The organism is Enterobacter asburiae (assembly GCF_001521715.1).
GTDB classification, from domain to species: domain Bacteria; phylum Pseudomonadota; class Gammaproteobacteria; order Enterobacterales; family Enterobacteriaceae; genus Enterobacter; species Enterobacter asburiae.
Genome location: NZ_CP011863.1, coordinates 686074 through 742507 on the forward strand (window position 1 = coordinate 686074; position 56434 = coordinate 742507).

The 56434-nt window shown below is 55.5% G+C and carries 53 protein-coding genes, 2 tRNA genes and 2 pseudogenes (2 of these 57 running past the window's edge); 23 read left to right on the top strand and 34 right to left on the bottom strand.

Annotated elements, in window-relative coordinates; all coding sequences use genetic code 11:
- Window positions 1–1199 carry the 5' portion of a nicotinate phosphoribosyltransferase gene (pncB, locus tag ACJ69_RS03330; RefSeq protein ID WP_059346430.1) on the bottom strand. It extends 4 nt beyond the left edge of the window, so 1199 of the gene's 1203 nt are visible here — the first part of the coding sequence; it begins with the start codon at window positions 1197–1199; the stop codon falls past the left edge of the window.
- 254 nt (window positions 1200–1453) lie between these two features.
- Here pncB and pepN point away from each other — a divergent pair, with 254 nt between their 5' ends.
- On the top strand, window positions 1454–4066 hold the full coding sequence (pepN, locus tag ACJ69_RS03335) for an aminopeptidase N (RefSeq protein ID WP_023311014.1): 2613 nt from the start codon (window positions 1454–1456) through the stop codon (window positions 4064–4066).
- Window positions 4067–4117: 51 nt separating this feature from the next.
- On the opposite strand, the gene ssuB is transcribed toward pepN, so the two are convergent.
- From ssuB to ssuE, 5 genes are read right to left on the bottom strand one after another with little or no spacing between them, the layout of a single operon-like run.
- The gene (gene ssuB, locus ACJ69_RS03340) at window positions 4118–4888 is read right to left on the bottom strand and encodes an aliphatic sulfonates ABC transporter ATP-binding protein (RefSeq protein ID WP_023311015.1); all 771 of its coding nucleotides are present in this window, start codon (window positions 4886–4888) and stop codon (window positions 4118–4120) included.
- The gene (gene ssuC, locus ACJ69_RS03345; RefSeq protein WP_023311016.1) at window positions 4885–5676 is read right to left on the bottom strand and encodes an aliphatic sulfonate ABC transporter permease SsuC; all 792 of its coding nucleotides are present in this window, start codon (window positions 5674–5676) and stop codon (window positions 4885–4887) included. The genes ssuB and ssuC overlap by 4 nt, the downstream gene beginning before the upstream one ends.
- Before the next feature lie 9 nt (window positions 5677–5685).
- Entirely contained in the window at window positions 5686–6831 is a 1146-nt protein-coding gene (gene ssuD, locus ACJ69_RS03350) for an FMNH2-dependent alkanesulfonate monooxygenase (RefSeq protein ID WP_029739512.1), read from the bottom strand.
- Entirely contained in the window at window positions 6828–7790 is a 963-nt protein-coding gene (locus ACJ69_RS03355; RefSeq protein ID WP_032638812.1) for a sulfonate ABC transporter substrate-binding protein, read from the bottom strand. The genes ssuD and ACJ69_RS03355 overlap by 4 nt, the downstream gene beginning before the upstream one ends.
- Entirely contained in the window at window positions 7783–8358 is a 576-nt protein-coding gene (ssuE, locus tag ACJ69_RS03360; protein ID WP_059346431.1) for an NADPH-dependent FMN reductase, read from the bottom strand. The genes ACJ69_RS03355 and ssuE overlap by 8 nt, the downstream gene beginning before the upstream one ends.
- A gap of 248 nt (window positions 8359–8606) precedes the next feature.
- Here ssuE and pyrD point away from each other — a divergent pair, with 248 nt between their 5' ends.
- Window positions 8607–9617 carry a quinone-dependent dihydroorotate dehydrogenase gene (pyrD, locus tag ACJ69_RS03365; RefSeq protein WP_023311019.1) on the top strand — a complete coding sequence of 337 codons (1011 nt, stop codon included), beginning with the start codon at window positions 8607–8609 and terminating at the stop codon, window positions 9615–9617.
- 165 nt (window positions 9618–9782) lie between these two features.
- On the top strand, window positions 9783–10325 hold the full coding sequence (gene zapC / locus ACJ69_RS03370; RefSeq protein ID WP_023311020.1) for a cell division protein ZapC: 543 nt from the start codon (window positions 9783–9785) through the stop codon (window positions 10323–10325).
- Here zapC and ACJ69_RS03375 read toward each other — a convergent pair.
- A complete protein-coding gene (locus ACJ69_RS03375) occupies window positions 10322–11431 on the bottom strand; it encodes a YcbX family protein (protein WP_054830022.1) in 1110 nt (369 codons plus the stop codon). The genes zapC and ACJ69_RS03375 overlap by 4 nt on opposite strands.
- A gap of 98 nt (window positions 11432–11529) precedes the next feature.
- Between ACJ69_RS03375 and rlmKL the strand changes: the two genes are divergently transcribed.
- From rlmKL to rmf, 6 genes are all read left to right on the top strand, one after another.
- Window positions 11530–13638, top strand: a complete 2109-nt coding sequence (gene rlmKL, locus ACJ69_RS03380; protein ID WP_059346432.1) for a bifunctional 23S rRNA (guanine(2069)-N(7))-methyltransferase RlmK/23S rRNA (guanine(2445)-N(2))-methyltransferase RlmL — start codon at window positions 11530–11532, stop codon at window positions 13636–13638.
- A 12-nt stretch (window positions 13639–13650) separates the two neighbouring features.
- The gene (locus tag ACJ69_RS03385; RefSeq protein ID WP_059346433.1) at window positions 13651–15558 is read left to right on the top strand and encodes an ABC transporter ATP-binding protein; all 1908 of its coding nucleotides are present in this window, start codon (window positions 13651–13653) and stop codon (window positions 15556–15558) included.
- Window positions 15559–15571: 13 nt separating this feature from the next.
- A complete protein-coding gene (gene pqiA, locus ACJ69_RS03390) occupies window positions 15572–16825 on the top strand; it encodes a membrane integrity-associated transporter subunit PqiA (protein ID WP_059346434.1) in 1254 nt (417 codons plus the stop codon).
- 4 nt (window positions 16826–16829) lie between these two features.
- Window positions 16830–18470 (top strand): intermembrane transport protein PqiB, encoded by a 1641-nt coding sequence (gene pqiB / locus ACJ69_RS03395; RefSeq protein ID WP_023311025.1) that lies wholly within the window; start codon window positions 16830–16832, stop codon window positions 18468–18470.
- A complete protein-coding gene (gene pqiC, locus ACJ69_RS03400) occupies window positions 18467–19033 on the top strand; it encodes a membrane integrity-associated transporter subunit PqiC (protein WP_045354504.1) in 567 nt (188 codons plus the stop codon). Before pqiB ends, pqiC begins: the two co-directional genes overlap by 4 nt.
- 255 nt (window positions 19034–19288) lie before the next feature.
- Window positions 19289–19456 (top strand): ribosome modulation factor, encoded by a 168-nt coding sequence (rmf, locus tag ACJ69_RS03405; RefSeq protein WP_013097261.1) that lies wholly within the window; start codon window positions 19289–19291, stop codon window positions 19454–19456.
- Window positions 19457–19528: 72 nt separating this feature from the next.
- Here rmf and fabA read toward each other — a convergent pair whose 3' ends face one another.
- Window positions 19529–20047: a 3-hydroxyacyl-[acyl-carrier-protein] dehydratase FabA gene (fabA, locus tag ACJ69_RS03410; protein ID WP_008499931.1), complete on the bottom strand. Its 519-nt coding sequence runs from the start codon at window positions 20045–20047 to the stop codon at window positions 19529–19531.
- Window positions 20048–20115: 68 nt separating this feature from the next.
- Window positions 20116–21876 (bottom strand): AAA family ATPase, encoded by a 1761-nt coding sequence (locus ACJ69_RS03415; RefSeq protein ID WP_059346435.1) that lies wholly within the window; start codon window positions 21874–21876, stop codon window positions 20116–20118.
- 186 nt (window positions 21877–22062) lie between these two features.
- Between ACJ69_RS03415 and matP the strand changes: the two genes are divergently transcribed.
- A complete protein-coding gene (matP, locus tag ACJ69_RS03420) occupies window positions 22063–22515 on the top strand; it encodes a macrodomain Ter protein MatP (RefSeq protein ID WP_038417562.1) in 453 nt (150 codons plus the stop codon).
- Between the two features lie 63 nt (window positions 22516–22578).
- On the opposite strand, the gene ompA is transcribed toward matP, so the two are convergent.
- Entirely contained in the window at window positions 22579–23634 is a 1056-nt protein-coding gene (gene ompA, locus ACJ69_RS03425) for a porin OmpA (protein ID WP_115504044.1), read from the bottom strand.
- Between the two features lie 354 nt (window positions 23635–23988).
- The gene (sulA, locus tag ACJ69_RS03430; RefSeq protein ID WP_038417560.1) at window positions 23989–24498 is read right to left on the bottom strand and encodes an SOS-induced cell division inhibitor SulA; all 510 of its coding nucleotides are present in this window, start codon (window positions 24496–24498) and stop codon (window positions 23989–23991) included.
- Between the two features lie 217 nt (window positions 24499–24715).
- Between sulA and ACJ69_RS03435 the strand changes: the two genes are divergently transcribed.
- Entirely contained in the window at window positions 24716–25342 is a 627-nt protein-coding gene (locus ACJ69_RS03435; protein WP_023311030.1) for a TfoX/Sxy family DNA transformation protein, read from the top strand.
- Here ACJ69_RS03435 and yccS read toward each other — a convergent pair.
- Both yccS and ACJ69_RS03445 read right to left on the bottom strand, forming a co-directional pair.
- Complete coding sequence (gene yccS / locus ACJ69_RS03440; protein WP_059346436.1) at window positions 25299–27461, bottom strand: YccS family putative transporter; 2163 nt, start codon at window positions 27459–27461, stop codon at window positions 25299–25301. The two genes, ACJ69_RS03435 and yccS, sit on opposite strands and share 44 nt — an antisense overlap.
- 19 nt (window positions 27462–27480) lie before the next feature.
- A pseudogene (locus ACJ69_RS03445) lies at window positions 27481–27926 on the bottom strand (YccF domain-containing protein).
- A 123-nt stretch (window positions 27927–28049) separates the two neighbouring features.
- On the opposite strand from ACJ69_RS03445, the gene helD reads away from it, so the two are divergent.
- Window positions 28050–30104 carry a DNA helicase IV gene (helD, locus tag ACJ69_RS03450; protein ID WP_059346437.1) on the top strand — a complete coding sequence of 685 codons (2055 nt, stop codon included), beginning with the start codon at window positions 28050–28052 and terminating at the stop codon, window positions 30102–30104.
- A gap of 58 nt (window positions 30105–30162) precedes the next feature.
- Here helD and mgsA read toward each other — a convergent pair whose 3' ends face one another.
- Together mgsA and csgI are read right to left on the bottom strand one after the other, a co-directional pair.
- Complete coding sequence (gene mgsA, locus ACJ69_RS03455; RefSeq protein ID WP_023311034.1) at window positions 30163–30621, bottom strand: methylglyoxal synthase; 459 nt, start codon at window positions 30619–30621, stop codon at window positions 30163–30165.
- Window positions 30622–30701: 80 nt separating this feature from the next.
- Complete coding sequence (csgI, locus tag ACJ69_RS03460) at window positions 30702–31364, bottom strand: curli synthesis inhibitor (protein WP_059346438.1); 663 nt, start codon at window positions 31362–31364, stop codon at window positions 30702–30704.
- 173 nt (window positions 31365–31537) lie between these two features.
- Between csgI and ACJ69_RS03465 the strand changes: the two genes are divergently transcribed.
- Complete coding sequence (locus tag ACJ69_RS03465; protein ID WP_028012609.1) at window positions 31538–31951, top strand: CoA-binding protein; 414 nt, start codon at window positions 31538–31540, stop codon at window positions 31949–31951.
- Window positions 31952–31986: 35 nt separating this feature from the next.
- Here ACJ69_RS03465 and hspQ read toward each other — a convergent pair whose 3' ends face one another.
- Together hspQ and rlmI are read right to left on the bottom strand one after the other, a co-directional pair.
- Window positions 31987–32304 (bottom strand): heat shock protein HspQ, encoded by a 318-nt coding sequence (hspQ, locus tag ACJ69_RS03470; RefSeq protein WP_008499919.1) that lies wholly within the window; start codon window positions 32302–32304, stop codon window positions 31987–31989.
- A gap of 60 nt (window positions 32305–32364) precedes the next feature.
- The gene (rlmI, locus tag ACJ69_RS03475) at window positions 32365–33555 is read right to left on the bottom strand and encodes a 23S rRNA (cytosine(1962)-C(5))-methyltransferase RlmI (RefSeq protein WP_059346439.1); all 1191 of its coding nucleotides are present in this window, start codon (window positions 33553–33555) and stop codon (window positions 32365–32367) included.
- Window positions 33556–33728: 173 nt separating this feature from the next.
- Between rlmI and ACJ69_RS03480 the strand changes: the two genes are divergently transcribed.
- From ACJ69_RS03480 to yccX, 3 genes are read left to right on the top strand one after another with little or no spacing between them, the layout of a single operon-like run.
- A complete protein-coding gene (locus ACJ69_RS03480) occupies window positions 33729–34286 on the top strand; it encodes a kinase inhibitor (protein WP_059346440.1) in 558 nt (185 codons plus the stop codon).
- 10 nt (window positions 34287–34296) lie between these two features.
- Window positions 34297–35085, top strand: coding sequence for an AraC family transcriptional regulator (locus tag ACJ69_RS03485; RefSeq protein WP_059346441.1), 789 nt, complete (start codon window positions 34297–34299; stop codon window positions 35083–35085).
- 11 nt (window positions 35086–35096) lie between these two features.
- Window positions 35097–35378: an acylphosphatase gene (yccX, locus tag ACJ69_RS03490; RefSeq protein ID WP_059346442.1), complete on the top strand. Its 282-nt coding sequence runs from the start codon at window positions 35097–35099 to the stop codon at window positions 35376–35378.
- Here the strand turns inward: yccX and tusE are convergent.
- From tusE to ACJ69_RS03525, 7 genes are all read right to left on the bottom strand, one after another.
- Window positions 35375–35704, bottom strand: a complete 330-nt coding sequence (gene tusE, locus ACJ69_RS03495; protein WP_029739910.1) for a sulfurtransferase TusE — start codon at window positions 35702–35704, stop codon at window positions 35375–35377. The two genes, yccX and tusE, sit on opposite strands and share 4 nt — an antisense overlap.
- A gap of 69 nt (window positions 35705–35773) precedes the next feature.
- Complete coding sequence (locus tag ACJ69_RS03500; protein WP_059346443.1) at window positions 35774–36325, bottom strand: LuxR C-terminal-related transcriptional regulator; 552 nt, start codon at window positions 36323–36325, stop codon at window positions 35774–35776.
- A gap of 10 nt (window positions 36326–36335) precedes the next feature.
- Window positions 36336–37493, bottom strand: a complete 1158-nt coding sequence (locus ACJ69_RS03505; RefSeq protein ID WP_052194051.1) for a CfaE/CblD family pilus tip adhesin — start codon at window positions 37491–37493, stop codon at window positions 36336–36338.
- Between the two features lies 1 nt (window position 37494).
- Window positions 37495–40212: a TcfC E-set like domain-containing protein gene (locus tag ACJ69_RS03510; RefSeq protein WP_059346444.1), complete on the bottom strand. Its 2718-nt coding sequence runs from the start codon at window positions 40210–40212 to the stop codon at window positions 37495–37497.
- A gap of 72 nt (window positions 40213–40284) precedes the next feature.
- Entirely contained in the window at window positions 40285–40791 is a 507-nt protein-coding gene (locus tag ACJ69_RS03515) for a CS1 type fimbrial major subunit (protein ID WP_021240847.1), read from the bottom strand.
- Between the two features lie 77 nt (window positions 40792–40868).
- Entirely contained in the window at window positions 40869–41612 is a 744-nt protein-coding gene (locus tag ACJ69_RS03520) for a hypothetical protein (protein ID WP_059346445.1), read from the bottom strand.
- A 402-nt stretch (window positions 41613–42014) separates the two neighbouring features.
- Window positions 42015–42712, bottom strand: a protein-coding gene (locus ACJ69_RS03525) for an IS1-like element IS1A family transposase (RefSeq protein ID WP_103215986.1) whose coding sequence is annotated in 2 segments (ribosomal slippage) — window positions 42015–42463 and window positions 42463–42712 — 699 coding nt in all. Because the reading frame shifts where the segments join, the coding sequence is not laid out codon by codon here.
- A 41-nt stretch (window positions 42713–42753) separates the two neighbouring features.
- Between ACJ69_RS03525 and ACJ69_RS03530 the strand changes: the two genes are divergently transcribed.
- Window positions 42754–43452, top strand: a complete 699-nt coding sequence (locus tag ACJ69_RS03530; protein ID WP_232248385.1) for a winged helix-turn-helix domain-containing protein — start codon at window positions 42754–42756, stop codon at window positions 43450–43452.
- Entirely contained in the window at window positions 43449–43925 is a 477-nt protein-coding gene (locus tag ACJ69_RS03535; protein ID WP_029739917.1) for a hypothetical protein, read from the top strand. The genes ACJ69_RS03530 and ACJ69_RS03535 overlap by 4 nt, the downstream gene beginning before the upstream one ends.
- 54 nt (window positions 43926–43979) lie before the next feature.
- Here the strand turns inward: ACJ69_RS03535 and yccA are convergent, their stop codons facing one another.
- Window positions 43980–44639, bottom strand: a complete 660-nt coding sequence (gene yccA / locus ACJ69_RS03540; protein ID WP_023335168.1) for an FtsH protease modulator YccA — start codon at window positions 44637–44639, stop codon at window positions 43980–43982.
- Window positions 44640–44908: 269 nt separating this feature from the next.
- Between yccA and ACJ69_RS03545 the strand changes: the two genes are divergently transcribed.
- The 3 genes from ACJ69_RS03545 (at window position 44909) to ACJ69_RS03555 (ending at window position 47304) form a co-directional block, all read left to right on the top strand.
- The gene (locus ACJ69_RS03545) at window positions 44909–46537 is read left to right on the top strand and encodes an ABC transporter substrate-binding protein (protein ID WP_059346447.1); all 1629 of its coding nucleotides are present in this window, start codon (window positions 44909–44911) and stop codon (window positions 46535–46537) included.
- Window positions 46538–46667: 130 nt separating this feature from the next.
- Window positions 46668–46755, top strand: a tRNA-Ser gene (locus ACJ69_RS03550).
- A 291-nt stretch (window positions 46756–47046) separates the two neighbouring features.
- Entirely contained in the window at window positions 47047–47304 is a 258-nt protein-coding gene (locus ACJ69_RS03555; RefSeq protein WP_021240841.1) for a YjhX family toxin, read from the top strand.
- A gap of 125 nt (window positions 47305–47429) precedes the next feature.
- On the opposite strand, the gene ACJ69_RS03560 is transcribed toward ACJ69_RS03555, so the two are convergent.
- From ACJ69_RS03560 to ACJ69_RS03580, 6 genes and pseudogenes are all read right to left on the bottom strand, one after another.
- Window positions 47430–48266, bottom strand: coding sequence for an alpha/beta fold hydrolase (locus ACJ69_RS03560; protein ID WP_054830320.1), 837 nt, complete (start codon window positions 48264–48266; stop codon window positions 47430–47432).
- A 251-nt stretch (window positions 48267–48517) separates the two neighbouring features.
- Complete coding sequence (locus ACJ69_RS03565) at window positions 48518–48736, bottom strand: acyl carrier protein (RefSeq protein WP_008499867.1); 219 nt, start codon at window positions 48734–48736, stop codon at window positions 48518–48520.
- Between the two features lie 17 nt (window positions 48737–48753).
- Window positions 48754–50187 (bottom strand): AMP-binding protein, encoded by a 1434-nt coding sequence (locus tag ACJ69_RS03570; protein WP_059346448.1) that lies wholly within the window; start codon window positions 50185–50187, stop codon window positions 48754–48756.
- The gene (locus tag ACJ69_RS03575) at window positions 50184–51302 is read right to left on the bottom strand and encodes an MBOAT family O-acyltransferase (RefSeq protein ID WP_029739922.1); all 1119 of its coding nucleotides are present in this window, start codon (window positions 51300–51302) and stop codon (window positions 50184–50186) included. The genes ACJ69_RS03570 and ACJ69_RS03575 overlap by 4 nt, the downstream gene beginning before the upstream one ends.
- 9 nt (window positions 51303–51311) lie before the next feature.
- Window positions 51312–51434 carry a hypothetical protein gene (locus tag ACJ69_RS25885; RefSeq protein WP_023335174.1) on the bottom strand — a complete coding sequence of 41 codons (123 nt, stop codon included), beginning with the start codon at window positions 51432–51434 and terminating at the stop codon, window positions 51312–51314.
- A pseudogene (locus tag ACJ69_RS03580) lies at window positions 51431–52566 on the bottom strand (D-alanyl-lipoteichoic acid biosynthesis protein DltD). The gene ACJ69_RS25885 and the pseudogene ACJ69_RS03580 overlap by 4 nt, the downstream one beginning before the upstream one ends.
- Before the next feature lie 276 nt (window positions 52567–52842).
- Here ACJ69_RS03580 and ACJ69_RS03585 point away from each other — a divergent pair.
- Window positions 52843–52930, top strand: a tRNA-Ser gene (locus ACJ69_RS03585).
- A gap of 43 nt (window positions 52931–52973) precedes the next feature.
- Here the strand turns inward: ACJ69_RS03585 and ACJ69_RS03590 are convergent.
- From ACJ69_RS03590 to hpxO, 3 genes are read right to left on the bottom strand one after another with little or no spacing between them, the layout of a single operon-like run.
- Window positions 52974–53909, bottom strand: a complete 936-nt coding sequence (locus ACJ69_RS03590; protein WP_054830321.1) for a PDR/VanB family oxidoreductase — start codon at window positions 53907–53909, stop codon at window positions 52974–52976.
- A gap of 11 nt (window positions 53910–53920) precedes the next feature.
- Entirely contained in the window at window positions 53921–54955 is a 1035-nt protein-coding gene (hpxD, locus tag ACJ69_RS03595; protein ID WP_059346449.1) for a molybdenum cofactor-independent xanthine hydroxylase subunit HpxD, read from the bottom strand.
- 17 nt (window positions 54956–54972) lie between these two features.
- Window positions 54973–56127, bottom strand: coding sequence for an FAD-dependent urate hydroxylase HpxO (gene hpxO, locus ACJ69_RS03600; protein WP_059346450.1), 1155 nt, complete (start codon window positions 56125–56127; stop codon window positions 54973–54975).
- A gap of 239 nt (window positions 56128–56366) precedes the next feature.
- Here hpxO and uraD point away from each other — a divergent pair, with 239 nt between their 5' ends.
- Window positions 56367–56434: the beginning of a 2-oxo-4-hydroxy-4-carboxy-5-ureidoimidazoline decarboxylase gene (uraD, locus tag ACJ69_RS03605; protein WP_059346451.1), read on the top strand. The gene runs 433 nt beyond the window's last position; 68 of the gene's 501 nt are visible here — the first part of the coding sequence; its start codon is at window positions 56367–56369; its stop codon lies off the right edge, out of view.

Here is a 56434-nt window from a genome sequence, read left to right on the forward strand (position 1 = left end):
CTGGCTTTTTTGATCAAGGGGAGGTCGAACGCTTTACGCAATGCGCGGACAAACGCTTTGTCATGGCAGATGGTTTTACCCGGGCTGTCGGAGAGTTTCGCCACCGGCTTGCCGTTACATTCCACCAGTTTGATGACGATATTCAGAGGTTTTACCTGAGGAATATCGCAGGTCAGACGGGTACCAATCCCGAAGCTCAGGTTCACACGGGTATTGAAATGGCGATAGAGGTCTACCGCTTTCGCCAGGTCGAGATTATCCGAGAAGACCAGCACCTTGCTCATCGGATCAATGCCGAGCTTCTCGTAATGGGCAATGGCTTTCTCGCCCCATTCAACCGGATCCCCGGAGTCGTGGCGTAACCCCTGGTAACGTTCAGCGAACTCGGGACCAAAGTCGCGCAGGAAGGCATCCATCGTAATACAGTCGGTGAGGGCGATCCCAAGCTGATTCGGGTACTCCTCTAGCCATGCGGCCAGTGCCGCGCGCTGGCTGTTAGCCAGATCGGGGCTGATCTGCTGATGCGCCTGGAACCACTCGTGTGCCTGGGTGCCCATTGGCGTCAGGCTGAGGCGACGCGCCAGATCGTAGTTACTGGTGCCAACGAACCACGGCTCCTGCTGCAGACTTTTAACGATGGCCTCCTGAACGTCACGCGAGAAACGGCGACGCGTGCCAAAGTCCATCAGGCGGAAGCGGGACATGTCCAGCCCTTCGGTCAGCGTAGAGAAGGCTGCGAGTTTATTTTCCAGCGCGGCGACCGCCTGCTCGACGCCTGTTTCAGGCGAACGGTAGCGGTGAGCCAGTTCACTGATCACCGCCAGAAGCGGCACTTCCCACATGATCACTTCCCGCCACGGACCTTCAAGGCGAATATCCAGCTTGCCGTTATCGTTAAGCACGGTGACCTGCTCCGGCTTATAGCGGAAATCGCGCAGCCAGTTCAGGTAGTCTGCTTTGAAGAAAGGCAGGCCAGAAAGCCACTGATATTCCTCGTCCTGCAGCGTCAGATGCTGCATAGCATCGACCTGTTCACGAATGGCGTCTGCGTAGATACCGAGCAAGTCGTCGCCACGACAGCGGAATTCCGCCGCGACGTGAACGTCATAGTAATGGTGGAAAACGGCTTGCTGCATATGCAGTTTATACGCGTCGGTATCCAGCAACGTATGCAGAACTGGAGAAGGGAATTGAGTCATAGGTGCGCAGTAGCATCCTCTCACAGGAGCGTTTAGTACATTAAACAACTCCGGAGTATACCTTGTTTAGTGATTTATTGAACCCCGATCACAACATAAGCGCGTTTTATGGTCGAGGGCATTTTGTGCCCCGTGTTATACAAATGTAGCAAAAAAGGGTTTTGACCCTGAAAAGATGAACATTCTGCATAGCGCGTTTTGCGCAACAGGAATATATTGAAACGTTACTCGACAAACGATGCATAAGGTTTTCTATGACACAACAGCCACAAGCCAAATACCGCCACGACTATCGTGCGCCGGATTACCTGATTAGCGAAATCGATCTGACTTTTGACCTGGATGCCACTAAAACCGTTGTTACGGCGGTAAGCCAGGTGACGCGCCATAGCGCAACTGCGGTGCCGCTGCGTCTGGATGGTGAAGACCTGACGCTGGTCTCCCTGCATATTAATGATGAAGCCTGGTCGGACTATAAAGAAGAAAACAACCAGCTGGTCATCGACAACCTGCCGGAACAGTTTACGCTGCGCATCGTGAATGAAATCAGCCCGGCCGCCAACACCGCGCTGGAAGGGCTTTACCAGTCGGGCGTGGCGCTATGTACCCAGTGTGAAGCGGAAGGGTTCCGCCATATAACCTGGTATCTCGACCGTCCGGACGTCCTGGCGCGCTTCACCACCAAAATTATCGCCGATAAAACCCTGTATCCCTTCCTGCTCTCCAACGGTAACCGCGTAGGCGAAGGCGAGCTGGAGAATGGCCGTCACTGGGTGCAGTGGCAGGATCCCTTCCCGAAACCGTGCTACCTGTTTGCGCTGGTGGCGGGGGATTTCGACGTGCTGCGCGACACCTTCAAAACGCGCTCAGGCCGCGAGGTGGCGCTGGAGCTGTTTGTTGACCGTGGCAACCTTGACCGCGCGCCGTGGGCGATGACCTCCCTCATCAACTCCATGAAGTGGGACGAGGAGCGCTTTGGCCTCGAATATGACCTCGACATCTATATGATCGTCGCCGTCGATTTCTTCAACATGGGCGCAATGGAGAATAAAGGCCTTAACGTCTTTAACTCCAAATACGTGCTGGCGCGTACCGATACCGCAACGGATAAAGACTACCTCGATATCGAACGCGTCATCGGCCACGAATATTTCCACAACTGGACCGGTAACCGCGTCACCTGCCGCGACTGGTTCCAGCTGAGCCTGAAAGAGGGCCTGACCGTCTTCCGAGATCAGGAGTTCAGCTCCGATCTGGGGTCACGCGCGGTGAACCGCATCAACAACGTGCGTACCATGCGTGGCCTGCAGTTTGCGGAAGATGCCAGCCCAATGGCGCACCCGATCCGCCCGGATAAAGTCATCGAGATGAACAACTTCTACACCCTGACGGTGTACGAGAAGGGCGCTGAAATTATCCGCATGATCCACACCCTGCTGGGCGAGGAGAACTTCCAGAAAGGGATGCAGCTGTATTTCGAGCGTCATGATGGCAGCGCGGCCACCTGCGACGATTTTGTGCAGGCTATGGAGGATGCCTCTAATGTCGATCTTTCTCACTTCCGCCGCTGGTACAGCCAGGCCGGGACGCCGGTTGTCACCGTCAAAGACGATTACAATCCGGAAACCGAGCAGTATACCCTGACCATCAGCCAGCGCACGCCGCCGACGGCGGAGCAGGAAGAGAAATATCCGCTGCATATTCCGTTCAGCATTGAGCTGTACGATAACGAAGGCAAAGTCATCCCGCTCCAGAAGGGCGGTCACCCGGTACACCACGTGCTGAACGTGACTCAGGCCGAGCAGACCTTTATCTTCGATAACGTCTACTTCCAGCCGGTGCCTGCGCTGCTGTGCGAATTCTCCGCGCCGGTGAAGCTGGAATACAAGTGGAGCGATCAGCAGCTGACGTTCCTGATGCGTCACGCGCGTAACGACTTCTCTCGCTGGGATGCGGCGCAAAGCCTGCTGGCGACCTACATCAAGCTCAACGTAAACCGCCATCAGCAGGGCCAGCCGCTGTCGCTGCCTGTCCATGTGGCTGACGCGTTCCGCGCGATATTGCTGGATGAGAAGATTGACCCGGCCCTGGCCGCTGAAATTCTGACCCTGCCGTCAGCGACTGAAATCGCCGAGCTGTTTGACATCATTGACCCGATTGCCATCGTGGCGGTGCGTGAAGCGTTGACCCGTACGCTGGCTGCAGAACTGGCCGATGAGTTCCTCGCCATTTATAACGCCAACAAGCTCGACGCTTATCGCGTTGAGCACGCGGACATTGGTAAACGTTCTCTGCGCAATACCTGCCTGCGCTATCTGGCGTTTGGTGAAACCGAGCTGGCGAACACCCTTGTGAGCAAGCAGTATCACGAAGCGGATAACATGACCGACGCGCTGGCCGCGCTGGGCGCAAGCGTTGCCGCCGAACTGCCGTGCCGCGATGCGCTGATGCAGGAGTACGACGACAAGTGGCATCAGGATGGCCTGGTGATGGACAAGTGGTTCATCCTGCAGGCGACCAGCCCGGCGGCCGATGCGCTCAGCAACGTGCGCAGCCTGCTGAAACATCGCTCCTTTACCCTGAGCAACCCAAACCGCGTGCGTTCTCTGATTGGCGCGTTTGCCAGCAGCAACCCGGCGGCGTTCCACGCCGAAGACGGCAGCGGTTATCAGTTCATGGTGGAAATGCTGACCGAGCTGAACAGCCGTAACCCGCAGGTGGCGTCGCGCCTGATTGAGCCGCTGATCCGTCTGAAACGCTACGATGCGAAGCGTCAGGCGAAGATGCGTGCCGCGCTTGAGCAGCTGAAAGGGCTGGAGAACCTGTCTGGCGATCTGTACGAGAAGATTGCTAAGGCACTGGCCTGATAGAAAGCTTAACCCTCCCTCTCCCTGTGGGAGAGGGCCGGGGTGAGGGCATCAGGCATTAGCCTTAGCTCGTTCTAACTCCGTACCCCCACGCTTCATCACCCGATCCAACACCTCAGCTTCCAGCTCAGCCAGCCTTGCCGAGCCCACGCGGCGAGGGCGCGGAAGGTCCACCGTCAGATCCAGACCTATTTTCCCGTCCTCTATTAACAGCACCCGGTCAGCCATCGCGACGGCTTCGCTCACGTCATGCGTTACCAGCAGTACTGTAAAGCCGTGCGCCTGCCACAGGGATCCAATCAAATCCTGCATTTCGATCCGCGTCAGGGCGTCGAGCGCGCCGAGCGGTTCATCAAGCAACAGAAGGCCCGGACGGTGAATTAGCGCACGCGCCAGCGCCACGCGCTGCTTCTGCCCGCCCGAGAGGGCTGCCGGCCATTCGCCCGCACGATTTTCCAGCCCAACGGCGGCCAGCGCCTGGCGGGCTTCATCCCGCCAGCTGCCCTTAAGACCGAGCCCGACGTTGTCGATAACCGTTTTCCACGGCAGCAGGCGTGCATCCTGAAACATCATGCGGGTATCGTCCTGAATATTCGAAAGCGGCGTCGTTCCTGCCAGAATGTCACCGCCGTTGGGGGCTTCCAGCCCGGCCAGAAGGCGTAGCAGGGTACTCTTGCCGCCGCCGCTGCGACCAACAACGGCCACAAATTGTCCGGCGGGAATATGCAGATCCAGCCCGTTAAGAATGGTGTTTTCGCCGTAGCGTTTGGTCACGCCGTTCAGCAGTAACGGCGTTCCCTGGTTCAGTCGTGCAGTATTCATGCTTTCGCCTCCTGAAGGGTATAGGCCGGGTTCCAGCGCAGCCAGCTGCGCTCCAGCCACTGGGCGCTGACATCTGCGAGTTTACCGAGCAGGGCATACAGAATGATGGCAACCACCACCACGTCCGTTTGCAGGAACTCGCGGGCGTTCATTGCCAGGTAGCCTATGCCTGAGTTGGCCGAGATGGTCTCCGCCACAATCAGCGTCAGCCACATCAGGCCGAGCGCAAAACGCACCCCGACCATAATGGAGGGCAGGGCGCCCGGCAGGATCACGTGTATAAAGAGAGAAAAACCTGATAAGCCGTAGCTGCGCGCCATCTCGACCAGACCGCGATCGATATTGCGGATGCCGTGCCAGGTGTTGATGTAGATCGGGAACAGTGTGCCCAGCGCCACGAGGAAGATCTTGGCGCTCTCATCAATACCAAACCACAGGATAACCAGCGGGATCAGCGCCAGATGCGGCACGTTGCGCAGCATCTGAATGGAGGTATCCAGCAGCCGCTCGCCCCAGCGGGAAAGGCCGCTGATCAAGCCCAGAACGAGACCGATGCTGCCGCCGATGGAAAACCCAATCACGGCGCGCCAGGAGCTGATCGCCAGATGCTGCCACAGCTCGCCGCTCACGCTCAGCGACCAGAACGCTTCTACGACGCCCTCCGGAGAGGGCAGAATGCGGCTCGACAGCCAGCCGGTGGACGACGCGAGCTGCCAGAGAGCCACAATGCCGACGGGTAAAAACCACGGCGCGGCGCGCAGCAGCCATTTTTGGGAGGTGGCAGACATGGTCACTCCTTAGCTTTGGGCGGCTTTGCGTGGAATAAACTCGTTCGCCACGGCTTCGCCCTGAAGCTGAAGCCGCTGCGGCTGCGGAATTTCCGGAATGGCGACATCCAGATGCGGGAATAACAGCTCGCCCACCTTGTACGCCTCTTCCAGATGCGGATAACCGGAGAGAATAAAGCTGTCGATACCCAGGTCAGCGTATTCATTAATCCGGGCGGCTACGGTCGGTCCGTCGCCGACCAGCGCCGTGCCCGCACCGCCGCGCACCAGGCCAACGCCCGCCCACAGGTTCGGGCTGATCTCCAGGTTCTCGCGCTTGCCGTTGTGCAGGGACGCCATTCGGTGCTGTCCGACGGAGTCGGTTTTGGCAAACGCGGCTTGCGCCTTCGCGATGGTCTCATCGTCCAGGTGGGAAATCAGGCGGTCGGCGGCCTGCCAGGCTTCTTCATTGGTTTCGCGCACAATCACGTGCAGGCGAATGCCGAAGCGCACCTTGCGGCCATGGGCGGCCGCCTTAGCGCGGACCTGGGCAATTTTTTCTTTCACCAGCTCAGGCGGTTCGCCCCAGGTCAGATAGAGATCGACCTGCTCTGCCGCCAGATCCTGGGCCACATCCGACGATCCGCCAAAATAGAGCGGCGGGCGCGGCTGCTGCACCGGCGGGAAGTAGAGTTTCGCGTCGCGAACGTGAATATGCTTGCCTTCGAAGGTGACGGTTTCACCTTCCAGCAGACGTCGCCAGACGCGGGTGAACTCGGCGGAGGCTTCATAGCGCTCGGTATGGTCGAGGAACACCCCGTCGCCCGCCAGCTCCTGCGGATCGCTGCCCGTTACCAGGTTAAACAGGGCGCGGCCGTTGGACAGCCTGTCCAGCGTTGCCGCCTGACGCGCCGCCACGGTGGGGGAGACAACGCTCGGGCGTAACGCCACCAGAAACTTCAGACGCTGAGTGACCGGGATCATCGACGCGGCCACCAGCCAGGCATCTTCACATGAACGTCCGGTCGGGATCAGCACCCCGGTGAAACCGATTCGGTCCGCCGCCTGCGCAATCTGCTGCAGGTAGCCGTGGTCAACCGGGCGCGAGCCCTCTTCTGTACCAAGATAGTGTCCATCACCGTGGGTGGGTAAAAACCAGAAAAGATTCAGACTCATGATTTAGCTCCTTCTTTGCCTGCAGGCTGCCAGATGCGTTCGCGAATAGTGACCTGTTTTGGCACCAGGTGGTTTTGATAGAAGAGGTCAGCCGTTTGTTGCTGAAGCGCGGCGACGTGGGCGTCCACGGGCGTAATGGTGGTCGGCGGACGGTGGTTGAGATAGCTCGCGATCACCGGCTCAGGTAAGCCCATGGTTTTCGCCAGCAGGGCAATGCTCTCCTGACGCTGGGTCTGGGTCAGCGCGTCGGCCTGGGTAAAGGTATCCAGTACGCCCTGAATAAATGCGCCGTTCTTTTCCGCATAAGGACGGGCGGCCAGGTAAAACGAGCCGGTCTGCTTCAGCGTGGTACCGTCTTTCAGCACGCGAACGCCGCCCTGCAGCAATGCGGCGGAGTAGTACGGATCCCAGATGGCCCAGGCATCAACGTTCTTCTGCTGGAACGCGGCGCGGGCGTCGGCAGGCGTCAGGTAAACAGGCTGAATGTCAGTGAACTTGAGCCCGGCTTCTTGCAGGGCACGCAGCAGCAGGTTGTGCGAGCTGGAACCTTTCTGGAAAGCCACTTTATGCCCTTTGAGGTCGGCGACGCTTTTAATGTCGCTGTTTTCAGGCACCAGAATCACTTCGGCCTTCGGTTTGGGCGGCTCAACGCCAACATAGACGAGGTCCGCTCCCGCCGCCTGGGCGAATATCGGCGGAATATCACCCGTGCTGCCCAGATCGATACTGCCGACGTTCAGGGCCTCCAGCATCTGCGGGCCAGCCGGGAACTCCACCCACGAGAATTTGGTGTCCGGGAAGCGTTTTTCCAGAAGCTGATGGCTTTTCGCCAGCACCATGCTGACGCTGCCTTTCTGATAGCCAATGCGTAAACTTTCCGGAGCCGTTTCTGCGGCATGGGCCAGCGAGGTAAGCGCCATCAGACCTGCCAGGCCGATGCGGGTTAACGTTTTAAACATGTGCGACTCCTTGAGGCTGACCAAACGCGGGCGCCTGGATATCCCGGCGGTGCAGGGCATGCCAGAAGGTTTCCAGGGCAGTATCGAGGCGGGTTTGCAGGTTCGGCGTAAAATGAGGTTTATGTTGATAATCGATAACCTGGGAGTCATCTGCGAAAACGCCGTGGAGGATCTCCTGCGCTTTCAGCGCGTTCAGCACCGGCTTCAGGGCATAATCCACGGCCAGTAAATGGGCTACCGTACCGCCCGTTGCCATCGGCAGCACAACTTTGCCGTCCAGGGCGCGCTCCGGAAGCAGATCGAGCAGAGTTTTCAGCGCCCCGGAAAAAGAGGCTTTATAAATAGGTGTTGCCACAATTAAGCCGTCAGCGCCGTTAAGCTGCTCGATCAGCGTTTTAAGCGCAGGGCTGTCGAAACGGGCATAGAGCAGATCTTCAGGTTCGAAGTTATGCAGGTTCCAGTGGCACACTTCCACATCCAGGGCATTGAGTTTTTCGCGGGCATATTCCAGCAGGGCGCTGGAGCGCGAAGGGAATCGTGGACTTCCGGCCAGGGTAATGACGCGCATACTTCCTCCTTATAACCAATTGTTTGCTTTTATCTAACATTCATAACAATTTTCAGGAGTGTGACACCGCGCGGTTATTCCACTAAATGATTTATCTGCAATTAAAATGCGAAAAAGTGCATAAGAAATAGATTGGTAGGTAAACGATTGCGTTTTGCGCCGATTTTTTGCCGCAGGTCAATTCCCTTTCGCGCGTGGATCGCCCATAATCCCCTCCCGGTTTGCACACCGGGAATCCAGGAGAGTTCATGTACTACCCCTTCGTTCGTAAAGCCCTTTTCCAGCTCGACCCTGAGCGCGCTCATGAATTTACATTCCAGCAATTACGTCGTATTACCGGAACGCCGCTGGCCGCTCTGGTGCGTCAGAATGTGCCGGAAAAACCTGTGCAGTGCATGGGTCTGACCTTTAAAAATCCGCTGGGTCTGGCGGCCGGTCTGGACAAAAATGGCGAGTGCATTGATGCCCTGGGCGCGATGGGCTTTGGCTCCATTGAAATCGGCACCGTCACGCCGCGTCCGCAGCCGGGAAATGACAAGCCGCGCCTGTTCCGCCTGGTTGAAGCCGAAGGGCTGATCAACCGCATGGGCTTTAATAACCTCGGTGTTGATCACCTGGTTGAGAACGTAAAAAAAGCCCATTTTGACGGGATATTAGGCATCAATATCGGCAAAAATAAAGACACGCCGGTTGAGCAGGGTAAAGATGACTATCTGATTTGTATGGAAAAAGTCTACGCCTATGCCGGTTATATCGCGGTGAATATTTCTTCACCCAATACCCCGGGTCTGCGTTCCTTACAATATGGCGAAGCGCTGGACGATCTTCTGAGTGCCATTAAAAATAAACAAAATGAACTCCAGACGATCCACCATAAATATGTTCCGGTCGCGGTTAAGATCGCCCCGGATCTTTCTCCTGAAGAATTGATCCAGGTTGCCGACAGTTTGGTTCGCCATAATATTGATGGTGTTATTGCGACCAATACCACCCTCGATCGTTCCCTCGTGCAGGGAATGAAAAACTGTGACGAAGCGGGTGGGTTAAGTGGACGTCCGGTGCAATTAAAAAGCACCGAAATTATTCGCGCCCTGTCTGCGGAATTAAAAGGACGTCTGCCAATTATTGGCGTCGGCGGCATTGACTCAGTGATTGCTGCGCGCGAGAAGATGGCGGCGGGTGCATCACTGGTGCAAATCTATTCCGGCTTTATTTTTAAAGGACCGCCGCTGATTAAAGAAATCGTTACTCATATCTAATCTTTTCTCTTAATCAGACAACCAGGGCTTTATTTCCAGCCCTGGTTGTTTTATATTCCGTCACTGTTGCTTATTTAGTCATTATAGTCTTTTATTAATGGTGTTATAAACGAGGCGGCAAACAGGACATTTTTAGTACAGGACGTTTGGGGACGGGAGAGACACATGCGAATTAAACCTGACGATAACTGGCGCTGGTATTTTTGCGACGAGCATGACCGAATGATGCTCGATTTAGCCAATGGCATGTTGTTTCGTTCTCGTTTTGCCCGCCGAATGTTAACCCCGGATGCATTTTCCCCGTCGGGCTTTTGCGTTGACGATGCGGCCCTTTATTTCTCCTTTGAAGAAAAATGCCGCGATCTGGTGCTCTCTAAAGAGCAGCGTGCCGAGCTGGTATTAAATGCGCTGGTGGCTATCCGCTTCCTGAAACCACAAATGCCAAAAAGCTGGCATTTTCTTGCGCATGGTATGAGCTGGACCCCGGCAACGGGTGACGCGGCCAGCGTCAATCTGAGCGATACCGCAGAAGAGGTGAGCCTGCTGGTGGTTGAGCCAGGCGAAAATGCTGCGCTCTGCCTGCTGGCACAGCCCGGCGTAACCATTGCCGGGCGGACGATGCAGCTTGGCGATGCCATTAAAGTGATGAACGACAGGCTGAAGCCGCAGCTGCGCGTAGATTCCTTCAGCCTTGAACAGGCGGTTTAAGCTTCCAGCTGTACGGACGTTTTCGGTATGCAGCTACAGCACAGAATGGTGCCGTCATTTCCAATTGCCGATTTTTTCAGCGCACTGACCTCTCCATCCACCAGCTTGATGCGGCAGCATCCGCAAATGCCTGCGCGACAGGAATAGGGTACGCGAATACCTGCCTGCTCCAGTTGCTCCAGTAATACCTGCTGGTTGTTGCCACGGATGACGTTGCCCTGCCAGTGAATATCTACCGCAGAGGCGACATTCGTCACAACGTCGACCATTTCTTCTTCCTGACCTGAGCCGTACGCTTTTGCAGGCCCTCGGGCAAGAATTTCTACCTCATCACCGACGCGGATTGCGCCGCTGGAGCGCGGGATCAGGTTCTGGCCGAAATCCACATCGCCGTTGTCCTGCGCGGTGCGGAACGACTGCAGCGTCTTAAGCGGTTCGCCGGAAGGGTGCTTCTGGCCTTTCTCAGGGCTCACCGTGGTGAAAATGCAGCGGCTGCAGGGTTTTACGACATCAAAGATGACGCTACCGATGCGGATCACTTTCCAGGTGTCTTCTTCCCAGGCGTCGGCGCCCGTGACCACCAGGTTCGGACGGAACTGTTCCATCTGAACGCTGGCCTTGCAGCGGCCTTGTAAATCACGCAGCGAGGCTTCGTTAGTCAGCAGGAACGGGAAACCATCGGCGAAGGAGAGAGGAACGGCTTCATGGCGCTTCACGCGACGCGTCAGTTCAGGACCTACCCAGCGCAGCTGCACGTCGCGAGAGAAGAAACCGCTCAGCCAGCGGCTAATCTCATCCGGGGCGATGCGCGCGGTAAAATGATTGCCCCACACTTCCGTTGGCGCATCGACAGGCGCAAAATCAGCAAAGCGAATGACCGCACTGGAACCGTCCGGCGCGGTAAGGTGCAAACCGTCATGAAGCGGGGAAGGGGTAAAGCGAACCATCTGCGGGAACTGGCGTGCGGTAATGAACGTGCCGTCAGGCTCGGTGACCATAAAAATACGATCGAAGGCGAATCCGCTCATGTCGGCCAGCGCGTGAGAGACGCCGATGCCGCGCATGGATTTCACCGGATGGATAAAAAGCCTGGATAACGTCGCCACTGCACACTCCCACAAATGAAAATAAGCCTTCAACTTTATGACATACACGCCATATTAGCTATAATGCGCGACAATTTTCTAAGAGTAAAAGTGACGATATGAATTCTCTGTTTGCCAGTACGGCCCGTGGGCTGGAAGAGCTGTTAAAAACTGAACTGGAAAGCCTGGGTGCACAAGAGTGCCAGGTGGTTCAGGGTGGTGTCCATTTTGAGGGCGACACGCGGCTTATTTACCAGAGCCTGATGTGGAGCCGTCTGGCGTCGCGCATCATGCTGCCGATGAAGGAGTGCAAGGTCTATAGCGACCTGGACCTCTATACCGGCGTACAGATGATCGACTGGACAGAGATCTTTACGCCCAATGCCACCTTTGCGGTGCATTTCAACGGCGTGAACGACGAGATCCGCAACAGCCAGTACGGTGCCCTTCGTGTAAAAGACGCCATTGTGGACTGCTTCACGCGTAAAAATAAGGAACGTCCGAACGTCGATCGCGAAAATCCGGATCTGCGTATTAACGTCTGGTTGAACGGCGACACGGCGAGTATTTCTCTCGATCTGAGCGGCGCAGGCCTGCACCTGCGCGGCTACCGCGATCGTACCGGTATGGCGCCAATTAAAGAAACGCTGGCTGCCGCCATCGTCATGCGCTCCGGCTGGCAGCCGGGCACGCCGCTGCTCGATCCGATGTGTGGTTCCGGTACGTTGCTGATTGAAGCGGCCATGCTGGCAACCGACCGCGCGCCGGGCCTGCATCGCGGCCACTGGGGCTTTAAAGGCTGGGCGCAGCACGACGAAGCGATCTGGAAAGAGGTCAAAGACGACGCGCAGACCCGCGCGCGCAAAGGTCTGGCGGAGTACACCTCCCACTTCTACGGTTCGGACAGCGACCCGCGCGTCATTGAACGCGCGCGCAGCAACGCCCGTCGCGCCGGTATCGGCGAGCTGGTCACCTTCGAGGTGAAAGACGTGGCGAACCTGACTAACCCGCTGCCAAAAGGCCCGTACGGAACCGTGATCAGCAACCCGCCATACGGCGAGCGTCTGGACAGCGAACCGGCGCTGATTGCCCTGCACAGCCTGCTGGGCCGCAATATGAAGGACTACTTCGGCGGCTGGAACCTGTCTCTGTTTAGCGCCTCGCCGGAGCTGCTGAGCTGCCTGCAGCTGCGTGCCGATCGCCAGTTTAAAGCGAAAAACGGCCCGCTGGACTGCGTGCAGAAAAACTACCATCTGGCGGAGAAAGCGGCGGACAGTAAGCCATCCGGCGTGGCGGAAGATTACGCCAACCGCCTGCGCAAGAACCTGAAAAAATATGAGAAGTGGGCGAAGCAGGAAGGGATTGAATGTTACCGCCTTTACGACGCCGACCTGCCGGAGTACAACGTGGCCGTTGACCGCTACGCGGACTGGGTGGTGATTCAGGAATATGCGCCACCGAAAACCATCGATGCGCAAAAAGCGCGTCAGCGCATGCTGGACGTCATTGCGGCGACCATCGCCGTGCTCGGCATCACGCCGAACAAGCTGGTGCTGAAAACCCGCGAGCGCCAAAAAGGGAAAAACCAGTACCAGAAGATGAATGAGAAGGGCGATTTTATCGAAGTGGGCGAGTACAACGCCCGCCTGTGGGTAAACCTGACCGACTATCTGGATACCGGCCTGTTCCTTGACCACCGTATCGCCCGTCGCATGCTGGGACAGATGAGCAAGGGCAAAGATTTCCTCAACCTGTTCTCCTATACCGGCAGCGCGAGCGTGCATGCGGGTCTGGGCGGCGCGCGGAGCACCACCACGGTGGATATGTCCCGCACCTATCTGGAGTGGGCGGAGCGCAACCTGCGTCTTAACGGGCTGACCGGACGTCAGCACCGCCTGATGCAGGCCGACGTGCTGGGCTGGCTGCGTGAAACCGACGAGCAGTTCGACCTGATCTTTATCGATCCGCCGACCTTCTCCAACTCCAAGCGTATGGAAGACAGCTTTGACGTACAGCGCGATCATCTGCGCCTGATGACCGACCTGAAGCGCCTGCTGCGCAAGGGCGGCACCATTATGTTCTCGAACAACAAACGCGGCTTCCGTATGGATCATGACGGCTTAGCAGCCCTGGGACTGAAAGCACAAGAAATCAGCCAAAAAACGCTGTCTCAGGACTTTGCCCGTAACCGTCAAATTCATAACTGCTGGTTGATTACCGCGGTCTGAAAGGAAAAATAAATGTCATTAATTAGCATGCACGGCGCGTGGCTCTCTTTTAGCGATGCGCCACTTCTCGATGATACTGAACTGCATATTGAAGACAACGAACGCGTCTGTCTTGTAGGCCGTAACGGCGCGGGTAAATCCACGCTGATGAAAATCCTCAACCGTGAACAGGGCCTGGATGACGGCCGTATTGTTTACGAACAGGATCTGATTGTTTCCCGTCTGCAGCAGGACCCTCCTCGTAACGTGGCGGGTACCGTTTATGATTTCGTTGCAGAAGGGATTTCTGAGCAGGCTGAATACCTGAAGGGCTATCATGAGATTTCGCATCTGGTGATGACCGACCCAAGTGAAAAAAATCTCAATGAGATGGCACGCCTGCAGGAGCTTCTGGATCATCACGGTCTGTGGCAGCTTGAAAGCCGTATCACCGAAGTGCTGGAGCAGTTAGGTCTGGATGCGGATATGGAGCTGTCGGCGCTCTCCGGCGGCTGGCTGCGTAAAGCGGCGCTTGGCCGCGCGCTGGTCAGCGGCCCGAAGGTGCTGTTGCTGGATGAACCGACCAACCACCTGGATATCGAAGCGATTGACTGGCTGGAAGGGTTCCTGAAGACCTTTAACGGTACCATTATTTTCATCTCACACGACCGTTCGTTTATCCGCAACATGGCGACGCGTATTGTCGATCTCGATCGCGGCAAGCTGGTCACCTATCCTGGCGATTACGATACCTATCTGCTGGAAAAAGAAGAAAACCTGCGCGTGGAAGAGCTGCAAAATGCGGAGTTTGACCGCAAGCTGGCACAGGAAGAGGTCTGGATCCGTCAGGGTATTAAAGCCCGCCGTACCCGTAACGAAGGCCGCGTGCGTGCACTGAAGGCGATGCGTAACGAGCGCAGCGCTCGCCGTGAAGTGATGGGAAGTGCAAAGATGCAGGTCGAAGAGGCATCCCGCTCCGGTAAGATTGTCTTTGAAATGGAAAATGTCGATTACCAGGTCGATGGAAAAATTCTGGTGAAAGACTTCTCCGCTCAGGTGCAGCGTGGCGATAAAATTGCCCTCATTGGCCCGAACGGCTGTGGTAAAACCACGCTGCTCAAGCTGATGCTCGGTCAGCTGCAGGCTGACAGCGGCCGTGTTCACTGCGGGACTAAGCTGGAAGTGGCCTATTTTGACCAGCACCGTGCGGAGTTGGATCCGGACCGCACGGTGATGGACAACCTCGCCGAAGGCAAGCAAGAGGTGATGGTAAACGGCAAGCCGCGACACGTGCTGGGCTATCTGCAGGACTTCCTGTTCCATCCGAAACGCGCGATGACACCTGTGCGTGCGTTATCTGGCGGAGAGCGTAATCGTCTGCTGCTGGCGCGTCTGTTCCTGAAACCAAGTAACCTGTTGATTCTCGATGAACCAACGAACGACCTGGATGTCGAAACGCTGGAATTACTCGAAGAACTGATTGACGGTTATCAGGGGACCGTGATGCTGGTTAGCCACGATCGTCAGTTTGTGGATAACACCGTAACCGAGTGCTGGATCTTCGAAGGTGAAGGGCGAATTGGACAATACGTAGGCGGTTATCACGATGCAAAAGGACAGCAATCGCAGTCTCTGGCGCAGAAACAGTCAAAGTCCAAAATAAGTTCAGAACCTGCTGTAACAAAAGCAGAAACTGTCAAGAAAACCTCGGCTAAACTAAGCTATAACCTGCAGCGCGAACTGGAGGGGCTACCGCAGCGTCTTGAAGAGCTGGAGGCCGCGCTTGAGGATCTGCAAAAACAGGTTGCTGATGCGTCATTCTTTACCCAATCGCATGACTATACTCAGAAAGTACTGGCTGAACTGTCCGCGGCTGAAAAAGCCCTGGAAGAAGCATTTGAGCGCTGGGAGTACCTTGAGTCTCTGAAAAACGGCGCATAAACAGGGATAACATATGTGTGACCAGCACCATGCCGACAGGCATATTTTATGCTCGCAATGCGATATGCTCGTGGCGTTGCCAGAGCTTGGTCACGGACATAAAGCCCTGTGTCCACGTTGCGGCGCAACGTTGACAACCGAGTGGGACGCGCCGCGGCAGCGTCCCACTGCTTATGCTCTTGCAGCGCTGTTCATGCTGCTGCTCTCCAACCTCTTCCCCTTCATCTATATGAAGGTGGGGGGGATAACCAGCCAGGTGGATTTGCTTGAAATCCCGGGCGTGATGTTCTCGGAAGATTACGCCAGCCTCGGCACCTTTTTTCTCCTGTTTGTCCAGATAGTCCCGGCTTTTTGCCTGGTCGTTATCCTTTTGCTGGTCAACCGCGTCAGGATGCCCTCATCACTGAAAATCCGGCTCGCGCGTATCCTTTTTCAGCTCAAAAGCTGGGGCATGGCCGAGATCTTTCTGGCGGGCATTCTGGTCAGTTTCGTGAAGCTCATGGCGTACGGCGACGTGGGGATCGGCAGCAGCTTTATTCCGTGGTGCCTGTACTGTGTCCTGCAGCTGCGTGCCTTCCAGTGCGTGGACAGGCGCTGGGCGTGGGATGATATAGCCCCGGCACCGACGCTTGCGCAGACGGTAAAAGTCGGCGTGCCCGGTATTCGTCAGGGGCTGCGTTCCTGCCCATGCTGTACCGCCGTGCTGCCCGCCGATCTCGACGTTTGTCCGCGCTGCGAAACGAAAGGTTACGTACGCCGTAAAAATAGCCTGCAGTGGACGATGGCGCTGCTGGTTACCTCCATCATGCTGTATCTGCCTGCCAATATTCTACCGATCATGATCACCGATTTGCTCGGCGACAAAATGCCCTCGACGATCCTGGCCGGGGTGATACTGCTGTGGGGCGAAGGTTCCTATCCTGTTGCCGGCGTGATCTTTATCGCCAGTATTATGGTGCCAACCTTAAAAATGATCGCCATCGCCTGGCTCTGTTGGGATGCGAAGGGGCATGGAAAACGCGACAGCGAACGCATGCACCTGATTTATGAAGTGGTCGAGTTTGTCGGACGCTGGTCAATGATTGACGTGTTTGTCATCGCCATTCTCTCTGCACTGGTGCGGATGGGCGGTTTGATGAGTATTTATCCCGCGATGGGGGCTTTAATGTTTGCACTGGTCGTGATTATGACCATGTTTGCGGCCATGACCTTCGACCCTCGTTTATCGTGGGATCGTGAGCCTGAATCAAGCCATGAGGAAGAGTAAGAGCATGGAAAATAAGAGTGGAGAGGCGAAAGTGCAGAAGGTCAAAAACTGGTCGCCGGTGTGGATTTTCCCCATCGTGACCGCGCTGATCGGTGCATGGATCCTGTTTTATCATTACAGCCATCAGGGACCGGAAGTCACGCTGATAACCACCAATGCCGAGGGGATTGAGGGCGGTAAAACGACCATCAAAAGCCGTAGCGTGGATGTGGGCGTGGTCGAAAGCGCAACCCTGACCGACGATTTAACCCATGTGGAAATTAAGGCGCGCCTTAATGCCGGCATGGAAAAACTGCTGCATGGCGATTCCGTTTTCTGGGTCGTTAAACCGCAGGTGGGACGTGAAGGGATCAGCGGCTTAGGGACGCTGCTCTCCGGGGCCTATATTGAACTGCAGCCCGGCACGAAGGGTAGCCAGCCTGGAAAATACCAGCTTCTGGATTCACCGCCGCTTGCGCCGCCTGATGCCAAGGGTATCCGCGTGATCCTCGACAGCAAAAAAGCGGGCCAGCTCACGGCGGGCGATCCGGTACTGTTCCGCGGCTACCGCGTCGGTTCCGTTGAAACCAGCACCTTCGATGCGCAAAAGCGTACCATTAGCTATCAGCTTTTCATCAATGCGCCAAACGATCGTCTGGTGACCAGCAACGTTCGCTTCTGGAAGGACAGCGGGATCGCGGTCGATCTTACGTCGGCGGGGATGCGCGTTGAGATGGGATCATTAACCACGCTGTTTGGCGGCGGGGTGAGCTTTGATGTGCCGGAAGGGCAGGATCTCGGGCAGCCGGTTGCGGAGAAAACGGCGTTCAGACTCTTTGACGATCAGCGAAGCATTCAGGACGCGCTCTATACCGATCACATTGACTTCCTGATGTTCTTTAAAGACTCCGTTCGCGGCCTGCAGCCGGGCGCGCCCGTTGAGTTCCGCGGTATTCGTCTTGGTACGGTGGGACAAGTTCCGTTCTTTGTACCCGGCCTGAGCCAGATGCTGGACGATGATTATCGTATTCCGGTGCTGATTCGCATCGAGCCGGAGCGTCTGCTGAACCAGATTGGCGAGAACCAGGATATCGCGGCGCATATTAACGAACTGATGAACCGTGGTCTGCGCGGGTCGCTGAAAACGGGTAACCTGGTGACGGGTGCGCTGTATGTGGATATGGACTTCTACCCGAAAGCACCGCCGATTACCGGTATTCGTGAATTCGGTGGCTACAAGATCATCCCAACGGTGAGCAGCGGTCTGGCTCAGATCCAGCAGCGCCTGATGGAGACGCTGGATAAGATCAACAATCTGCCACTGAATCCGATGATTGAAGCGGCGACGAACTCTCTGAGCGAAAGCCAGGCAACGATGCGTCGTCTGCAAACCACGCTGGATAATATCAACAAGATCACGGCGAGCCAGAGTATGCAGCAGCTGCCGCAGGATATGCAGAAAACGCTGCGTGAGCTGAACCGCAGTATGCAGGGCTTCCAGCCGGGTTCAGCGGCCTACAACAAGATGGTGGCAGATATGCAGCGTCTTGATCAGGTCTTGCGTGAACTGCAGCCGGTGCTGAAAACGCTCAACGAGAAGAGCAACGCGCTGGTGTTCGAAGCGAAAGATAAAAAGGATCCTGAGCCGAAGAGGGCAAAAGAATGAAAAAGTGGCTATTGATGGTTGGCGCTCTGCTGTTAACGGCGTGCAGTTCAGGGGTAGATAATAAAAGCTACTATCAGCTGCCTGTGGCTACCCACAGCGGTGGGCAAAGCACGACCAGCCAGGGAAGCCGCCAGCTATGGGTTGAGCAGGTTGCCGTGCCGGATTATCTGGCAGGAAACGGCGTGGTCTATCAGACCAGCGACGTTAAATATGTGATTGCGACGAACAACCTGTGGGCCAGCCCGCTGGATCAGCAGCTGCGCAACACGCTGGTGGCCAATCTGGGCAGTCAGCTTCCGGGCTGGGTTGTTGCGTCGCAGCCGCTGGGTAACGACCAGGATACGCTTAACGTCACGGTAACGGGCTTCCACGGCCGTTATGACGGTGCGGTGGTGATTAGCGGGGAGTGGTTGCTGAACCATCAGGGGCAGCTGATTAAGCGTCCTTTCCATCTGGAGCTGAAGCAGCAGAAAGATGGCTATGACGAAATGGTGAAAGTTCTGGCTCAGGGTTGGGCACAGGAGTCGGCCAGCATCGCGAGAGAAATTTCCCGGCTGCCATAAGTAAAATTCATCATCAAAAACCGCAGTTGGCCTGTTGCTGATTGCGGTTTTTTTTCGTTTTCAGTTCAGTTTGTTACTTGTGCCACGTCACAATTTTTGTACAAATGAACTTCCAGCTAGCTCACAAATATGACACCCGTATGAATTTTGAACATTGACGATGCGACTAATTCGGGGTATTCGTTATCTGTGCCTGTGCATTTAGTGCAGACACTGTTTTCTTTCCACCAGACAAAAGAATGAGGGAAACGAGGCATGAAGAGACAGAAACGAGATCGCCTGGAACGGGCTCATCAACGTGGTTATCAGGCCGGCATCGCTGGACGTTCTAAAGAAATGTGTCCTTATCAGACGATAAATCAAAGGTCACAATGGCTTGGAGGCTGGCGAGAAGCCATCGGCGACAGGGCACTCATAGCCTGATAACGTCTCTTTCAAAAAAGAAACCTCCGCAATGCGGAGGTTTCGCCTTTCTGGGGGGTGCCAAAAGCACGATCAGAAAGCTGAAGTATCCTGGAACAGGCCAACTTTCAGGTCGCTTGCGCTATAGATCAGACGACCGTCGACCAGCACTTCGCCATCTGCCAGGCCCATAATCAGGCGGCGGTTAACGATGCGCTTGAAGTGAATACGATAGGTCACTTTCTTCGCCGTAGGCAGAACCTGGCCAGTAAATTTTACTTCGCCCACGCCCAGCGCGCGGCCTTTACCTTCGCCGCCCAGCCAGCCCAGATAGAAGCCAACCAGCTGCCACATGGCATCTAGGCCCAGACAGCCAGGCATTACCGGATCGCCAATAAAGTGGCAACCGAAGAACCACAGGTCCGGGTTGATATCGAGTTCTGCTTCTACGTAACCCTTATCAAAGTTGCCGCCGGTTTCGGTCATTTTCACGACACGGTCCATCATCAGCATGTTCGGGGCCGGTAACTGTGGGCCTTTAGCGCCAAACAGTTCACCGCGACCAGAGGCAAGAAGATCTTCTTTTGTATAGGATTCGCGTTTATCTACCATGTTCTCAGTAAGCCTTATTTTAGTGAAGGACGCAGGATAGCTAACACGTGTACGCTGAACAAGTCCGATCAGTTCGAACTAAACCAGCCCAGCCAGCGTAACGGCCATGGATAACGATGGCGAGCATCCTGCTGTGTCGCCTGAGCTATGCGCTCCTGGATAGTCTGCATCAGGGTAGTTTGCCCTTCGCCATCCCAAACCAGATTTGTCAGTAAGGGTAGCGCATCCTCAATCCCTTCGATGGCCCAGATGGCGAATTGCTCTTGCTCAACCGCATCCAGAATATCCTGACTGAGGCTCAAATGGCGTGCGTTGGGAGCAGGAATAATCACACCCTGTTTGCCGTTTAAACCGCGCTGCTGACAGATAGAGAAGAAGCCTTCAATTTTTTCGTTGAGGCCTCCCACTGGCTGTGCACGACCGAACTGATCCACCGAACCGGTGATCGCGATGTTCTGATTGATGGGCACTTCCGCCAGGGCGCTGATTAAGGCGCACAGCTCGGCCATAGAGGCGCTATCGCCATCCACTTCGCTGTAGGACTGCTCAAACGTCAGCGAGGCGGAGAAGGGGATCTGTTGCTCAAGCTGCAGCTCTGACATCAAAAACGCCTGCATGATCATCATGCCTTTCGCGTGAATGTTGCCGCCCAGCTCGGCTTTTCGTTCAATATCGGTGAACTCGCCATCGCCAATGTGCACAACGCAGCTGATACGGGACGGTTCCCCGAATGCGCGCGGATGACCGGGAAATTCAATCACCGACAGGGCGTTGATCTGCCCGACGCGTTCGCCTTCGGTTTCCACCAGAATTTGTTCCAGCAGAATTTCATCCTGTATACGGTCGGCAAGATAGCCTTCTCGCCACTCACGCTGAGCCAGCATCTGAGTGAGCTGTTCGCCGGTGAACGCCCCGTTACCGCTGATCACACCCACTTCACGCAGCTGTTTGCCGATCCAGAGCGGGCAAAGCGGCAGCGTTTCCTGGTCACCGGTGTAGCGTACCGCTTCACGTATTAAGCCCGGCCACGCGTCAGCCGCAGGGGTTGGCAGCGCAAAACGTTCAGCAACGGCCATAACCCACTGGCACCACTGCGCCATATCGTCGGCGTCAGCAATCTGGGTGTTGTCTTCGTATTCGCTATACACCGCCTGCTCAGCGAGTTCTGGCTCCATTTCCTGGAAGTCCGCCAGCGATTCACGGTCGCCCGTCAGCACGACGGTCAGCGACAACGGCATAGACGGAACAGAGACAGGCAGAGGACGAGACTCATCGTAGCCGACCCAGTCGAAACGCTGCTGGTGGACGATGGTTTTCAGACGCATCCACAGCAGCGGCTGCGAGAGCAGGGTACGCAGTGAGATGATGAGAACACCGCCATTTGCGCGATGTACCAGCCCCGGCTGCAGCGAAAGTTCGCCATTAAACTGGCGCAGACAACCAAAGAGTTGTTCCGCCTCGACCCAGTTAGCGGTAATCACTTCGCCCTTAGCGGCAAAACGGCCATCGGCCTGCGCCGCCGGTTCGAAAGTGACATCATGTCCCGCAATACGATACTGGCCGCCAAAAACTGCGTTCGCTTCCGGCTTCAGCTGGCGCACGGCATCACCGAGCAGCGTCAGGTATTCCGCTTCTTCCGGGGCCTTGAGCAGCATGAAGGGCGCTGTTGCCCATGGGCTTAACACCTGCTCCAGCGCATAATGCAAACGAGGCTGCGTATCGCTAAGGATGAATTCGTGTTCTTTTGCGAGTTCGGGCTGTGCAAACAGTTCCTGGTAACTTTCGGTATCCGGAACAAGGTCACGCCATGCAAGTTTCGTAATGGTCAAAGTTGATGTTTTTTAGTCAGATGTAAAAGCGTTGAGTATACCGTAAGCGGGGGGCTGTACCCAAGCAGGATTGGGGATTTCGACAGGGCGATTGGATGCATTCACTCACAGGATATGATTTCTTTTCAGCAGATTGCTAAAAAACTGATATTCTGAACAGAGTTACGTGGTAACACTGAGATCGCAATGAAATATCAACAACTGGAAAATCTCGAAAGCGGCTGGAAATGGAAGTACCTGGTCAAAAAGCACCGTGAAGGGGAGCTGATCACCTGCTACGTCGAAGCCAGCGCTGCGCAAGAAGCCGTGGATATTTTGCTGACCCTCGAAAATGAACCGGTACAGGTTAACAGCTGGATTGAGAAACACATCAATCCCGCGTTGTTAAACCGGATGAAGCAAACTATCCGCGCGCGACGCAAACGGCATTTTAATGCTGAGCATCAGCACACACGCAAAAAATCAATCGACCTGGAGTTCGTTGTCTGGCAACGCCTGGCTGGTCTGGCACAACGACGGGGCAAAACGCTTTCGGAAACCATCGTGCAGCTGATTGAGGATGCCGAACATAAAGAGAAGTACGCCAACCAGATGTCGACGCTGAAGAACGACCTTCAGGCTCTGTTGGGTAAAAAATAGATTTTTCTTTTCTTCAGACAATAAAAAACCCCGCATGGCGGGGTTTTTTTATAAGACGATAACTTATGCCGCTGGCTGAGTTACAACGTCTTTGATGCCTTTAACTTCGATCTCTACGCGACGATCTGGAGCCAGGCAGTCGATCAGTGCAGCGCGAGCTTTCACGTTGTCACAGGTGTTGCCAGTAACTGGGTTAGATTCGCCCATACCACGTGGGGAGATCTTGTTAGCTGGGATACCTTTAGAGATCAGGTAATCAACAACAGACTGAGCACGTTTCTCAGACAGTTTCTGGTTGTAAGCGTCAGAACCGATACGGTCGGTGAAGCCCAGAACCACTACGGAACCGTCTTTAGGATCCAGGTTGCTCAGCTGAGAGTACAGCTGATCCAGTGCCTGCTGGCCTTCTGGTTTCAGAGTCGCTTTGTTGAAGTTGAACAGAACGTCAGACTTCAGAGTGAAGTGCTTGGTCTGTACTTCTGGAGCTGGAGCCGGCGCTGGAGCAACAACTGGAGCTGCTTCTTCCTGCTGGCCGAAACGGTAGGAAACACCTACGCTCAGCATGCCGTTGTCTGGACGAACACCAACGGTGTTGCCGTCGCCGATGTTGTTAACCCACTGGTATTCCAGACGGGTAGCGATGTCACGGGTCATAGCCCACTCAACGCCACCAGCGAATACTGGGGAAACACCGGTGTCATGGTTGTCACCAGAAATGTTGTTGCTGGAATCTGCGCGCCATACCATGCCGCCCAGACGGGTGTACACGTCCAGATCGTCAGTGATTGGGTAGCCCAGTTTAGCGGTCAGCTGAACGCCCTGTGCTTTGAAAGCGCCGTTGATGGTGTCGCCTTTGTATGGCATACGACCTAACCAGTCGTAACCCATTTCAAAACCAACATACGGGTTAACCTGATAGCCACCGAACGCACCTGCACCAAGCTGGCTCTCGTGAGTTGGGCCATCATTGTTCAGGCTGCTGTTGTACCAGCCGGTGTCGTGGAACTGAGACCAGCCCAGTTTACCACCTGCATACCAGGTATTATCTTTCGGAGCGGCCTGCGCTACGGTAGCGAAGCCAGCCAGTGCCACTGCAATCGCGATAGCTGTCTTTTTCATTTTTTGCGCCTCGTTATCATCCAAAATTCGCCATGAAAGTCTCAGGAGAGAATCACGGTTAAATCCTTCACCGGGGGGCGTGGTCAAATATAAATCTACCGATATCTTCGGCTTAGGCCGAGCACCCCTGGCGATGTAAAGTCTACAACGTAGCTGAAAACTTACAAGTGTGAAGTCCGTCAGGCATATGAAAAAAAAAGTTCCGTATACCGATTATTTAACATTTTTTGAACGAATTTTGTGCAATAAAATTAAGGAGAACCGCACCAGACAAGCCTTGCCGCGATTTTCAGGTCAGGAACTTTAATGCCATCTTGTGGTCAAAAAAAATTCCAGGAAAAATCTTAATTTCACTCAATGATATAAATTTGAGTGAATTTTTAGCCCAGAAAGTTGTCCTCTGCGGTAAGAATCCGATCGAACCGGACGCATAATGAACCCGATCGCACTCCCTTCTTCGGCTGCTTCAGTCAGACGGAAATGTTCCTCTTCCGTCAATTCTTCTGGTAACCATCCAATCACCACGCTGTAATTTCCGGTGCGTAACGCGCGGATCATCGACTCAACGGTATCGCACGGCGGGAGCTGATTAATTTGCATGACCTTGGTAAGCGGAAGGCCTGCGGACTGAACCCACTCACGGCTCAGTTTTTGCTGAGGCGTGAGCCAAAGCTGCCAGCGCGATTGCTGACCAAGCTGTTGTAATAACGGCAACAACAGAAGTTGCGTCAACAGGGGCTGGTCTTCACGATAAACCACTTCACTGATTAGCCCCGTGGAAACACGCTCGACGGAATTCTGCGCGACATTGCCTGCGGTAGAAGAGAGAGAGGTTGAGCGATTTGCATAGCCTGAAGTGTGCATATTCATTCCAGCCCTGTAGTCACTGTATGGATATACAGTAACCCCTGTATGCATAAAGATCAACCTCATTTTCGGAAAGCGACTCGCAAAATTCATTCAATGTTGATGTCCCTCGAAAAATCATCTTGCTCATCGGCGATAAGTTGCCTATTTTCCTGCTAACGGATCCGCTAGTAAGAATTTTCGCTGTTACTTTATGATTTTGAAGGGAAATATCATGAAAAAGATATCTTATGAACGGATTTATAAATCTCAGGAATACCTCTCCCCGTTGGGCGAGATTCATCACCGCGCGCTGTTTGGAGGCTATACCCTGGCGGTGGATGATGCGGTTTTTGCCATGGTGTCAGACGGCGAGCTTTATCTCCGCGCCTGTGAGGAGAGTGCGAAATACTGTGTAAAAAATGCCTCCTCTTTTTTGACGTTGATGAAGCGAGGCCGCCCGGTGCTGCTCAACTATTATCGTGTGGATGACGGATTATGGCAGGACAGGGAGCGGTTGCTTCAGCTCTCCTCGTTTGCGCTCAGTGCGGCAAGAAAAGAACGCTATCAGCGCCATCAACGAAACCGACTTAAGGATCTGCCAAACCTGACCTTTCAGCTTGAGGTTTTGCTCTTTGAAGCTGGCATTACCAATGAGGAAACGCTGCGGGCGCTGGGTGCAAGAGCGAGCTGGCTAAAGATGCGGGCAAAAAACAAAGCGCTCAGTATTAAAGTTCTCTTCGCACTGGAAGGGGCTATCGAGGGGCTGCATGAGGCGGCACTCCCGGCGGGCATTCGCCGGGAGCTAACGGAGTGGTTTAATGCGCTGCCTGAGCCACAGGAGAATCACTCCTCCAGGTAGCGATTTGCTGTTGCAGCCGGCAAATTTCAGGCAGCAGAGCGATAAGCAGGCCTATCTGCTGAAGTACCAGCGGCGCTTTGCTGTCGTTTCCAGGATCAAGATGCGCAATGCGTTGAGCCAGTTCATTCAGCGCCTGTTGAACGCGCGGCTCATCGGCTGGTCGGTGATGAAGCGCGTCATCGACATAACAGACGGCGTCATCAAGCAGGTTGAGAATGCCCGGGTTGGTGAGTTTCTCACGGTGGGCACCGAGCGTCGAAATATAGCTGGTGAACGTATGGTTGAGGCAGAGCAGGCGGAACGCAGTCTCACGAATCTCCGCCGTGGCGCGAGGCTCCGTTGACATGTTAGAGACAACGGAGGCCAGTTCTGCGTCACTGTTATGCGCGTCGCGACGGGCTATCCGGTAAGCCAGGCGGTTATCGCGCCCCTGGTGGTACTGCTCCAGGATTGCGTCAAGGTATCTGCAGTTGGCGTTCATCGCCCTGTCCACCACGCGCGGCAAATTGCGGAAACGCCAGTCCGGCCAGATAAAGCTGACCGCGGCCCAGGCAATCGCACAGCCAATCAGGGTATCGATCACGCGGGGCAGTGCAACTTCAAACCCTTCACCCAGCAGGTTAAAGCAGAGCAGCACCAGCAGCGTAATGAACATGGTGGCGTGGGCATACTGCACGTTGCGAAATGCGAAGAACAACACGCCGGTGATCACGATCAGAATCAATTGACCTTCAACGGAGGGCACGAAATAGAGCACCGGAAGGCCGATCGCGACGCCGACCAGCGTGCCGATAATACGCAGCGCAAGACGGTGTCGGGTGGCGTTATAGTTCGGCTGGCAGACGAACAGGCTGGTCAGCAAGATCCAGTAGCCGTGGTGCAGCCCGGTTATCTGGATAAAGGCATACCCCACGCACAGCACCAGCGACATTCTCACCGCGTGGCGAAAGAGAGCCGACTCCGGCGTAAAGTTACGGCTCAGCCGTAGCCACATATCGCTAACGCTGTGCACGCTGTCATCAGCAAGCTGATTTTCCACCTCACTGCCCGGCAGCGCCATCGCCTGTTCGGACTCAATTGTTGCCAGCTGAGCATCAATTGCCCGCAGGTTGTTCAGCAGAAAGCCCAGCGCTTTGATGTGCTCCGGTGACGTTCCGCTGGCCTGAACGCGGTCGAGCGCCGCATCAAGATGGCTGAATACGCGTTCAAAGCGGGGGTCATGCTGATAGGGCGTACGCAGCAGAATGGAGCGCGAGAGCTGCTGGCACGCCTGGGACTGCATGGACAGCAGGCGCTGGAAGCGGAACATCACGTCGCTGTAGCGGAACTTCTCGCGCAGGGCAGCATACTGAACGTGCGAAGAGCTGGCGCGTTCATGGATGTCCTGGGCGGCAAAATAGTAGTGTAAGGTCCTTCGCGTTCCGCGCTGACCGCGATCGCCGCGCAGACGGGTAAGCAGAGAGGCTTTTGTCTGGTTAAGGGTGGCGACCAGCTGGCCGTTTGCCAGTGCCAGATCGTAGAGCGGAGCCTGGCTTTCTTCCTCGATATCCGGGTCGAACAGCCGGGATTTCAGTTCCAGAAAGTGGGCTAGCTGCTCAAAGCTGCGGGCAAGGTTATCCTGCAAAGGGCGAACCGGGAAGATCAGATGACCGGTTAGCGTCAGCAGGTTATACCAGATGGCACCCAGCAACAGCAGAACCGGTTGCTGGTACCACTGGTCGTACAGGGAAACGCCCAGCATAGTGTAGATGGCGATCAGCAATGCACCAAACGCGATGGTGGCATAGCGCTGCCCAAGGCCGCCCAGCAAAATAAACCCGCTGGTTGAGAGCGTAAGGCCCAGGGCAAACAGCCAGGGCCACGGGAAAAGCAGCTCAACGGACGCTGACGCAATGAAAAAGCAGACAAGCGTAATGACCAGGTTACGTAAACGCCCGGCCAGACGATCGTCCAGGTCCGCCAGCGCCCCGGCCACCACCCCCAGCGTGAGCGGAATGGTGAGTTTGACATCATTCAGCCACCAGGGCAGGGCAACCGTGCCGCAAAGCGCGATAAATATCCTGACGTTGTATAGCCAGGTGCTGTTCCAGGTATAACGGCGAAGCAGTGGGCTTAGCATAAACGCGGCCGGTCCTTATTTACTGAAAACGACGGCGAGCGTTTGCTTCACGCGCCGCCTGGGCCACTTCTACCGGAACAACCCTGCGGCCGACGGGCCAAAGGGCGATGGCGGCGATCTTAAAGTTCGCGATCCCCACCGGAATGCCAATAATCGTGATGCACTGCGCAATACCGGCAAAAATATGCATGATGCACAGCCACCAGCCGAAGAAAATCAGCCACAGAATGTTCAGCAGGGTTCCGCCCGTATTCATCAGGGCGTTTTTGCTCTCCGGATTCAGCTCGTCAACGTGGATGGCTTCATTCCCGTAGGGGATTAAGGAGAGTTTTGTGATTTCCCAGCAGGAACGGGTCAGGGAAGCGTGAAAATCAGGACGATGCTCACCAGCGTGGCAAAAAGCCAGGAAAGGGTGGTGGCAAAACCGCCCAGCACAAAATTCAACACATTCAGAACGGTACGCATAAACCCTCACTTCCTTTCGATAAAATTAACGCCCAATGATTGTAACGTTTTTTTAGGCTGGAGCACCTTAAAACTGGCAGTTAAACTGTCAGGTAAATTATCTCTTCGTGGATTTGGCGGAACATGGAACTGAAAGCAACGTCGTTAGGCAAACGCCTGGCGCAACACCCTTACGACAGGGTGGTTCTCCTTAATGCCGGGGTGAAAGTCTCCGGGGAACGCCACGAATACCTTATTCCGTTTAACCAGCTTCTGGCTATCCACTGCAAGCGCGGGCTGGTGTGGGGCGAGCTGGAGTTCGTTCTGCCTGACGATAAAGTCGTGCGTCTTCACGGCACCGAGTGGGCTGAAACTCAGCGTTTCCATCATCACCTGAACGCGCTCTGGCAGCAGTGGAGCCAGGATATGAGCGTGATTGCTGCCCAGGTGCTGCAGCAGGTGCTGGACGATATCGCTCAGAGCAACGCGCAACACGCGTGGCTGACCCGTCAGCAGACCGCCGGGCTGCAGCAAAAGATCCGACAGGCACTCTCGGCGCTGCCGCTCTCCGTGACGCGTCTCGACGAGTTTGACAACTGTCGCGACGCCTGGCACCAGTGTCAGGCCTGGCTGAATGATAAGGATAAAAGCCGTCTCGCCCATAACCAGGCCTGGACGGACGCCATGCTCACCCAATACGCCGACTTTTTTAGTACGGTGGAATCTTCACCGCTCAATCCGGCCCAGGCGCGCGCGGTGGTCAACGGCGAGCAGTCGCTGCTGGTGCTGGCGGGGGCCGGTAGCGGTAAAACGTCGGTGCTGGTGGCGCGTGCTGGCTGGCTGCTGACGACCGGAGAAGCGGTCGCCGATCAAATTCTGCTTCTGGCCTTTGGCCGCAAGGCTGCCCAGGAGATGGACGAACGTATCCAGGAGCGCCTGCATACCCGGGATATCACGGCCAGAACCTTCCATGCCCTTGCGCTGCATATTATTCAGCAGGGCAGTAAAAAAGTGCCTTCCATCAGTAAGCTGGAAAACGACTTGCAGGCGCGTCAGGCGCTGTTCATCAAAACGTGGCGCCAGCAGTGCAGTGAGAAAAAGGCGCAGGCGAAAGGGTGGCGTCAGTGGCTGGAGGAGGAGCTCAGCTGGGAGGTGCCAGAGGGCAGCTTCTGGCAGGACGATAAGCTGGCGCGTCGTCTGGGTTCGCGACTTGACCGCTGGGTCAGCCTGATGCGAATGCACGGTGGAACGCAGGCAGAGATGATTGAAAGCGCGCCTGAGGCGATCCGCGATCTGTTTTCGAAGCGGGTCAAGCTGATGGCTCCGCTGCTGAAAGCCTGGAAAACCGCGCTGAAAGAGGAAAATGCCGTCGATTTCTCCGGTCTGATCCATCAGGCCATCATCATTCTTGAGAAGGGTCGTTTTGTCAGCCCGTGGAAACATATTCTGGTGGATGAGTTCCAGGATATCTCTCCGCAGCGTGCTGCACTGCTCTCGGCGCTACGGGCGCAAAATAAACATACGTCGCTGTTTGCGGTGGGGGACGACTGGCAGGCCATCTACCGCTTCAGCGGGGCGCAGCTCTCCCTGACGACCGCGTTCCACCACTATTTTGGCGAAGGGGATCGCAGCGATCTGGACACCACCTACCGCTTCAATTCACGCATTGGTGAGATCGCCAACCGCTTTATCCAGCAGAACCCGCATCAGCTGGCCAAGCCGCTCAACAGCCTGCGCCCAGGGGATAAAAAAGCCGTCACCCTGCTGGCGGATGACCAGCTGGAGCCGCTGCTGGACAAGCTCAGCGGCTACGCGAAGCCCGATGAACGTATTCTGGTGCTGGCCCGCTACCATCACCTTAAGCCCGCGGCGCTGGAAAAAGCCGCCACCCGCTGGCCGAAATTGCAGCTTGAATTTATGACCATTCACGCGAGCAAAGGGCAGCAGGCTGACTATGTGATTGTGGTGGGGCTCAAAGAGGGGAGCGACGGTTTCCCGGCCCCGGCCCGCGAGTCGGTGATGGAAGAGGCCCTGCTTCCGGTGCCGGAAGACTTCCCGGATGCCGAAGAGCGGCGTTTGCTGTATGTGGCCCTCACCCGCGCGCGGCATCGCGTGTGGCTGCTGTTTAATAAAGAGGAGCCATCCGTGTTTGTCGATATCCTGAAGAGTATTGATGTGCCGGTAGCGCGTAAACCATAACGATGTCAGGCAAGATTTTCAAGGCCGGGTAAGGCGTAGCCGCCACCCGGCAAAAAAGCTACTTCAGTCTGTCGGAAAGATAACGCTGATAGTCCGGAATAAGGATATCAACCGGCGAGTTAAACTGCGGCGATTCGATGATGAAATCCGCCGTCGACAGGTTCGTCGCCACCGGAATATTCCACACCGTCGCCAGGCGTAGCAGCGCTTTGACATCCGGATCGTGCGGAACCGCGTTCAGCGGGTCCCAGAAGAAGATCAGCACATCAATTTTCCCTTCGGAAATCTGCGCGCCGACCTGCTGATCGCCGCCCATCGGACCGCTCAGCATGGCATTCACCTGCAGACCCGTTTCGCGCTGGATCAGGTTACCGGTGGTGCCTGTCGCCGACAGGGCGTGCTTTTCCAGCGAAGACTGATGGCGGCGAACCCAGTTAAGCAGCATTTGTTTACAGTGATCGTGCGCCACAAGAGCAATGTGTTTGCGCTCAGGCAGCGTGCGTGTTGTCAATTCCATAATCATATCCATCAGGTTAACTGACTACACGATGACGGGAACCGCCTGACGCTGCAAGAGAAAGGCGTAAAAAATGTGGCTTATGATGAAGGTTGTTGTTTTGCCCACTGTAAAAATCGGGCCCGCGTGTCGGGATCGGCCTGCTGGAACCAGAATTTAAGGCGCTGTTCCGTCAGGGTCTGGGAATGGGGAGGAATAACGTCCAGTTCAGAGACGCCGGATAAAAGCGTACTGTCGTCCGCCATCATGGTGGCAAACTGCGGAAGCGAGGCGCGTTTTCCCGCTTTATTATAGGTCTGGGTCGCAGCCTCGTAATCCGGGCCTTTCGGTGAGGTGGTTAACGCCAGAATATCCAGCTTCACCGGAATCGGCATCGCATCCCCGTCCAGCAGTTCAACGCGGGGTGACGCGTCGAAGGCCGCAGATTCCTTCTCCGTTTCAAGGCGAGGCAGGGTGATATTCACCTGACTGATTTGTCGGGTATTAAAGCTGACGATCAGCGGCGGGGAGATGTACATCCGTTGCTCGTGATTAGCCAGACCGATCGGCTTTTCTACCCGGAAGACCAGTTGATGCGGCCCGTTATCTAACTCGATGCTGTCTGCACCGCGCAATAACGAGCTGGAGACCTTTTTTCCGTCCAGTACAAGGAGATCAATGTCGGTAGAGAGCCGGAGCGTGGTAGCAAAAACGCAGACCGGCATCACTAACGCAATCAGAGCAGTGGCAATACCGGTTTTCATAGAAGGCTCCCGTCAGAAATCCTGTCGCCGCATTAATGTATCTAAATTTTTCGATAATCACGTTTACTAACATATAGACATATTTCGCCGTTTTGCCCTCATGCATCTGTATGGGATGGATGGTTGAGATGTGCGGTTTGGCGTACACTTTCAAAAAAGCCAGGAGAAAAACCATGAAAGAGAACGATATTGCCGAGATTCTGACATCCACGCGTACCATTGCGCTGGTGGGCGCGAGCGATAAACCCGATCGTCCAAGCTATCGGGTAATGAAATACCTTCTCGATCAGGGCTATCACGTTATCCCGGTCTCGCCAAAAGTGGCGGGGAAAACATTGCTGGGCCAGCAGGGTTACGCCACGCTCGCTGACGTGCCGGAAAAAATTGATATGGTCGATGTCTTCCGTAATTCCGAGGCGGCGTGGGAAGTGGCGCAGGACGCTATCGCCGTAGGCGCAAAAACGCTGTGGATGCAGCTGGGCGTGATTAACGAGCAGGCCGCCGTGCTGGCGCGGGATGCGGGGTTGAAGGTTGTCATGGACCGCTGCCCGGCGATCGACATCCCCCGTCTGGGGCTGGCGAAGTAAAAAAAAAGCCCGTTCATCGGGCTTTTTTTACACGCTTAGTTCCGCAGGCGCGGAGCCTGTAACTGTTTGCGGATAGTCTGAGCAAGTTCATCCATTGTGGGTTGCTCCGGATGTTCTTCCTGCAGCTCGCTACTCAGCTGCGCTTCGGCAAGATAGGTGTGAACGGGCTGTCCATCGTCACCTTCCATCACCACATGGTACCAGGGCGCAGCGCGAAGCTCTGCGTTCACCGCCAGCTCGTCTGCTGACGGTTCATCAAGGGAATACTCCGGGTCGATATCCACGACCACACCCAAATACCCTAGCAAAGTGTGGCGGACCTGCTGGCCGATACCGAATTTGCTGGCAATCATAGTCACCTCCCGGGAAACACTACTTACACGTTATGTGCGGGCAATATTTCTCTTTTCAAGTTACATGACGCGACAGGCAAACCCTTTCAGATACAGTCCTTCCGGGTAGGTAGCAATCACGGGGTGATCGGCTGCCTGACGGAACTGCTCTATAAATTGTACATCACGGCCAGCATCTATTGCGGCATCGGCGATGATTTTCTGAAATAAATCTGTGGTCATCAGGCCGGAGCAGGAGAAGGAGAGCAGAACCCCGCCCGGGTTCAGCAGCTGGATAGCCAGCATGTTGATATCTTTATACCCGCGGCACGCGCCCATCAGCTGGCTTTTGTTTTCCACAAACTTTGGCGGATCCATCACGATGACGTCGAACTTCTCGCCCTGGTCGCGATATTTACGCAGCAGCTTGAAGACGTCATCGCGTACAAACTCCGCTTTGCTCAAGTCCAGCGTGTTGAGCTCGACGTTCTGTTTTGCCACGTCCAGCGCTTCCTGGGAGGTGTCCACGCTCACTACCTGGGCACAGCCGCCCATCAGCGCCGAAACGGCAAAACCGCCGGTATAGGAGAAGCAGTTCAGCACGCGTTTGTCGGCAACATACTGACGCGTAGCCAGACGGCTGTCGCGCTGGTCGAGGTAGTAACCCGTTTTGTGTCCGCCCTGAATATCCACCAGCAGCTTCATGCCGTGTTCTTCAATCGGCAGCAGGGCCGGTGGCAGTTCGCCCGTTACGGGCCCCTGAGTCAGCTCCATGCCTTCTTTTTTGCGCACCGCCACATCGCTGCGGTCGTAAATTGCGCATTCCGGGAACAGCGTTTGCAGCGCGCTGATCAGCGCGGCACGCTGGTATTCCGCTCCGGCGCTCAGGAGCTGCAGCACCAGAAAGTTACCGAAGCGATCGATGGTCACGCCCGGCAGGCCGTCGGACTCACCGGCAATCAGGCGGTAGCTGTCCAGCCCGTCGCGTTTTGCCAGCCAGTCGCGCCACTGCTGCGCCTGCTGCAGACGGCGAACGAAGAAGTCGATGTCGATGGTTTCATCTTTATCAAACGTCCAGACGCGAGCACGGATCTGGGACGCTGGCGAGTAGGCGCCGCGCGCTAACCATTTCCCCTGATGGTCAACGATATCAATGGTTTCACCGAGGCTGGCTTTGCCTTCCATACGGGCAACCGCGCCGGAAAAGACCCAGGGATGACGGCGCAGTAATGATTTCTCGCGCCCTTTGGCTAACACTAAACGTACACTCATAATTTGCTGTTCTGTCGATTTCAGGAAATGGCGCGTAGATTACCACATTCAGCAAGGCGCAATCATCTGCGGATGCCGTTGAGCGTTTCGGCACAAAATCAAATCGCTTAGGCACATTACGATATTGCAGCTGGCTTTAGAGTGGGGCTTCCGGTACAGCAAAGGGAGCACCCATGAAAAAGCGCAGTGTAATCGCAATAGCCGCTCTGGCGGCGATGAGTTTTCAGGCTTTAGCAACAACGCCTTTCGGCGTCACCAGCCGGGATATTTCTGGCGAAAAGCGACTGGCGCAACAGCAGGTATTTGAGGGGTTTGGCTGCCACGGTGGGAATATTTCTCCACAGCTGGCATGGAAAAATCCGCCCGCCGGTACGAAAAGTTTTGCCGTCACGGTATATGACCCGGATGCGCCCACCGGCAGCGGCTGGTGGCACTGGACCGTAGCCAATATCCCGGCGAAGATAATGACGCTGCCCGCTGATGCCGGTAACCCGAACGGCGAGAAATTACCTGCCGGCGTTGTGCAGGGGCGTAATGATTTCGGCTATTCTGGATTCGGCGGCGCATGTCCACCCGAAGGGGACAAGCCTCATCGCTATCAGATTACCGTCTGGGCTCTGGACGTGGATAAACTGCCCGTCGACAACAATGCCAGCGGCGCGCTGGTCGGTTTTATGCTCAATAGTCACGCTCTGGCAAAGGCTCAGTTAACGGCAACCTACAGCAGATAAGGATGACAGGGTGCAGGAGTTCCATTTTCGACATAACCATCTCACGGCGGGTGAAGTGACTGCCAGCAAAATGCATCGCCTGCACCAGGTTAAACTGTTTTTTCCGGCTATTTGTCATATCACTCACGGCACTAAGGTGATAGTTCAGGATGATAACCGCCTGGAGGCGACACGGGATGAGCTCATTATTATCCCGGCCAATACGGCGATGGAGATTATCAATCAGCCTGTAAACGGTCTGTTTCACTCGGATTTGCTGATGTTGTCCCCGGAGATCGTCGCCGAGTTTAAGGCGCATTACCTGAAATCCTGGCCGCGCACGACGCTGCATTCGCTCTGCGCCCCGCTGAGCGAGGGGCTGGCGTTTATGTGGGACAACCTGCTGCACGCCGTCCGTCAGGATTTACCGGAGGCGCTACAAAAGCATCAGGCCTTCGGCCTTTTGCTGGCCCTGCTGCATGATGGTGTGGCGGGTCCGCTGCTTATTGAGCGAAACAGTAACCTGACGGAGCAGGTGCGGCAGTTCATTATGCTGTCGCCTGCCAGAGCCTGGACCGCGCAGGACGTCGCCAGCCGTCTGGCCTTAAGCGTGCCGACGCTGCGCAGACGCTTGCGTGAAGAGTCGCAGAGTTTTCGCCAGATCGTGGAGGAGGTGAGGATGGCCGTTGCGTTGTCACAGCTCCAGTCAACCCGATTACCAATTGGCGAAATCGCATTACAATGTGGGTATCTTTCCAGCTCTCGTTTCACCGCCCGTTTCCGGCAGCACTATGGCTGTTTGCCGAAAACGCTACGTTAAGGAGAAGAAAAATGTTAAAAGTCTGCACCATTGCCTGGGTTCACGGCGTTGTTCAGGGCGTGGGGTTCCGCTACAGCACCCAGCGCGAAGCGGTTGAGCTTGGGCTAACGGGATACGCGCGAAATATGGACGACGGCAGCGTTGAGGTGGTCGCCTGCGGCGAAGCGGAGCAGGTCGACAAGCTGGTGGCGTGGCTGAAAGCGGGCGGGCCGCGCAGCGCACGGGTTGATAAGGTGTTAACGGAACCGCATCAACCCGGGCGCGAATACGTAAACTTCGGGATACGGTATTAAATACACTTCACCGGCTTAGGCAGGCCGGCAATTTTGGTGGCCTGTTTTGCCGGGCCTTTCGGGAACAGACGGTACAGATAGCGGCTGTTGCCTTTCTCTTCGCCGAACTTATTGGCCATGGCTTTGACCAGCATGCGGATCGCCGGAGAGGTGTTGAATTCAAGATAGAACTCGCGAACAAAACGCACCACTTCCCAGTGTTCGGTGGAGAGGATAATCCCTTCGTTTTCCGCAATTTTCTCCGCCAGCGGTTCGCTCCAGAGCGTCGTATCTTTCAGATAGCCTTCGCTATCGGTCTCAATTTCCTGGCCTGCAAAAATGAACATAATCTTCTGTCGTCTGTGAAAAAAACGGCGACAGTGTAGCAAAAAAGCCGCCGCAGGATAAACCGTGACCTACAGGAGCAGCTGCAGCAGATTGTTGGCATTGAGCTTTTTCAGCGCGTTGCATTTATGGGTCGAAACCTGTTTCTCAGACATACGCGTCACGATGGCAATGTGGCGTACCGGCAACCCGGTAAGCATCAGATCGAGCACGTTGAATTCAAGACCGGTAAGACAGCAGTCAAGGCTTCGGACGCGGCGAGGCTCTTTTGCCAGCAGATATGCCGCATCTGCGACGGCGATCCGGTCATCAATGATATAAAGGGTTAACGTACTGAAACGCTTGCGTAAATGCGTCGCCAGCGCCCACCCCTTTTCATTGCAAACCAGATACAGGCTGCCTTGCCAGCGGGCTGCTTCCAGTTTGAGCAAAATGTTTATCAGCGCCTGATGCGTGGCCGCCACGGAAAAACGGCAGCGCACAACAAGCACGCGGCGGCTAAGCAGCGCTGGCTGCCATTGCACGGTGTCGCTTTGGACCTCTGGCTGAACGCCCCGACGCAGCAGCGCGTAGCGCAACCCTTCGGCGTAAAATCGATTATTATCGAGAATGGCGTAACTCACGGTGACCTCGTTATAACGTGCTGGGCGTATAGATAACGCGCAGCGTGCCGGTATAGTCGCCCGCGTTTTTGCTGCTGGCGGCAAACGCGGGGGTTTTCAGGATAATAGGGGCAGGGATGCACAGTACGCTCTCGCGTCCGCCGGGCAGCACGACCTGACGCAGATACTGCGGATCGTTTGTGCCTTGCCAGACCAGGGTTTTACCGTTCGCGACGGTTTCGGTTGCGCCTGTTATTGGATTGGTGACGGAGACCCGATAATCGAGACGATCCCGCGTATCGGTCTGGCTACCGCCGCGTCGCCTGATAGAAAACGCGCCTTCGGCACGGTCCGCAGACGTGACTCCGTCGTCTTCAAACCGAAGGTAGGCGCGGGTGCTGGTGCTGTTATTACCGTCGTACAGGCACATATCCAGCGAGTTTTCACCCTGGATTTCACTGCCACCCGGCCGCCCCGGGAAGTTGGTCAGGTTGAGGTTAACGATGGGCGTTGAGTGCGGAAATGCCGGCAGATAAATTTGCTGATTACCCGGATCGACCACCTCAATGCGAATGTTGGCCTGCCACCGGGCGATAGTGAGATAGCCAGGGCATCCGACGTTTACGTCATTGAAGTTCCCGCCACAGTCGGCGCTCCCCCATTGACGCAGGTTCTGCTTAAGCGTTGCGGTCCAGATCCCCGGCAGGGCGAGCTTATCCAGTTCGCTTTTCACAATATAGAAATCGAAGTAGGGCTCTCTGTTCCAGTCAGCGATTGTGGCCGTTCCCCCTGTCACAAAGCTGGCAAAGATAAACACTTTATTGTTGATAAACATGTAGTGATCGCCATACACCTTGATATCCACCGTCTTGCTGGTGAGGGCATGCGTGAAACGTAAATTGATGGCATAGGGCGCGGCCGGGTTACCCGAGAACCAGACCGGAGAGTTCATGCAGGCCCCGTACGTTGCGTCGGTCCGGGACTGACAGGTCAGGGTATTACGTCCCCACTTTTGCGGGTCGGCGACGTCAAAGCCGCCCGATTCATGAAACCAGATATCGAAACGCGCAGGCGGTGCCGTGCGATCGAAGCTGATCCCAACGCTGGTGTTGCGTCCCGCAGGGGCGCCCGCCAGCGTCTGGCCTGTCCACAGGCTTAAGAACAGTAAAATAAAGAAGCACTTAATCACATCATTTCCCTTTAGTGAAGTTGTCGGCGTTCATGGCGGTCGGGCTGACTGGGGTCGTTCGTCCGGCCAGCATCAGCTGTGCCTGCTGCTGGACGGCATCCGGCAGGGCGGAGAAGGTTAATTCCCGGCAAGGAATTGAGCCGACATAGCGCACCACGTCGCGCATACTTTTCACGTTGAGTTCGCACTGATAAAACTGCTGCTGTCGCACCAGGTAGAGGTTATGCAGCAGGGCATCGCTCTGGGCGCTGAATCCGCCGTTGCCGAGATCGCTCCAGCCGTTAACGTTCAGCGGCACGCCACCGATAAACGGCGAATGATGCTCGTCGGTCAACTGGCCGAGCCAGGTGTAGCTTGCGGTGGTTTGCACATCCCGACGCAGCAGTTTGCCCGGCACCATAAACAGCGTTCTGCTGCCTGAACCTTGCGTGATCTCACTGCTGGCCCCCCGGGATACGTCCAGCGATTCGTTAATCGTCAACGTTGTCTGCTGGTAGCCCGGCACTGCGAAGAGGGCGCGGCTATTGCCCGGAATGTCTGCGCTCCCGCTGTTATCCAGCGACACGGCAACGCTCGGAGCCTGGGTATCTTCCGGTGTGGCAACGTTAACCGCGACGGCGGAAGCAGGACGACCGTCGCTCCAGCGGCCGAGCCACAGGCCAGAACGCGACAGCGCAAGGGTCGTGCTGTAGTTGCCGCTGCTGCTCAGCGTATGGCGCCTGTCCTGACGATCCCAGGCGTCGCTGACGGTCAGACTGCCGTTGCCGTATCGCCCGCCCTGGCGCGTATAGGCTGAGGTATTCAGCGAGTCGCTGTTAATGCCCGACGCGCTCAGACCGTACTCGTTTTCACCGCGTGCATCGGCGTACCAGTTATGCGCTACGTTGTAGCTCAGCTGATTTTTTTCACGCTGCTGATGCTGCCAGGTCGCGCCCATAGAGGTATAGCTCGACGCATCACCCTGACGGTTATGCGCCATGGACAGGCTCACGCTCAGGTAGCCGCCTTTGTCCCTGCCGTCGCGGGCGTCATCGTTACGCATGAACAGGTTAATGCTGCTGTTAATGTTGAGGCCTCGGGTACTAAAGGCATTGCTCAGGCCTCCCTGCCAGGCCCGCGAGCGCGAGCGGGTCATATAGACCGATTCCCACGGCAAACCCGCATCGTGGCGATCGTCGCTATCCGGCAGCTCCCGACGTGAAACGTAACGTCCTTCGTTACGGTTATCCGAATACCCGAGGCTCGCATACCAGGCGCCGACAGGGACGGAAAACATCACCGAGAGGGTGCGATAACAGCCGTTCACGGCGTCAAACCCCGCGCTTCGGGTGTTGCAGTTTTCCGCTGATAGCGCGTTGCGATAGAGGCTCAGTGAAAAACCGTCGTTGTAGCTGATTTGCTGAATATTGCCGCGCTGGCCTTCGCTGCCGTAAAGGTAGCTAAACCGGGTACTCAGCACGCCGTCGATCGGGCCCGCGTTGAAGCCCCGGCTCCAGTCGAGCGCATTTTCCAGGAAGCGCTGGTTTTTCTTTATCGTTGCTCCGCTGGTAAGCGCTAAGGTCGGGGTGACGGGCAGGCGTACGCCCGCCTGCGCAACCGCGCTGCGTTCTTCGTTTTGATCGCTATTGTCGGTTTCACCCGCCTGCAGGAACCACTCGACGCGGTCAAATGGCGTAATGCCGGTTCGGGTAAACGGCACCTGCTCGGTACGCGTCAGCCAGTTATTTTCATAGACCGACAGCGTGACGGTGTAGCTCCCGTCCGGAAACGAGCGCGTGTCCAGGGTTTGCGCCCCGGCATTCAGGTAAAAGCTGGCCAGCAGCTGATTGCCACGGCGGGCGTCGATACGCGCGTCATGGGAAAGCAGCACGGTGACAGGGGTTCCCTTTGACCGCTGAATCGGATTAATCCACGCCCGTGTTGAACCCGTGCGCAGACCGCGAATTTTGCCCAGCGGCAGCTGGCTGAGGTTGATATTTCCGCCAGCATTACTGAACAGATCGCGGGTATCCATCTCGCCCAGCTGGACATAGTACTGACGCAAGAGATCCTGGCGGAACCAGGCGTTGTTGACGGTTATCTCCTGCTGCTGCTGACGCCGTGAACGTTGTCCCAGCCAGGTCCAGTCGAGGTTAACATAGCCGTCCTGCGTGAGCGCCAGCGCGCCGTTGCCCTGCACGGTGGCCGACTGATAATCCCTGTCGGCAACGAAGTTAACATTCTGCTGATGGACCAGCGCATTTTCGGTGTCCTGCGTGGGCTGATACCACTGATTTTCCGCGGTGGCTTTAGGCAGAAATTTCTTGTCCAAAAACAGGCTAATACGGGCGTTATTCTCGTCAAAGATAATGGCCGCGCGGTCGGTATTAATGTAATCGCAGCCCGTTGCGGAGCCGTTGCTGCTGCAGGCCAGGTTGCCGTTACGGGCAAGCGGAACGGCCAGCGCGGCAGACACGGTGCCAACGAGAGCAGGGTCGTCGTTAAACCGTCGTTTGATGGCCGCTACAACGGTTTCAGGTGCGACAAAACTGACCGTTTCAAGCGTGATATCCGTTTCAAAAAGTCCAAGCGACTCGCCGTAGAGGTTGACCTCTGTCCACAGGCGCTGCGTTTTCGCCAGATCTTCAAAACCTGCCGGGACGGCCATCCCGGCGCAGGCGAGTTGGATGGATGCGGGTAACAAAGCAACAAAGAGGAGAGTATTTCTGTGAAACGCCATGAACGAGCCTCGACATCATCCTGACGTCAGAGGGCGGGCACCCTCTGACGTTATTCCTTAGGTGCTATGGTGTTACGCACCGCCTTCCGTGGTAGTCGCCTGCGTCAGCATCAGGCTGACAACGCCGCTGTACTGACCGGTTTTCAGAATGCCTTTGGTGGTCTGAGAAATGGTCAGCGGCAGTACCGCTGAACCGTTTTCGATGCTCCCCGGGAACAGTTCAGTACCGGTATATTCAACATCGGCTGTAGAGAGGGTTTTATCGCCCAGCTTCACCGTCATTGGGATGGTCTCAGCACCGTCGGCATTTGCCAGCTTCGCGGCGCTCACCAGACGCACTTTCACATTGCTGGTGGCGGAGTTAGACCATACCTTGGTATTCAGGCGGTAGCTTTCCAGACCGCGGCCAGGCAGGTACTGCATATCGATGCTTGCTGGCAGCGGCGTGTTATCGGCCTGGGTCATGTCCAGCTGTGAATCAACGCTGGCGTTGACGGTAATATCTTTTTGGATCGCCAGCGCGCTAACGGACGTGGTCATCGCGGCAACAATCATCAGAGGTTTAAAGTACTTACGCATTGATATCTCCATATTTATAAATGAGCACCCTGGCTCTTTAAACAAACCCTTTGGGGGGGCTTTACGGTAACGTCGTGTTATTGCACGACGGGTAAATCAGCTTCTTCAGCGGTTTTATTCACCCAGTTGAAGTAGCGGAATTTATATTTCTGGCCTTGTGTCTTTGTGAGCGTTTTTAATTTCCGTTCGGTGTCCGGATAAATCGTCGCGTCTTCTTTAATCCATTTACACGACGAATCTGCGTCACAAATACCGATCTCTCTCAGCGGCACGCGCAGCGTACCGTTGTTTTTTAACGTGCCCCTGCGAGGGTCAATCGAGAGTGAAACCACACTTTTTTCCGGGGCGAGGTGGATCAGGGCGCCCCAGATCACATTGACGCCCAATGTCGCCGTCGCAGCAGGGCTTTCTGCCTTGCCGGGAATAATGCTGTCAGGCTGCTTTACCCCTTCAAAATAGACGCGCCAGGTGGTCTCTTTTTCCGGTGGCGTAAGCGATACCAGACGAACCACGCGCATTGCCCCTGCCGCGAGGGCAAATTTTTCGGGCGTGACAACAACGCCGCCTTCTTTCCACGAGGCCACATCAATTTCTTTTTCCTGGGCCGTGCCGGGATTAAGAATTTTCTTTTGCCTCACTCGAATGAACTGAATATCATCCGTTTTCGACGCTACCTTAATTTGTGCCGTACCGGACTTGTCCATATTCAATTCCATCGGGTACACGCTCATATTGGCCATTGCCATTTCTGAGAAAAATGGCAATGACAGCGCGGCGACATAAAAGGCGGTTGTCATGTTCACTCTATTTTTCTGTTTCACATTCAGTCTGCCTGCTCTGAGTTCATCGGCGGCGCGTTAACACCAGGACACCGTCTGCTTTCGTATTGCTTCAGGGCAGGGAAACTTTAACCAGAACAGCGGTTTGTGAAAATTTGTATTAATTAACTCGCTAAATACAGGTTTTTATCCTGATTTTCTGGCTTTAAGGTTGTATAGTTAAGCGAAAATACCGCGACCAGGGATAGGAAGAAAATTCCTTCTGATGAAAAAATAAGCAGGTCAGGAGGCGGTTTTCATGTCGATGTACCAGGGATAAAAAAGCATGCGGTAACAGCCGAGAATAAAAGATGTTTTTTATATGCAATAATTCGTTGTTATTCGATCCTGAAGCACATGCAATAAGTCTTGTTGGACAACCAGAATCTGGGTAATGACTCCAAATTATTGATAGTGTTTTATGTTCAGATAATGCCCGATGACTTTATCATGCAGCTCCACCGATTTTGAGAACGACAGCGACTTCCGTCCCAGCCGTGCCAGGTGCTGCCTCAGATTCAGGTTATGCCGCTCAATTCGCTGCGTATATCGCTTGCTGATTACGTGCAGCTTTCCCTTCAGGCGGGATTCATACAGCGGCCAGCCATCCGTCATCCATATCACCACGTCAAAGGGTGACAGCAGGCTCATAAGACGCCCCAGCGTCGCCATAGTGCGTTCACCGAATACGTGCGCAACAACCGTCTTCCGGAGCCTGTCATACGCGTAAAACAGCCAGCGCTGGCGCGATTTAGCCCCGACGTAGCCCCACTGTTCGTCCATTTCCGCGCAGACGATGACGTCACTGCCCGGCTGTATGCGCGAGGTTACCGACTGCGGCCTGAGTTTTTTAAGTGACGTAAAATCGTGTTGAGGCCAACGCCCATAATGCGGGCGGTTGCCCGGCATCCAACGCCATTCATGGCCATATCAATGATTTTCTGGTGCGTACCGGGTTGAGAGGCGGTGTATGTGAACTGTAACTGCCATGTTTTACGGCAGTGAGAGCAGAGATAGCGCTGATGTCCGGCAGTACTTTTACCGTTACGCACCACCCCGTCAGTAGCTGAACAGGAGGGACAGCTGATAGAAACAGAAGCCACTGGAGCACCTCAAAAACACCATCATACACTAAATCAGTAAGTTGGCAGCATCACCAGAATCTGTATTAACGCTTTCGGCGCCAGCCGTGCGGCTTTTGCAGGAATTTATTAAACACAAAGGATGCGACCTGAGTCGGGAGGAATTAATCACTCGCGTGTGGGAGGAATTTGGCTTTACGCCATCGGGAAATAATCTCAATAAAGCGGTTAGCGAATTACGTAAAAGCTTCCAGTCTCTGGGAGAGGGTCACGAATTTATCGTGACCGTGCCCCGTTACGGGTTTCGTTTTGAGGCTGATGTGATTTTTCAGCCCGGAGAGAATATTCCATCCGCCGATCCGCAGCCTTCTTCCGCACCGCAAGAGGTGAAGCCTCAGCGCGCATCCGGGGAAAAATGGGTAATTGTGGCCGTATTGATCGTCGCTGCGCTGGTGACGAACTTCTACTTCAGCCGACCGCAGGGGATCATCGTTCCGGCGAAGCTCAAGCCGCTTAAGGAAAAAATCGCGCGTTGCAGCCTCTGGATTATCAACGATCACGGAAGGCCGCTGGTGCTATCGAAATTAGCGGAACGGCTGGAGGCCAATAGCGTGGCGTGCGAACGCGAGGAGTATGACATTTATTATTTCAGCGCCCGTTTTTCTATTTCCGATGCAGATGAGGTGTTCATTGGTGCCTGCCCGGCCAGCAAAACCAGCCTGTGCAAAACCATACGTTATAAAAGCGGGGCTCAAAAATGAAAATAAAACTTCTTTTTGGGCTGGGTGGTGCAGTGGTCGGCAGCGCCCTGGCGCTGTTTTACTATTCCGGCTGTGCGGTTAAAAAGGATGTGCTGGCCTGCAGCACTGAATTTAACTTTACGCGCAATGAAGGAAAAGCCAGTGAAGTGAAGGTCAATGCCGTTGCCCAGTTCTATTTTCATCGGGACGGAACCGGGTTGACCACCTATAAAGGCGCGGCAAGGGCTGGCGGGCAAAATTTGATCGTTGACAGGGATGTGGACTTTACCTGGCAGCAGCGGGACGATGATAACGTGATTGTGTTGAGCTACACCAAAACCTGGCGTCGGCACAATGACAATACGCCTGATGCTCAGTGGGGGAGTTTCGCCAACCCAACCGCACGCTACTATCTGACGATCTCTGAACTCGCGCCTTCCGTGTGGCTGATTCAGGACCGGCGTTACCCCACCTATATTTGCCGGGGTGAGTAGGGCATAAAAAAAGGAGAATGCCAGAGGCATTCTCCTTTTTCGTATCCGTTGTGCTTAATCGCGGCTGGCGAAGCCCAGGATGCTCAACAGGCTGACGAAGATGTTGTACAGCGACACATACAGGCTCACGGTTGCGCGGATATAGTTCGTCTCACCGCCGCGAATGATGTTGCTGGTTTCAAACAGGATCGCGCCTGAAGAAATCAGAATAAACACGGCGCTGATCGCCAGATGCAGGGCAGGCAGCTGCAGGAAGATGTTTGCCACCATACCCACCAGCACCACCACGACACCCGCCATCAGCATACCGCCGAGGAAGGACATGTCCTTACGGGTGGTCAGCACGTAGGCCGAGCAGCAGAAGAATACCAGCGCGGTGCCGCCCAGCGCCATGCCGATAAGGTCACCCATGCCGGCAGACAGATACGCATTCAGCATCGGCCCCAGGATGTAGCCCAGGAAGCCGGTGAAGGCAAACGCGGACAGAATACCGACCGGTTTGTCAGCGGTTTTGTAGGTCAGGAACATCAGACCATACATACCCACCAGCGTCAGGATCAGCCCCGGAGATGGCAGCATCAGCACGGTGCTGGCGGTTGCGGTGATCGCGGAGAATGCCAGCGTCAGGCTGAGCATGAAATAGGTATTGCGCAGCACCTTGTGGGTGCTGAGTAGCGATGTGCGGTCGCGTGAAGAAGTAATTATACGATCCATGAGTCACTCTCTTATGACAGATGTAATTAGCGGAAAGAATAGGAAACGACACGCCAGTCTCAAAGTGGTTTTACCCATCTTTACTCAGCACGTTAGCGCTGGAGGTGGTTATTTCTTCTGCAGAAATCCGTTTCGCCAGTATGAACAGCGGTTTGCGACAATTTACCAGATCAAGCTCTTATAGGTTACTGAAAAATATTGCGTTATTACCATTCGAACGCTAAGAGTTATTTCCTGATCGTCATAAAACAGACTATAAGGCGAAGGAAATGAAACCACAAACACGCACTCACTTTACGCTCTCTTTGTTAACCGCAGGGATCCTGTGCGCCAGCACGGCAGCCTGGGCGGCTAACGTGCCGGCAGGAACCGCGCTGGCCGATAAGCAGGAACTGGTCAGAAACAACGGCAGTGAACCGGCTTCGCTCGACCCGCATAAAGTCGAAAGCGATGTCGAATTCAATATTATCAGCGATTTATTCGAAGGACTGGTAAGCGTCTCCCCGACAGGCGAAGTCCAACCCCGACTGGCGGAAAAATGGGAGAACAAGGACAACACCGTCTGGACGTTCCATTTGCGTCCGGGCATCACCTGGAGCGACGGCACGGCGATTACCGCTGAGGATGTGGTCTGGAGCTGGCAGCGCCTGATCGATCCGAAAACGGCTTCGCCTTATGCGAGCTATCCGGGCAACATGCATATCGTCAACGCGGCCGATATTGCTCAGGGGAAAAAAGCGCCCGATACGCTGGGCGTAAAAGCGATTAACGACACCACGCTGGAAGTGACGCTCACGCAGCCAAACGCGGCCTTCCTCGCGATGCTGGCGCACCCGTCGCTGGTGCCGGTGGATAAAGTGCTGATTGGCCGCTTCGGCGATAAGTGGACCAAACCGGAGCATTTCGTCAGCAGCGGGGCGTATAAGCTATCGCAGTGGGTGGTCAACGAGCGCATCGTGGCGGAGCGCAACCCGCGCTACTGGGATAACGCGCATACCGTGATTAACAAAGTCACCTACCTGCCCATCACGTCCGAGGCCTCGGATGTGAACCGCTATAAGGCGGGCGAAATTGACATCGTGTACACGGTGCCGATTAACCAGTTTGCCCAGCTCAAGAAAACCCTGGGCAGCGAGCTGGACGTTTCACCTCAGCTGGCGACCTATTACTACGAATTCAATACCACCCGGCCGCCGTTCAACGACGCGCGCGTGCGCAAGGCGCTGAACATGGCGCTGGATAAAGACATCATTGCCGGGAAAGTATTAGGGCAGGGGCAGCGCCCGGCGTGGCTCATCAGCCAGCCGGATATCGGCGGCGTGAAGCTACAGAACCCGGATTACGCCAGTTGGCCGCTGGACAAGCGCATCGCCGAGGCGAAAAAGCTGCTGAACGAGGCCGGATATAACGCCAGCCACCCTCTGAGCTTCAACCTGCTCTATAACACCTCTGAATCGCACCAGCGTATCGCGATTGCGGCCAGCTCCATGTGGAAGAAAAACCTTGGCGTGGAGGCAAAGCTGCAAAACCAGGAGTGGAAAACCATGCTGGATACCATGCACACCCACAACTTTGACGCGGTGCGGTACGCGTGGATTGCCGATTACGACGATGCGGCGACCTTCCTGAACAACTTCCGCACGGGCGACAGCGAAAACACCAGCCAGTACAGCAATCCGGACTACGATCGCGCGCTGCTCAACGCCGCAAAAGCCAAATCAGCGGAAGAGCGGAGTAAGTTCTACCAGCAGGCGGAAGATCTGCTGGGGCGTGATGTACCGGCCATTCCGGTTTATCACTACGTCCGTACGCACCTGGTGAAATCGTGGGTAGGCGGATTTACGCCGGATAAGCTGGGGTACTATTTCACGAAAGACATGTACATCAAAAAACACTAAGCCTGTGCTGATAAAATCGTCGATGTGTCGTCAGTTCAACCGATTAAACACGTTTTGACTATTTTTACAGCGAACGAGTGCAGCCACTCTTTACAGCACGCGGTGAGGTGTTTATAGTTCGCCTCACTTAGGAAGCGTGGCCGAGCGGTTGAAGGCACCGGTCTTGAAAACCGGCGACCCGAAAGGGTTCTAGAGTTCGAATCTCTACGCTTCCGCCAGATATAAGCCCCAGGTTACTCGTTAACCTGGGGTTTTTCTTTTTGGATTTGCCGATCTGCCTCACACTTTTAAGTCCCTGCCATTTCCCTGTAAAAAACAGGCGTTATCATTCATCCCGTAAATATATTGCTATCTCTTACCGAGGCTTTGATGCTGGAGAATGTTTTCATCAGATAATCAGTCTCCCGCCCTTTTCAGGACGGACTGGTTATCGCTGCGCTTAAACCTTACGCGCGCACCTGCGGGTGTGGGCTCGTTTTTACGCATGATGATTACACAGGTTTTCCAGTATGAATTTATCCCGTCAGGAACAACGTACCTTACACGTTCTCGCCAAAGGTGGACGTATTGTGCACGTCCGCGACAGCTCTGGCCGCGTCACTTCCGTTGAGTGCTATACCCGTGAAGGGCTGGTGCTGAGCGACTGCACGCTTAGCGTCTTTAAAAAACTCCGCACCAAAAAGCTGATCCGATCCGTGAACGGGCAGCCTTACCGCATCAACACCACCGGGCTGAACAACGTTCGCGCCCAGCTGGATAATCGCTAAGCGGAATAAACAACGCCACCCGCGGGTGGCGTTCATGCATTAAACGGTGCAATGCAGGGATATCGTTGCGGATGCAGGAATGTAGGCCGGGTAAGCGCAGCGCTACCCGGCAATAAAGGCGATGTTTAAGAGCGGATAAAGGCCAGAATGTCCGCGTTGATGGTATCCGCGTGCGTGGTATGCATCCCGTGCGGGAAGCCCGGGTAAATTTTCAGTACGCTGTTCGCCAGCAGCTTGTCCTGCAGCAGGGCAGCATTCTTATACGGCACGACCTGATCGTCGTCGCCCTGCAACACCAGAACGGGAACCGTGATGGTTTTTAAATCTTCCGTCTGGTCGGTCTCTGAAAACGCCTTAATCCCCTCGTAGTGGGCCTTTGCGCTACCGATCATCCCTTGACGCCACCAGTTCTGGATCGTCCCTTGTGAAACGTCCGCGCCATCCCGATTAAAGCCGTAGAACGGACCGCTGGCGACGTCGAGGTAAAACTGGGCGCGGTTAGCCGCCAGCGCTTTGCGGAAGCCGTCGAAAACCTCGATGGGGGTTCCGCCGGGGTTACCGTCCGTTTTGACCATCAGCGGCGGCACGGCGCTGACGAGCACCGCTTTGGCGACGCGCCCCTGCGGTTGCCCATACTGCGCAACATAGCGGGCGACCTGGCCGCCGCCGGTGGAGTGACCGACATGCACGGCATTGCGCAGATCCAGGCTTTCCACCACGGCTGACGCGTCGGCCGCATAATGATCCATATCGTGTCCTTCACTCACCTGGTCCGAACGCCCGTGACCGCGACGATCGATAGCGATAACGCGATAGCCTTCAGCGAGGAAGAAGAGCATCTGGTTATCCCAGTCATCGGCACTCAGCGGCCAGCCGTGGTGGAAAACAATGGGTTGAGCCTCTTTTGGGCCCCAGTCTTTGTAGTAAATATTGACGCCATCTTTCGTTGTTACGAATGCCATACCGCAGACTCCTCTGTTAAAGGCAAAACGTTCCCCGGCTGAGCGCACAGCGAATCATTAATGCCTTAATTAAGTTGGCTTTTTTCTGTTTCCCGTACCGACAGTACTCCTAAAGTGTAGGAGAAATAGTAAAAGCAGTCGGTTTCATTCCTGTGAAAGGGAGCAGGACAGCGTTCAGGGGGAGGGGGAACGAAAGAAGGCTCTGGAGCGATCCTCCAGAGCCTTCAGGGCAGCATTAACCGCAGGGGCGTTTAGCGGTTTTCTTCAATATAGCGTGCCAGGTCCGCCGGGGTTTTTAGCACCGTCGCCACGTCAGTTGGCGGGATCATGCAGCCGTAAACGTCCTGCACTTCCAGCACCATATCGACCGCCAGGATGGAGTCGAGAATGTCGGATTCAATCAGTTCATCGTGAAAGCCCACCTTACGGGATAACACTTTTTCGAACAGGGCGAGAATTTCTTGTTCCATAATTTTTCCTGGAGTCATTAATTTGTGCGGGCGTAAGCGTCCAGCAGCTTGCGGTCAATTTTGCCGTTAGGATTCAGCGGCAAAGCGTCTTTTACGATAATTTGTGAAGGCACCATATAGTGCGGAACGACCTTCGAAAGCGATGTTTTGATGGTGTCCGGCGCCATATCCGTCACGCAGAACGCGGCAATGCGCAGCACGCTGCCGCAGGATTTCATCAGCGGCAGGACCACCGCTTCGTTGATGCCGGACATGGCCAGCAGGCGGTTTTCAATCTCATTGATTTCAATACGGTAACCGTTCAGTTTGACCTGGCTATCGTTGCGGCCCTGGCAGTAGAGCAGCCCCGCTTCATAGCCCAGATCGCCGGTACGGTAGCCGCGAAACGCTTCATCTTCCCGACGGAGTAATTTCGCCGCGTTCTCCTGCGGCAGGCCGAGATAGCCGCGCATGACGTTTTTACCCCAGATAATCAGCTCGCCGTCGGCGGAAATTTCCATTTTGCTCTCAGGCATCATGACCCCCACCGGCAGCACGGCGCTGTCGCTGTTCAGGATCGCATCCGTGATTTCAACCACGGTCGTCGCAATCGTCGCTTCCGTAGGGCCATAGGAGTTAATGATTTTGGCCTGCGGGAAGCGGCGGCGAAGCTGTTTAACCAGCGCCTTATTGAGCACTTCACCAATGAAGATAAAGACGTTGAGCGCAGGCAAATACTCGCTGTTGAACTGCGGGGAAAGCAGCTGCTGGTAAGCAAAAGAGGGGGTCGAAACCCAGGCGGAGACCGCGTTGCTTTTCAGTCGCTCCAGCCAGTTCTCTTTCTGAATGTCTTCTTTGGCGTTCAGCACGATGTGTCCTCCCATCGCCAGATTCGCCAGCAAAGGGATCAGGGAGAGGTCAAAGCTGAATACCGCGTGGTTCATCAGGACCGGTTTTTCCGGCAGTGAAAAGTCCTGGCTGACCCATTTCATGAAGTGCCATACGCTTTCACGCCCAATCTGCACGCCTTTAGGTTTACCGGTGCTGCCTGAAGTAAACATGATGTAGGCCAGATCCTGCTCCTCCAGTACCTTGCCCGGTTCCCCGGTGGCGATGAACTGCCGGGTTGCGACGTCGTAATAATAAGGGGCGCTGGCCAGATGGCAGATCTCCCGAAGGCGCTCCTGCGGGTAAATGCAGTCCACCGGGATGTACGGAATGTTGTGCAGCAGGCAGCTATAAATCGCCACGGCGAACTCGGCCTGCTGGTGTCCGTACAATACGACCGGCGTACCGGCAACAGGCTGGCAGCGCTGATAGCGCTGCGCCCAGTCCGTCACGGCAGCGGAAAGCTGTAGCCAGCTTAAGGCTTCGTCGCTGCCGCTGATGGCCAGCTGCTGCGGGGAGGCGGGATCGCATAATGCCGCACGTAAGAAATCCTGCAGTTCCTGAAGATCGGAGTGATTTTTCATAGAGGTGACATTCCACTAAAGATGTAAAGGGATCCCGCGGCGCTTCCCAGCGTCAGAATTCGCCCTAAAAACGCAACGGCCGGATACTGCAAGCCGCGGTGCAATGCCGGGCTGCGTTTGGCTGACCACAGCAGCATATTGTGAGCGACGGAAATCGCGCCAAACAGCGCGCCGCTGATGACGTAATGGCGTTCCAGGCCATTCCATGCCCCCATGCAGAATAAGGTGCAAAAAATACCGATATTTTGCGCCAGCGTTTTGTTCTGACGGAAAAAGTTGAATTTCATCAGGTTCATATAAACGGGCATAAACACCACATCGCGCAGCCATTCAGACAAGCTGATGTGGAAGCGGCGCCAGAAATCCTGCGGGTTCTTTGCCAGAAGCGGCATGTTGAAGTTTGCCGGAATATTGAGTCCAAACAGGCGGCCTGCGCCGATGGCCATATTGCTGTAGCCCGCAAAATCAAAGTACAGGTAGGTGCTGTAGGCAATCGACATCACCACGCCCACGGTCAGCGTAAACGGCTTATGGCTCCAGGGCTGCACGACAAGCGAATCAATCAGCATGGCAAACAGGAACTTCTGGACAATGCCGGTAATGATTTGCTCTAACGCGACTAAAAACTGTTCGCGGTTAAGGGCAAATACGGGCTTGCTGACGTCACTCATCCATGTCCGCCAGCGGTACATTGGGCCGGCCAGGATAATAAAGGGCATAAACAGATAACAGAAATAGTGCAGGAAATTCTGACCTTCTTTTTTACTGCGATAGAGCAGCACGTCCAGCGCGCGGAACGTCATAAAAGAGAGGCCGATCATGCCCCAGTGGTTATTTAAATGTAATTTCACCAGCAGCAGCGGCAATAATGTCAGAACGACCGCCTGCCACGTTTTTAACCATCCCTTCTCTTTTAGCGTGGCAAAAACATAAAAGCTGAAAAAAACGGCGACGGGGACAATATAATCGCCCTGAAATATATATCCCCATCCCAGCGCCGTCAGCACCGATAGCGCAGATAACCAGGTCAGACGATGGCGTAATACGCGATTAACCAGCGCAAACGCCAGCGCGGATGAAAACAAATAAACAAAAAACATTCCTGAGCTGTACATCATTCGGCCTCAGAACTTTTGATATTCAAAATGCAGCTGCATACTCATGCTGTCATCGACAGAGGTCCACGCGACGATGGTGATCGCCAGCAGGAGATAAAGGAAAAAAAGACGGATCGCGATTTTCATCATTTAAAACTCTGTGCAATAAAGCGAATCATAGGAACCCAGGCCAGTTCGGAAGGGTGCAAACGATCCCAGTTCCAGCCATTCTGATAAGGCATGGCGTACATATCTAAATAAGGGATCTGGTTTTTTTCCAGAATGGTTTTTATTTGTTTATCAACCGGACGGAAGGTATCGGTATTGTAAAGCGCCCAGGGGTTAACCGGGTCGACGATAGCAATCACCTGCACGTGACGTTCTTTCAACAGCTGAACGGTTTTACTGAAAGCGGCGATTTGCGCAGGCACAACCGGCGTGTCGTCCCACTGCTGCGGCTTACCGTCCTCGTCGTAAATCGTTTTGTCCATCCACAGCGTAGCCGCGCTCTGCTGGCGTTTTTTATTTAACTCGCGCGCATTCGCCAGCTCTTTATCCCAGTCGGGGCAATGTGGGTTGTTGGCTGCTGCGGCCAGAGCTGTACCGTCTGGGGCGTGATGTTGAGCAGCGCCAGCCAGTCGTTTTTTATCAGGGTGCAGACGTTGGCAAACTGGAAGCTCAGCTCGTCCCACATCAGATCGGGGTGCCAGCCAAAGACGCGCATTTGGCCAAAGGTTAAATGGCTTATTTCTTTACTATCAATATGCTTTAAATAATTAACCAGCAGCGGGCGCGCCTGCGGATCCTTCATCAGCGGATTAAAAATAGAGCCGGGGAAATTATCGGCATAGATAGCCGGTGGCAGCCCTTTTGAGTAAAAGCTGTCAGGGGCCAGAAGCAAAACAACTTTACTGTTTGCGTTAAGGCTATTTTTAAAACGTGAGAACAGTAAAAATTGCGTTTCATCATCGACGAACGCATCGCCATACGCCACGACGGGTTTGTGCAATTGCTTATTAAAGTAATTATATACAGCGTAATGTTCATCTTCTGAGGTGGCAACCTCAGACGCCCCAATGAAGAAAATAGCATTCCCTTCTAAGGCATGGGAAATAGTCGCAATTTTTTCCGCTTGTTCTTTAGGCGTGCCCGCCATTGATTTAATCAGCGGCTGGAAGGTGAGGGGCGGATTGAAGCTCGTCACCAGCGGGTGAACACAGAGGAACAAAATGGCCAGGGTCGCCATCAGGATATGTAAGCAAAGCGTATTTTTGATTTTCATCATCAACCAGTAACACTGCATGGCAGTAATTTCTAAATCTGTGGGTACGCAGATTTATAACAATTACACAACAAATGACCGTTTATTTTTGTGGCATTCTATACCAGAGCGATTTAAAAGGATGAGCGTTGCTGTGTAACGGTATGTACAAGGGGGCTGTGACCGATGCGCGGCAAGCGTCTGGGTGATTTTTGCGCAGTCAAACGCCGGTGGGTAAAAATAGAAAAATTCCTGCTTTACAAGGTGCTAATAGATGTTTATAGTGCGCCTCACTTTGGAAGCGTGGCCGAGCGGTTGAAGGCACCGGTCTTGAAAACCGGCGACCCGAAAGGGTTCTAGAGTTCGAATCTCTACGCTTCCGCCAAATTCGAAACCCTGCGATAGCAATATCGCAGGGTTTTTTCGTTTTACAGGGCAATCACCAGCTCCCCGGAATGGCTCCGCGAACAGCACAGCGCGACCTGCTGGTCCGTCCCGCCTTTTTCCGCCTCCGACTGCACGCTATCCCGATGATCCACCACGCCGTCAATCACCGGCGTCAGGCACGCCCCGCAAATCCCCATTTCGCATGACAGCGGCACGTCTACGCCGTTTTCCTGTAATACCTGAGCGATGGTCTTATCCGCGGGCACCGGCCAGCGCTCCCCGGTCGAGGCGAGTTTGACCGTAAAGATCTCGCCCGCGTCATCGCGTGCGGCAGGGGCCGCGGGCTGAAACGCCTCGCTGTGAAGATGGCCATCATCCCAACCCCTTACCATCGCCACGTCTCGTACTTTTTCCATAAAACCTGCCGGGCCGCAGATCCAGGCGTGAAGACCCGCCTCAGCCGCCGGGAGATGTTCTGCCAGCGCCGTGCGCGGGCTGGCGGTATGAATGTGGCACTCACCGAACCGGGAGAGTTCGCGCGCAAACGCCGCGCTTTCGCGGCGTTTGACGTAATAGTGCAGCGTAAACGGCGTTCCGGCCGCCTTCAGCTGCAGGGCCATCGCATACAGCGGCGTAATGCCAATGCCCGCCGCCAGCAGCAACACCCGCTCAGCCTGATGCAGCGGAAACAGATTGCGCGGGGCAGAGATCGCTAATTTCTGCCCGGGTCGCAGCGTCTCGTGAACGTAGCGCGATCCGCCGCGCGAGGCGGTTTCCCTCCCAACGCAGATAAGATAGCTCTCGTCTCCACATGCCCCGGTCAGGGAATACTGGCGCACCGCGCCGCAGGGCAAGTGCACATCAATGTGCGCGCCGGGCTGCCACGCCGGCAGTACGCTCCTGTCTTCAGCCACCAGCCTGACGGCGAGGCTTTTATCGCCCTCGCGCCACAGCCCGTCAACAATTACGCTCAGCATATCGGCCTCCGTCATACGAGGAAAAATTCGCCAAAGCCCATCTTCTTCAGACCCCGACGGTAGGCAATTGAGCTTTTATCGGCGGGAATATGGGCTTCCAGCGTCAGATCCAGCGGCAGACTTTCCGGGCGCTGGGTTTCGACCATCAGGCGATCCTCTTCAAAAATGCGCAGGTTAAAGGCATGCACGTCCTCCACCGGAATATGCAGGTCAAAGTTACGCGCGATAGGGGCGAACATGCGGGTGACGCGCGATGACACGGGCGACGCGGCGTTCATGATCGCCAGTCTCGATTCTCCCGGAAAATGAATCGTCAGGGTGGCGGTAAACGGTAGATGCATTTCAAAATGGCGCAGCCACTGGAACCCTTCCGGCGCCTGCACGGGTGAACTGGCGGGATAGTTGCTCACGGTGCTCCAGTAATCGGCAACAAAACCGAACGGCGTCTCCTGCGGCTGATAGGCGGGCACAAGCTGGTTACTGGGATCGGCAAAGGTATCGGTGTGGATCCAGGCAAAGTGCGCCACGTCCAGAAACCCCTCCACCTGTCGCCCGGCGAAGCCGTTCACCTCAAACGCCGGGCAGTTGATCTGCTGAAATCCGTCGTCATCCCAGTGCGGCATGGTGGGCAGCGGTACAGGATTGTCCGGGTCAAACGCCAGGCAGGTCCAGATCAGGCCGAAGCGTTCCTCAACGGCGTAGTTAATCAGTTTCAGCTTCGCCGGAACGGGCTGGTCGGGGCTGGACGGAATACGGTTGCAGCGCCCGTCCTCCCCAAAGCGGAGGCCGTGGTAGGGGCAGATAATCCCGTGCTCGTCGTGGAAGCCGAGCGTCAGCGGCACGCCGCGGTGCGGGCAGACGTCACGGGCGACCACGACCTGGTCGTTAATCCGGTAAATCACCAGCTGTTCATCCAGCAGGGTCGCCTTGACCGGTGCCGGGCCAACGTCGCAGGCGCGCGCGACCGGGTGCCAGCATTTCGCCAGGCGCAGCCAGTCCTCTGGCTCAAACGTGCAGTGGGCGGGTGGAGTCGGTTCTCTTTTCATCGTTGTCCCTCTTGCGTTCAGCCTAACGGGCCGCCCTGAATGGTCTCGCACAGACCGTTGATGATGCGCTCCCCGGTCTCTTCTTTGAGCTCCTGATACCAGGCCTGCGTCAACGCCATGTCTTTCCCGTGGGTGACGTCGCAGCGTTTACGCGCCTTCAGCACCAGGTCGCGCACCCGGTCGCAGCGCAGCGCTTCGTACTGCCGCAGCGCCAGCGTAATGCTGTGGTTTTCTCGCAGGCACTCCCCCAGCACGACGGCATCTTCCATCGCGGCACAGCCGCCCTGGCCGATGTCCGGCGTGGTGCTGTGCGCGGCATCGCCGAGCAGCGCGACGTTGCCGCGCACCAGGCTGTCGAACGGTTCAATGTCGTGGATTTCAATGCGGTTGGTGGTCTCGGGATCCAGCGCCGCGATAAGCTTCTGCACCGGCGGCGCCCAGCCGCGGAAGTAGCCCGTGAGATCGGCGCGCAGGGTGGTGCGATCCTCCGCCAGGCCTGCGGGCAGCGGCACGTCAAAAAAGAAGTAAAAGCGTCCGCCGGAAACGGGCATCAGCGACACGCGTTTGCCTTCGCCAACGAAGGTGGTCCACTGGTGCGCCGGGGCGATCTCTTCGTCAATCTTCACCAGCCCGTTCCAGTTCACGTACCCGGCGTAGCGGCGCTCCGGGGTGTATCCCAGCACATACGGGCGAACCGCCGAGTGGCTGCCGTCGGCGGCAATCAGAAAATCGCCCACTGCCGTGGTGCCGTCGGTGAAGGTCACGCTCACGCCCGTGTCGTCTTCGCTTACGCGTTCGACGCGCTTGCCGAACTGCACCTTGTCGCGCCCCCAGAAGTCCAGCATTTCGCGCTGAAGTTCAGCGCGCGAGACGGGGCAGGGGCGCCCGCCGGTACGCTCAACCAGCGGGGCAAGGCTGAAGCGGGTCAGGGTCTCGCCGCGCCGGTAATCCTTGTAAGCCATAAAACGCATCGGCCCGCCGTAGGTCTCGATGATGTCGCCCATGCCGAGGTGCTGCATGCATTTCACGCCGTTAGGCCAGATGGAGATGGCCGCCCCGACGGGCCGGATCTCTTTGACGGCTTCAAACACGGTACAGTCGATGCCCGCTTTCTTCAGCGCGACGGCGGCGCTCAGGCCGCCAATACCCGCGCCAATGACGATTGCTCTCATGCTTCTCTCCTTTTGCAGGGTGTAAAGGTATTCAGCAATTTGCGTACCAGGCTGCAGAGTGGCGAAAACGGCGTTGTGAGAGGTGAGTTTGCACTGCTAAGGTGCGCAAACGCGGTGAGCGTGCCTTTTTTTGAATCAAAAATTTCCAGTTGAGCTATACGGAATCGACTGTTTCACGCCCGCGCTCAGAGTGGCGTGGTTTGTGCAACAACCAGGAAGAAGACAATAAAGGAGACACTATGATCGCACTGCACGACTTAAATCATCTTCCCCACGAAAAGGCCTTAGCGCTGATTCACCCCTGCGT

Coding starts and splice junctions, on each gene's coding strand:
- ACJ69_RS03480 (WP_059346440.1), top strand. CDS start 33,729: ATGAAAAAGCGCAGTGTAATCGCAATAGCCGCTCTGGCGGCGATGAGT.
- ACJ69_RS03590 (WP_054830321.1), bottom strand. CDS start 53,909: ATGCTGAGCGTAATTGTTGACGGGCTGTGGCGCGAGGGCGATAAAAGC.
- pqiA (WP_059346434.1), top strand. CDS start 15,572: ATGTGTGACCAGCACCATGCCGACAGGCATATTTTATGCTCGCAATGC.
- ACJ69_RS03545 (WP_059346447.1), top strand. CDS start 44,909: ATGAAACCACAAACACGCACTCACTTTACGCTCTCTTTGTTAACCGCA.
- rmf (WP_013097261.1), top strand. CDS start 19,289: ATGAAGAGACAGAAACGAGATCGCCTGGAACGGGCTCATCAACGTGGT.
- ACJ69_RS03555 (WP_021240841.1), top strand. CDS start 47,047: ATGAATTTATCCCGTCAGGAACAACGTACCTTACACGTTCTCGCCAAA.
- ACJ69_RS03535 (WP_029739917.1), top strand. CDS start 43,449: ATGAAAATAAAACTTCTTTTTGGGCTGGGTGGTGCAGTGGTCGGCAGC.
- ACJ69_RS03385 (WP_059346433.1), top strand. CDS start 13,651: ATGTCATTAATTAGCATGCACGGCGCGTGGCTCTCTTTTAGCGATGCG.
- ACJ69_RS03510 (WP_059346444.1), bottom strand. CDS start 40,212: ATGGCGTTTCACAGAAATACTCTCCTCTTTGTTGCTTTGTTACCCGCA.
- pqiB (WP_023311025.1), top strand. CDS start 16,830: ATGGAAAATAAGAGTGGAGAGGCGAAAGTGCAGAAGGTCAAAAACTGG.
- csgI (WP_059346438.1), bottom strand. CDS start 31,364: ATGAAAACCGGTATTGCCACTGCTCTGATTGCGTTAGTGATGCCGGTC.
- pyrD (WP_023311019.1), top strand. CDS start 8,607: ATGTACTACCCCTTCGTTCGTAAAGCCCTTTTCCAGCTCGACCCTGAG.
- mgsA (WP_023311034.1), bottom strand. CDS start 30,621: ATGGAATTGACAACACGCACGCTGCCTGAGCGCAAACACATTGCTCTT.
- rlmKL (WP_059346432.1), top strand. CDS start 11,530: ATGAATTCTCTGTTTGCCAGTACGGCCCGTGGGCTGGAAGAGCTGTTA.
- yccS (WP_059346436.1), bottom strand. CDS start 27,461: ATGCTAAGCCCACTGCTTCGCCGTTATACCTGGAACAGCACCTGGCTA.
- pepN (WP_023311014.1), top strand. CDS start 1,454: ATGACACAACAGCCACAAGCCAAATACCGCCACGACTATCGTGCGCCG.
- ompA (WP_115504044.1), bottom strand. CDS start 23,634: ATGAAAAAGACAGCTATCGCGATTGCAGTGGCACTGGCTGGCTTCGCT.
- helD (WP_059346437.1), top strand. CDS start 28,050: ATGGAACTGAAAGCAACGTCGTTAGGCAAACGCCTGGCGCAACACCCT.
- ssuE (WP_059346431.1), bottom strand. CDS start 8,358: ATGCGCGTCATTACCCTGGCCGGAAGTCCACGATTCCCTTCGCGCTCC.
- ACJ69_RS03355 (WP_032638812.1), bottom strand. CDS start 7,790: ATGTTTAAAACGTTAACCCGCATCGGCCTGGCAGGTCTGATGGCGCTT.
- ACJ69_RS03575 (WP_029739922.1), bottom strand. CDS start 51,302: ATGTACAGCTCAGGAATGTTTTTTGTTTATTTGTTTTCATCCGCGCTG.
- ssuC (WP_023311016.1), bottom strand. CDS start 5,676: ATGTCTGCCACCTCCCAAAAATGGCTGCTGCGCGCCGCGCCGTGGTTT.
- ACJ69_RS03465 (WP_028012609.1), top strand. CDS start 31,538: ATGAAAGAGAACGATATTGCCGAGATTCTGACATCCACGCGTACCATT.
- ACJ69_RS25885 (WP_023335174.1), bottom strand. CDS start 51,434: ATGATGAAAATCGCGATCCGTCTTTTTTTCCTTTATCTCCTGCTGGCG.
- ACJ69_RS03560 (WP_054830320.1), bottom strand. CDS start 48,266: ATGGCATTCGTAACAACGAAAGATGGCGTCAATATTTACTACAAAGAC.
- ACJ69_RS03570 (WP_059346448.1), bottom strand. CDS start 50,187: ATGAAAAATCACTCCGATCTTCAGGAACTGCAGGATTTCTTACGTGCG.
- fabA (WP_008499931.1), bottom strand. CDS start 20,047: ATGGTAGATAAACGCGAATCCTATACAAAAGAAGATCTTCTTGCCTCT.
- ssuB (WP_023311015.1), bottom strand. CDS start 4,888: ATGAATACTGCACGACTGAACCAGGGAACGCCGTTACTGCTGAACGGC.
- yccA (WP_023335168.1), bottom strand. CDS start 44,639: ATGGATCGTATAATTACTTCTTCACGCGACCGCACATCGCTACTCAGC.
- ACJ69_RS03435 (WP_023311030.1), top strand. CDS start 24,716: ATGAAAAAGATATCTTATGAACGGATTTATAAATCTCAGGAATACCTC.
- zapC (WP_023311020.1), top strand. CDS start 9,783: ATGCGAATTAAACCTGACGATAACTGGCGCTGGTATTTTTGCGACGAG.
- tusE (WP_029739910.1), bottom strand. CDS start 35,704: ATGTTCATTTTTGCAGGCCAGGAAATTGAGACCGATAGCGAAGGCTAT.
- sulA (WP_038417560.1), bottom strand. CDS start 24,498: ATGCACACTTCAGGCTATGCAAATCGCTCAACCTCTCTCTCTTCTACC.
- ACJ69_RS03515 (WP_021240847.1), bottom strand. CDS start 40,791: ATGCGTAAGTACTTTAAACCTCTGATGATTGTTGCCGCGATGACCACG.
- hpxO (WP_059346450.1), bottom strand. CDS start 56,127: ATGAGAGCAATCGTCATTGGCGCGGGTATTGGCGGCCTGAGCGCCGCC.
- ssuD (WP_029739512.1), bottom strand. CDS start 6,831: ATGAGTCTGAATCTTTTCTGGTTTTTACCCACCCACGGTGATGGACAC.
- pqiC (WP_045354504.1), top strand. CDS start 18,467: ATGAAAAAGTGGCTATTGATGGTTGGCGCTCTGCTGTTAACGGCGTGC.
- hpxD (WP_059346449.1), bottom strand. CDS start 54,955: ATGAAAAGAGAACCGACTCCACCCGCCCACTGCACGTTTGAGCCAGAG.
- yccX (WP_059346442.1), top strand. CDS start 35,097: ATGTTAAAAGTCTGCACCATTGCCTGGGTTCACGGCGTTGTTCAGGGC.
- hspQ (WP_008499919.1), bottom strand. CDS start 32,304: ATGATTGCCAGCAAATTCGGTATCGGCCAGCAGGTCCGCCACACTTTG.
- rlmI (WP_059346439.1), bottom strand. CDS start 33,555: ATGAGTGTACGTTTAGTGTTAGCCAAAGGGCGCGAGAAATCATTACTG.
- ACJ69_RS03565 (WP_008499867.1), bottom strand. CDS start 48,736: ATGGAACAAGAAATTCTCGCCCTGTTCGAAAAAGTGTTATCCCGTAAG.
- matP (WP_038417562.1), top strand. CDS start 22,063: ATGAAATATCAACAACTGGAAAATCTCGAAAGCGGCTGGAAATGGAAG.